Origin of the sequence: Phytopseudomonas flavescens, from assembly GCF_900100535.1 — a bacterium.
GTDB classification, from domain to species: domain Bacteria; phylum Pseudomonadota; class Gammaproteobacteria; order Pseudomonadales; family Pseudomonadaceae; genus Aquipseudomonas; species Aquipseudomonas flavescens.
The window spans coordinates 112,797-168,080 of sequence record NZ_FNDG01000001.1 but is presented as its reverse complement, the minus strand read 5'-3'; the positions used below and the strand labels follow the sequence as shown (position 1 = coordinate 168,080).

The window sequence follows — 55,284 nt, the reverse complement described above, 5'->3', positions numbered from 1 at the left end:
GGATCCTGTCGGGTGTCCGTGGCCTCTGCGCTTATCGCTCTTGTCGCGTCCTGTAACGGAAAACCTAAAAAGAGCAAGCGCTTGGGTGGCGTCCGGTTGTCGCACAACTTTATAATCACGACGATTTCTTACCTGCGTTCGACGTCGTTCCACGGCAATAGTGATATTGGCGTGCGTGGTGCTATTCGATTGGCGTTTGTCGGGCGTAATCCAAAATTTATAAGCTCAGTGGTTAGGCAGACCTATGATCAAAATAAAACGTGGGCTGGATTTGCCCATAACAGGCGCGCCGGCTCAGCAGATCGAAGCATCCAGGCCGGTGCGCAGCGTCGCTGTCATAGGCTTCGATTATCACGGTATGAAACCCACCATGTCCGTTCAGGTGGGGGACCGGGTCAAGCTGGGCCAGATTCTCTTTTCCGACAAACGATCCGAAGGCATCCATTACACCGCCCCTGGCGCCGGTGTGGTCAGCGCCATTCACCGGGGTGAAAAGCGGGTGCTGCAATCGGTGGTCATCGACCTCGACGGTGATGAACAGGAAACCTTCGCGCAGTACCCGCAGGCGCAGCTCGATACGCTCGACGGATCGCTGGTTCGCGAGAATCTGCAGCGCTCCGGCCTGTGGACGGCGCTGCGCACGCGGCCGTTCAGCAAGGTGCCGGCCATCGATGCGCTACCGAGCTCGATCTTCGTCAGCGCTATCGACACCCAGCCATTGGCGGCCGACCCTGCCTTGATCATCGCCGACCACGCCGCCGATTTCGAAAATGGCCTCAAGGTGCTGGCCCGTCTGGGCCAGGTGTTCCTCTGCAAGGCGCCAGGTGTGAGCCTTCCCGGTGAAAAAACCGAGGGCGTACGCAGCCAGGCGTTCGCCGGCCCGCACCCGGCGGGCCTGCCGGGTACCCATATCCATTTCCTCGATCCAGTCAGCGCCAGCAAGAGCGTCTGGACGATCAACTACCAGGACGTGATCGCCGTCGGCAAGCTGTTCATCACTGGCCAGCTGTGGGTCGAGCGCGTCGTCGCCCTGGGCGGCCCGGTGGTCGAGCGCCCGCGTCTGCTGCGCACCCGCCTGGGCGCCAACCTCGATGAGCTGACCGCGGGTGAACTCGCCGCTGGTGAGAATCGGGTCGTTTCCGGCTCCGTGCTGGGTGGGCGTACGTCCCGTGGCTCCTGTTCCTACCTGGGTCGCTACCATCTGCAGGTGTCCTGCCTGGCCGAGGGAAATGACCGCGAGATGCTGCACTACCTGCGTGCCGGGGTGAACAAGCACTCGATCCTCAATATCTTCGTATCCAAGCTCAACGCCGCAAAACGTTTCGCGTTTTCGACCACCACCAATGGCAGCCCGCGTGCCATGGTGCCGGTCGGCAACTACGAAGAGGTGATGCCGCTGGACATTCTGCCAACGCAGTTGCTGCGTTCGCTGATCGTCGGCGACACCGAGATGGCCCAGCAGCTGGGCTGCCTGGAACTCGACGAGGAAGACCTGGCGCTGTGCACCTACGTGTGTGCCGGCAAATACGAATACGGTCCGATCCTGCGGGATAGTCTGGCCCTCATCGAGAAGGAGGGTTGACCCGTGAGCGTGCGTGAATTCCTCGACAAGATCGAACACAACTTCGAAAAAGGCGGCAAGTACGAGAAGTGGTACGCCCTCTATGAGGCCGTGGACACCTTCTTCTATCGTCCTGCCAGCGTCACCAAAACCACCGCCCATGTGCGTGACGGCATCGACCTCAAGCGCATGATGATCACCGTGTGGGCCTGTACCTTCCCGGCGATGTTCTTCGGCATGTGGAACACCGGCTACCAGGCCAACTTGGTCTACGCGCAGAGCCCGGAACTGCTCGCCGCTCAGGACGGCTGGCGCTTCGCGCTGATCGGTGCACTGGGCGGCTTCGACCCGGGCAGCCTGTGGGACAACTTCATCCAGGGGGCGGCGTACTTCCTGCCCGTGTACCTCACGGCGTTTATCGTCGGGGGCTTCTGGGAAGTGCTGTTCGCCTCGATCCGTCGCCATGAAGTGAACGAAGGCTTCTTCGTGACTTCGGTGCTGTTCGCGCTGATCCTGCCGCCGAGCATTCCGCTCTGGCAGGTGGCGCTGGGCATCAGCTTCGGTGTGGTCATCGGCAAGGAAGTGTTCGGAGGTACCGGCAAAAACTTCCTCAACCCGGCTCTGGTCGGTCGTGCCTTTCTGTTCTTCGCTTATCCGGCGCAAATCTCCGGTGATGGCGTATGGACGGCCGTGGACGGCTACGCGGGTGCTACCGCGCTGACCGCTATCGCGGACGGCGGGGTGAATGGTCTGGTCAACGACGGCCTGACCTGGACCCACGCGTTCATCGGTCTGATGCCGGGCTCCATCGGCGAGACCGGTACCCTGGCGATCCTGCTCGGTGGCGCCGTGCTGCTGATCACCAAGATCGCCTCCTGGCGCATCGTCACCGGGGTCATGCTCGGCATGATCGCCACCGCCACGCTGTTCAACGCTATCGCCTCGGAAAGCAATCCGCTGTTCGCCATGCCCTGGTACTGGCACCTGGTCACCGGCGGCTTCGCCTTCGGCATGATCTTCATGGCCACCGACCCGGTGTCGGCGTCCATGACCAATACCGGCAAGTGGATCTTCGGCATCCTCATCGGCCTGCTGGTGACCATCATCCGTGTGGTCAACCCGGCGTTCCCGGAAGGCATGATGCTGGCGATCCTGTTCGGCAACCTGTGTGCGCCCCTGATCGACCACTACGTGGTGCGGGCCAACATCAAGCGGAGGCTGACGCGTAATGTCTAAGATCAAAGAAACCCCGGCACGTACGCTGGTCGTGACCCTGGTGATGTGCCTGGTGTGCTCGATCGCGGTATCGGCCGCGGCACTGATCCTGCGTCCGACCCAGCAGGAAAATGCGCTGGTCGACCGCCAGCGCGCGGTGCTGGTGATCGCCGAGCTGTGGCAGCCGGGCATGTCCAGCGATGAGGTGCGGGAAGTGTTCTCCTCCCGCGTCACCCCACGCCTGGTCGATCTGCGCACCGGTGAGTACAGCGATGCCTTCGACCCGCATACCTTCGACCAGAACAAGTCGATCGCCGATGCATCCCTGTCCAGCCCGATTGCGGAAGAGCGCGACATCGCCTCGATTCGTCGTCGGGAGCACTACGCGGTGGTCTACCAGATCGAGCATGACGGGCAGATGGGGCGCCTGATCCTGCCGGTCCGTGGCTACGGCCTGTGGTCGACCATGTATGGTTTCGTGGCACTGCAGAGCGACCTGGAAACCGTCGCCGGCCTGGGCTTCTACCAGCATGGCGAAACCCCGGGGCTGGGGGGAGAGATCGACAACCCCAACTGGCAGGCCAGGTGGGTCGGCAAGAAGGTCTACCAGAATGGTGAACCGGCTCTGCGGGTGATCAAGGGCAGCGTCAATCCCGACAGCGCGCAGGCCGATTATCAGGTCGACGCCATCGCTGGCGCGACGCTGACCGCCAACGGGGTGACCCACATGATTCACTTCTGGCTTGGTGAGGACGGCTTCGGCCCGTTCATCAAGAAGCTCGGCGCAGGGGAGGCTTGATCCATGTCCAAATCCACCATGAAAGAGCTGCTGCTCGATCCGATTCTCAACAAGAACCCGATCGGTCTGCAGATCCTCGGCATCTGCTCGGCGCTGGCGGTCACGTCCAGCCTCAGCACGGCGCTGGTGCTGTCCATCGCGCTGACCGTGACCACGGCGTTTTCCAGCTTCTTCATCTCGATGGTGCGCCACCAGATTCCGGGCTCCATCCGCATGATCGCCCAGGTGGTGATCATCGCGTCCCTGGTGATCGTCATCGACCAGTTCCTCAAGGCCTATGCCTACAGCCTGAGCCAGCGGCTGTCGGTGTTCGTCGGCCTGATCATCACCAACTGCATCGTCATGGGTCGCGCCGAAGCCTTCGCCATGTCCAACCCGCCGGTGGCGTCGTTCGTCGACGGCCTGGGCAATGGGCTGGGTTACAGCGCCATGCTGGTGGCGCTGGGTATCGTGCGCGAGCTGTTCGGTGCCGGTTCGCTGATGGGCGTACAGATCCTGCACACGGTCAACAACGGCGGCTGGTACCAGCCCAACGGCTTGCTGCTGCTGCCACCGTCGGCGTTCTTCCTGATCGGCCTGTTCATCTGGGCACTGCGCAGCTTCAAGACCGAGCAGGTCGAGAAGGTCGAGTACCGCATGGCGCCCCAGGTGAAGAACGAGGAGGCCTACTAAATGGAGCATTACATCAGCCTGTTCGTCCGTGCGGTGTTCATCGAGAACATGGCCCTGGCGTTCTTCCTGGGCATGTGTACCTTCCTGGCGATTTCCAAGAAGGTCGAAACCTCGTTGATGCTGGGTCTGACGGTGATCGTGGTGATGATCATCACCGTGCCGCTGAACAACCTGCTCTACGTCTACCTGCTCAAGGATGGCGCGCTGGCCTGGGCCGGCCTGCCGGAAGTCGACCTGAGCTTCCTCGGGCTGATCTGCTACATCGGCCTGATCGCCGCCGTGGTGCAGATCATGGAGATGGTGCTCGACAAGTACCTGCCGGCGCTCTACAACGCGCTGGGCATCTTCCTGCCGCTGATCACCGTGCACTGCGCCATCTTCGGCGGCACGCTGTTCATGGTCGAGCGTGACTACAACTTCACCGAGAGCGTGGTCTACGGTGCCGGTGCCGGTGTCTCCTGGGCCCTGGCCATCGTGCTGCTGGCGGCGATCCGCGAGAAACTCAAGTACAGCGATCCACCTGCCGGTCTGCGCGGGCTGGGGCTGACCTTCATCACCGTTGGCCTGATGTCGCTGGGCTTCATGTCGTTCTCCGGCGTACAGCTGTAAGGAGTTGCCAATGGCATTCGAGATTCTAGTAGCCGTCTCCATGTTCACCGTGGTGATCATCCTCCTCGTGGCGGTGATCCTCATGGCACGTGCGCGCCTGGTTTCCGCCGGCGACGTGAACATCGAGATCAACGGCGAGCGCACCATCACCGTCCCGGCCGGCGGCAAGCTGCTGCAGACCCTGGCCGAGAACGAGATCTTCCTGTCGTCCGCCTGTGGCGGCGGCGGTACCTGCGCACAGTGCAAATGCATCGTGGAAAGCGGCGGCGGCGAGATGCTGTCCACCGAGGAGTCGCATTTCAACAAGCGTGAAGCCCGTGACGGCTGGCGCCTGTCCTGCCAGACCCCGGTCAAGCAGGACATGAAGATCGAAGTGCCCGAAGAAGTCTTCGGCGTGAAGAAGTGGGAGTGCACGGTGGAGTCCAACCCCAACGTCGCCACCTTCATCAAGGAGCTGACCCTCAGGCTGCCGGAAGGCGAGAGCGTCGACTTCCGCGCCGGTGGCTACGTGCAGCTGGAGTGCCCACCGCACACCGTGCAGTACAAGGACTTCGACATCCAGGAGGAGTACCGCGGCGACTGGGACAGATTCAACCAGTGGAAGTACGTGTCCAAGGTCGACGAGACGGTGATCCGTGCCTACTCCATGGCCAACTACCCCGAAGAAGTCGGTCTGGTGAAGTTCAATATTCGCATCGCTTCGCCGCCTCCGGGCAAGGACCACCTGCCGCCAGGCCAGATGTCTTCCTGGGTGTTCAGCCTCAAGCCCGGTGACAAGGTCACGGTGTACGGTCCGTTCGGAGAGTTCTTCGCCAAGGACACCGATGCCGAGATGGTCTTCATCGGCGGGGGGGCCGGCATGGCGCCCATGCGTTCGCACATCTTCGACCAGCTCAAACGTTTGAAGTCCACCCGCAAGATCAGCTTCTGGTACGGCGCGCGCTCGATGCGCGAGGCTTTCTATACCGAGGAGTACGACCAGCTGCAGGCGGAGAATCCGAACTTCGAATGGCACCTGGCGCTGTCCGATCCGCAGCCGGAGGACAACTGGACCGGTCTCAAGGGCTTCATCCACAACGTGCTGTACGAGAACTACCTCAAGGACCACCCGGCACCCGAAGACTGCGAGTTCTACATGTGCGGCCCGCCCATGATGAACGCCGCGGTGATCAAGATGCTCACCGACCTGGGTGTCGAACAGGACAACATCCTGCTCGACGACTTCGGCGGATGATGCCACTGCCCGCGCTGCTGCAGCCCGCCCTTGTTGTGGCCTTGGCTGCTACGCTCGTGGGCTGCGGCTTTTCCGAGCGTGTCGAAGAGTTCGGCGGCCCCGCCCAGGGCAGTACCTATTCGGTCAAGTACGTGAGCACGGCATCCGTTCCCGACAAGGCGGCGCTCAAGGCCGAGGTCGAGGCGATCTTTGCCGAGGTGGACGAACAGGTGTCCACCTACCGTGACGACTCGCTGATCGAGCAGTTCAACCGCGCGCCGGCGGGCACCTGCATGCCCATGCCGGAAGGTGTGTTGCAACTGGTGCGCACCGGCGACGAGCTGCACCGTGACAGTGGCGGAGCGTTCGACCTGACCCTGGAGCCATTGCTCGACCTGTGGGGCTTCGGCCCGCGTGGTAATGGCGAGCGTCAGATTCCGGACGCCGGGGCCTTGAAAGAGGTGCGCGGGCGTATCGGCCAGGCGCATCTGCATATCGAGGGTGATCGCCTGTGCAAGGATCTCGACCTGCAGGTCGACTTCAACAGCATCGCTGCCGGCTATACCGTCGATCGAATCATCGAGCGTCTGGTCGGGCTGGGCGTGCGCAGTTACCTGGTGGAGGCCACCGGCGAGCTCAAGGCAGTAGGGCGCAAGCCCGATGGCCAGCCCTGGCGCATCGCCCTGGAGGCGCCCCGTGACGATCAGCGGGCCATCCAGCGCGTCATCGAGTTGGATGGCTACGGCATTTCCACCTCGGGTGATTACCGCAATTATTTCGAAGAGCAGGGCGTGCGTTATTCCCACACCCTCGATCCACAGACCGCTGCGCCGATTCAGCACCGGCTGGCGGCGGTCACCGTGGCGGCCCCTACTACGCTGATGGCCGACGGGCTGTCCACCGTGCTGCTGGTGCTCGGCCCCGAGAAGGGCTACGACTACGCGCAGCGCCAGGGCATCGCGGCGTTTTTCGTCACCCGTGAGGGAGACGGTTTCGTCACACGCAGTACCGCCACGTTCGAGCAGCTTTTCGCTGCGGGAGGCAAGCAATGACATTCGTAATGGTTTTTCTGATCATGCTCACCGTCGTCGGCCTGATGGCCGTGGGGGTGATCATGGGCCGCAAGCCCATCGCCGGCTCCTGCGGCGGCATCGCCAACCTGGGGATCGAGAAGAAATGCTCGATCTGCGGCGACGACCGCGAGAAGTGCGTGGAGGTGACGCGCGAGGCCGAGGGTGATGGCGAATCCGGCGTGCAAACCTACGACGCCAGCAAGCGCTGATCGCCATTTGCGGTCTGGCCCGGTAGGCTATGCGTTGTTGCGAAATGTTGCGTGCCAGGCCAGTTGTCGGGCCTGGTTCTGCCGAGGACGTGGCATAAGCGTTCCGGCGTGATCTGAGGAGAGAACATGGCGGTCTACAACTACGATGTCGTTGTATTGGGTTCCGGCCCGGCGGGGGAAGGGGCGGCGATGAACGCGGCCAAGGCCGGTCGCAAGGTGGCGGTGGTCGACGACCGCCGTGAAGTCGGCGGCAACTGCACCCACCTGGGCACCATTCCGTCCAAGGCGCTGCGCCATTCGGTGCGGCAGATCATGCAGTTCAACACCAATCCCATGTTCCGGCAGATCGGCGAGCCGCGCTGGTTCTCCTTTCCCGACGTGCTGAAAAGCGCCGAGCGGGTAATCGCCAAGCAGGTCACCTCGCGAACCGGCTACTACGCCCGCAACCGCATCGACGTGTTCTTCGGCACCGGCAGTTTCGCCGACGACCAGACCATCGAAGTGGTGTGCCCCAACGGCGTGCTGGAAACCCTGTCGGCCAAGCAGGTGATCATCGCCACCGGTTCGCGCCCCTATCGCCCGGCGGATATCGACTTCAACCATCCGCGCGTCTACGACAGCGACACCATCCTCACCCTCAGCCATACGCCACGCCGGCTGATCATCTACGGCGCCGGAGTGATCGGTAGCGAGTACGCGTCGATCTTCAGCGGCCTGGGCGTGCTGGTCGACCTGATCGACAACCGTGACCAGTTGCTCAGCTTCCTGGACTCGGAAATCTCCGATGCCCTGAGCTACCACCTGCGCACCAACAACGTGCTGATTCGCCACAACGAGGAGTACGAGCGCATCGAGGGGCTGGACAACGGTGTGATCCTGCACCTCAAGTCCGGCAAGAAGATCAAGGCCGATGCCTTGCTGTGGTGCAACGGGCGTACCGGCAACACCGACAAGCTGGGCCTGGAAAACATCGGCATCAAGGTCAACAGCCGTGGCCAGGTGCAGGTCGACGAGCATTACCGCAGCGAAGTCGACAACATCTACGCTGCCGGTGACGTGATCGGCTGGCCAAGCCTGGCCAGTGCCGCGGCCGACCAGGGTCGTTCCGCGGCCGGCAGCATCGTCGACAACGGCAGCTGGCGGATCGTCGATGACATTCCCACCGGTATCTATACCATTCCCGAGATCAGTTCGATCGGCAAGAACGAGCACGAGCTGACCAAGGCGCAGGTGCCGTACGAAGTGGGCAAGGCGTTCTTCAAGAGCATGGCCCGCGCGCAGATCTCCCACGAGCCGGTGGGCATGCTGAAGATCCTCTTCCACCGCGAAACCCTGGAAGTGCTCGGCGTGCACTGCTTCGGCTACCAGGCTTCGGAGATCGTGCACATCGGCCAGGCGATCATGAACCAGAAGGGCGAGGCGAATACCCTGAAGTATTTCGTCAACACCACCTTCAACTACCCGACCATGGCGGAGGCCTACCGGGTGGCGGCGTTCGACGGGCTCAACCGGCTTTTTTGAGCGGCTCCGGCCGGCGGCCTGAGCCGGTCGGGGATCCTTTCGCCGACTCCCGCGACTGGCGCTGGCCAAACCGCGAGAGCGTCTGAGCAGGCCCGAAAACCGATCCCTTGTGGGTCGGTTTTTTTATGGGCTCATCACGTGTCGGTTCTTATAATGCGCTCGGCTGTTTAGCCGTCTTTTTGCTGGGACGTGGCTACATACTCTGCCAGTAACGCCTGCGCCGCTTCGGGTGTAGTCAGCGCAGTATCGATGGTGAGCGGTGCCTGTCCCCAGGGCTCGTACTCATGAGCTACGACCGATTGCCAATGGGGTGCCACGAGGCCGGGTACGTCGCTGACTCTCGACTCCACCCGCTGTCGATGTTGGATCGCGTCCGAGCAGATGATCTGCACGTTCAGCAACCGGCATCCCGCGTGTGCTGCAGTGTCAGCCCAGGCCTCGCGGCTTTCCGATACCGGATTAACGCAATCGGCGACCACCTTGAGTCCAGCCTTGAGGTTATCCAGCGCGATGGCGTTGGCAACCTGGTAGCCACTGGCGTCGACGTCCTGCCTGAGCGCGCCGCTGTTACGCAGTGCCTGCTCGATGCTGTCGATACGCAGGTAGACGGCGCCGAGATGAGTGGCCAGGGCTTTGGCTAGTGTAGTCTTGCCGGTGCCAGGTAGGCCGCTGAAGACGATCAGCATGTTCGATCCTTCTGATTCTTGAGCAGCACTCAGGCTTATGTGGGAGCGGGCGGGGACGCCCAGTCCATGCCCGTGATTTCGCGCGCATGGCGCGCTCCCACATGTTGCATAAGTCACCGCGCTACTGCGCTTAGCCGCGCAATGTGCTCACGGCGATACCAGGGAAGTCGGTGATGATGCTGTCCACGCCGAAGTCGGCAAGGCGGCGCATCAGGGCGGGTTCGTTGACCGTCCATACCGACACGTGCAAACCGGATTTCTGGGCCTTGAACAGGCGTTCCGGGGTGCACAGCGTCCAGTTCAGGGCCAGCAAGTCGCAGCCGTAGTTGCGGGCGACCTTGAGCGGATCCAGCCAGGCGTATTCGGCGACCAGGCCGCGGGCCAGGTGTGGGGTCAGGCGTTGGGCCGCACTCAGCACTTCTCGGGAACTGGAGGTGATGGTGATCCTGTCGTCCAGGCCAAAGCGCCGGCTGAGCAGGGCGATGGCTTCCACCGTACGAGCCGCACGAACCTTGGACGCGCTCTTGACCTCCAGTTGCCAGTGCTCGAAATCGCACTGCTCGAACAGCTCGCTCAGGCGTGGAATGGGGCAGGGGTAGCGCCAGCCCGGGCCACCACGGCGGGCGTCGTAATGCACCAGGTCGGCGGCGTCGTGCTCGACCACCTTGCCACGCTGGCCGGTGGTGCGCTTCAGCGTCGGGTCGTGGATGACCATCAGTTCGCCGTCGCGGGACAGGTGCAGGTCCAGCTCGCAGCGGCGAACACCGTGCTCGAGGCACTGCTGGAAGCTGGTCAGGGTATTTTCCGGGGCTTCGCCCTTGGCGCCGCGGTGGCCGTAGATCAGGGTCACGGTTGCTCCTTACTGGGTGCTTGTCGCGCGTGGCTGTTGGTGGCGCACGCTGTCGATCACATGGTCGTATTCGAAATAAACGCTGAATTCGCGGTAGTCCCAGCGGGTGATCGGCGGCTTGCCGACCGGGGCGCGCTCCTCGTCGGCCAGGCCGAAGCGCTCCAGCACCGAACGCTTGGACTGGCCCATCTGCGGAAGGTCGGTGAGGTCGGCGCCCTGCTGGCCGATGGGGATTTTCAGGGTGTCGGCCTGGGCTGCCAGCGGCAGCAGCAGGACCAGCGCAAGCAGCGGGCGCAATGGCGTCACGTGAGTTCCTCGCGGGCCTGACGGCGCTCCTGCGCCTGGCGTTGCAGGATATGCCGGGCGAGCAGCTGGCGTTGCGCGTCGGTCAGCGCTTCGAATTCGGCGCCGATCTCGAACTGCCCCTCGTGTTCCTGGCAATGCAGCACCCTGGCGCGCAACAGCAGGCCGAGCGCCTGGGGCATCAGCACCATCTTCAGCGCCAGGTGGGCGTCGACCGGCAGGGGCTGGGCATTGAAGAAGCTGATGCCGCCCTCCGACAGGGTGACGTGCTTGGGTGGGCCGATATCGCGCAGCAGGCTCTGGGCGATGGCCTGGCCGAGCAGGTCGATGCGCTTGTTGACCACCTTGAGGTAACTGGCCAGGGTACGGTCGCGTTCGCTGATATTGCGCAGCAGGTGCTGGGACTCGAAGTCCATCACATGCAGTTCGCTGAGCAGATTGAACAGCGGTGAAGCCTCGTGAAGCTCGTCGCTGGCCAGGGCATCGGCACCCGCCAGTGGGGTGAAATCCAGTGCGATCGTGTCCTCGATACGGTAGTATTCGCGGCGATCATTTTCGTCTTGAGTCGACATGGCGAACCCATGGCAGCGGTGGTGGTCAGAGTGTAAGGCCGCTCGCCAGACCCCGCCACAAGGACGTTTCTCTTTCCCTCGAACAAGCGCCCCACATGTTCAGACCCCTGTCCGTTTTTCTCGGTACGCGCTACACGCGGGCCAAGCGTCGCAACCACTTCGTTTCGTTCATTTCTCTGACTTCGATGATCGGGCTGGCACTCGGTGTGCTGGTGATGATCCTGGTGCTGTCGGTGATGAACGGCTTCGACCACGAGATGCGCACCCGCGTGCTGGGCATGGTGCCCCACGCCACGGTCGAGAGTTCCCAGCCGATCAGCGATTGGCGGCGGCTGGCCGAACGTGCGTTGCACAATCCCCAGGTGCTCGCAGTGGCGCCGTTCAGCCAGATGCAGGGCCTGCTGACCAACGATGGCAAGGTGCAGAAGGTGTTGATCAATGCCGTGGATCCCGTCGAGGAGCCCAAGGTGTCGATCATTGGCGACTTCTTCCGCGAGGGCCGGCTGGAGGATCTGCAGCCTGGTACCTTCGGCATCGTCATCGGTGACAAGGCGGCCGAGAAGCTCGGCGTTGGCCTGGGTGACAAGCTGACCTTCGTGGCGCCGGAAGTCACCGTCACCCCCGGTGGCATGTTTCCGCGTCTCAAGCGTTTCACCGTGGTCGGCATCTTCCATGTCGGTGCCGGCGAGATCGACGGTTTCATGGCCATGACCCACATCCAGGATCTGGCCCGCCTGCAGCGCCATCAGGCCGATCAGGTGCAGGGCATCCGCCTCAAGTTCGCCGACCTGTTCCAGGCGCCGCGCACCGCCTGGCAACTGGCGCAAAGCTTCGGCGAGCAGGATTACCTGGCCCGCGACTGGACGCGCACCCACGGTAACCTGTATCAGGCCATCCGCATGGAAAAAGCCATGATCGGTCTGTTGCTGCTGCTGATCGTCGCCGTGGCGGCCTTCAACATCATCTCCACCCTGGTAATGGTGGTCACCGACAAGAAGGGCGATATCGCCATCCTGCGTACCCTGGGCGCCACGCCGATGCAGATCATGGCCACCTTCATGGTGCAGGGCACGGTGATCGGCGTGATCGGCACCCTGATCGGCGCGCTGCTGGGCATTCTCGCCGCGCTCAACATCAGCTCGATCATCGCCGGCGTCGAGCGCCTGCTCGGCTTCAAGTTTCTCAATGCCGATGTGTACTTCATCGACTACTTGCCGTCGCAGCTGATGCTCGCCGATGTGGTGCAGGTCTGCGCTGCGGCATTGGTCCTGAGTTTCCTCGCTACTCTTTATCCGGCCTGGCGCGCGGCACGCACCCAGCCCGCGGAGGCATTACGTTATGAGTGATCCGGTCGTGCAGGCGCAGGCAAGCGCCGTGCTCAGTTGCCGCAACCTGAGCAAGCGCTACGAAGAAGGCCCGCAGTCGGTGGTGGTACTCGACGACCTGCAACTGGAGCTGTTGCCCGGTGAGCGGGTGGCCATCGTCGGTAGTTCGGGCTCCGGCAAGAGCACCCTGCTGAACATGCTCGGCGGCCTGGATACGCCGAGCAGCGGCAGCGTCTGGCTGGCCGGTGAGGAGCTGTCGGCGCTCAACGAGAAACAGCGTGGCCTGCTGCGCAACCGCTCGCTGGGTTTCGTCTACCAGTTCCACCACCTGCTCGCCGAATTCACCGCGCTGGAGAACGTGTGCATGCCGCTGCTGATCGGCAAGACCTCGATCAGCGAATCGCGTCAGCGTGCCAGCGAGTTGCTCGAGCGGGTCGGCCTTGGCCATCGCCTGAGCCACAAGCCTGCCGAGCTGTCCGGTGGTGAGCGGCAGCGCGTGGCGATTGCCCGGGCGCTGGTCAATCGCCCGGGGCTGGTGCTGCTCGACGAGCCTACCGGCAACCTCGACAACCACACCGCTCAAGGCATTCAGGACCTGATGCGCGAACTCAGTACGCAGTCGCAGACCGCCTTTCTGGTGGTGACCCACGACCTGCAGTTGGCGCGGCAGATGGACCGGGTGCTGAGCCTGGAAGACGGCAAGCTGGTGCACGCCTGATGTTTCGCCCGCTGAGTGTCTTCATCGGCCTGCGTTACACCCGTGCCAAGCGCCGCAACCACTTCATCTCGTTCATTTCCCTGACCTCGATGATCGGCCTCTCTCTGGGCGTGCTGGCGATGATCGTGGTGCTCTCGGTGATGAATGGTTTCCACCGGGAAATGAGCTCGCGCATTCTCGGCATGGTGCCCCATGCGACCCTCGCCGGTTCGCCAGCCCTGGCCGACTGGCAGGCGCCGGCCAGGGTCGCCCTGGAAAATCCCCAGGTGGAAGCGGCCGTGCCCTTCGCCGAGCTGGAAGGCATGCTGTCCTACCGCGGTGTGATGCAGCCGATTCAACTGCACGGCATCGACCCCGAGCTGGAGCCGAAGGTCTCGATCATCGGCGATCATATGGTGCAGGGCCGCCTGAGTGATCTGCGCGAAGGCGAGTACGGGGTGATCATCGGTGAGATCACGGCACGCCGCTTTCAGCTGCAGGTCGGCGATCGCCTGGCCCTGATCGTCCCGGAAATCAGCTCGGTGCCGGGTGGTATCACGCCGCGCATGCAGCGCCTGAACGTGGTCGGCATCTTCAAGGTGGGCGCCGACCTGGACAGCTCCCTGGCCCTGATCAACGTAGCCGATGCCGCGCAGATCCAGCGCCTGGAGCCAGGTTCGGTGCAGAGCATCCGCCTCAAGCTCAAAGACCTGTACCAGTCGCCCCAGGTCGCCGCCGCCCTCGCCGCGCAACTGGGCGAGGGTTACCACGCCAGCGACTGGACGCAGACCCAGGGCAGCCTGTTCAGCGCCATGAAGATGGAGAAGACCATGATTGGTCTGCTGCTGCTGCTGATCGTCGCGGTGGCTGCCTTCAACATCATCGCCACGCTGATCATGGTGGTCGCCGACAAGGGCGCCGACATCGCCATCCTGCGCACGCTGGGCGCCACGCCGCGGCAGATCATGGGGGTGTTCATGGTGCAGGGCACGGTGATCGGGGTGATCGGTACCCTCATCGGTGGCGTGCTCGGTGTGCTGGCTGCCCTCAACGTCAGCGAACTGGTGGGCTGGCTCGAGCGCATCAGTGGGCAGCATGTATTCAGCTCCGACGTGTACTTCATCAGCACCTTGCCGTCCGAATTGCAGGTCGGCGACGTGGTGCTGATCTGCAGTGCGGCGCTGATCCTCAGCTTCCTCGCCACGCTGTATCCCTCCTGGCGTGCGTCGCGTACCCAGCCGGCCGAGGCGCTGCGTTACGAGTGATGGCCGCTGCCGCTCTGTCAGCCGCCTGCTAGGCTCGAAAGGCCGCTATGAAAATAGCGGCCTTTTCGTTTCTGCAACCAAAAGGGCACCCATGGACGGGACTCGATCAGGCAACCTGCGCAGCGGGTTGCTGGCATTGGCGGCGGGGCTGTTGCTGCTGCGCTTCTTGCCGCAACTGCCGCCAATCTCGGTATTGCTGGTGGCCACGCTGGCCGGGCTGGCCCTGCTACCGTTTCGCAGTTACCCCGTTGGCCTGTTTCTGCTCGGCTTCAGTTGGGCCTGCAGCTCGGCGCAATGGGCGCTGGATGATCGTCTCGATCCGGCCCTCGATGGGCGCACGCTGTGGCTGGAGGGCAGGGTGGTGGATCTGCCGGATGTGCGCGAGGGTGTGGTGCGCTTCCATCTGGCTCAGCCATATTCGCGCCGGGCCGAGCTGCCGCAGCTATTGCGGCTGTCCTGGTATGGCGGGCCGGAGATTCGCGCTGGCGAGACCTGGCGGCTGGCGGTCAACCTCAAGCGCCCCCATGGTCTGGTCAATCCGCAGTCCTTCGATTACGAAGCCTGGTTGCTGGCACAGCGCATCGGTGGCGTCGGCACGATCAAGTCCGGGCAGCGCCTCGGCGAAGCAGACGGTGGCAGTGCCTGGCGAGACCGTTTGCGTCAGCGCATGCTCGCCGAGGACCCTCATGGACGGGCCGGAGGATTGGCTGCGCTGGTGCTGGGCGATGGCTCCGGGCTATCGGTGGCCGACTGGCGTGTGCTGCAGGACACCGGTACGGTGCACCTGCTGGTGATTTCCGGCCAGCACGTCACGTTGGTGGCCGGCCTGTTCTATGCCCTGGTGTTCTGGCTGGCGCGCTTGGGCTGCTGGCCAGGGTCGCTGCCCTGGTTGCCGACGGCCTGTCTGTTGGCGTTCTCCTCGGCGCTGGGCTACGCCCTGCTGGCCGGTTTCGAGGTACCGGTGCAGCGCGCCTGTGCGATGATCGGCCTGGTGCTGCTGTGGCGTTGGCGTTTGCGCCACCTGGGTATCACCCTGCCGCTGCTGGTGGCATTGGTCGCGGTACTGCTGTTCGAGCCGCTGGCGGTGCTGCAGCCGGGGTTCTGGCTGTCGTTCGGCGCCGTTGGGCTGTTGGTCCTGATCTTCGCTGCCCGCCTTGGGGCCTGGGCCTGGTGGCGCACCCTGGGGCGCGCGCAATGGGCGATGAGCGTGGGCTTGCTGCCGATGTTGCTGGCCCTCGGGTTGCCCATCAGTGCCAGCAGTCCGCTGGCCAATCTGATCGCCGTACCCTGGGTGGGGTTCGCCGTGGTGCCGCCGGCATTGCTCGGTACCTTGCTGCTGCCCGTTCCCTGGCTGGGCGAGGCTTTGCTCTGGTGGGCGGGCTTCGCCCTCGAATGGCTATTTCGCCTGCTGGCGCTGATAGCCGCCTGGCTACCGGTCTGGATACCCAGCGCGCTGCCGTTCTGGGCCTGGCTGCTGGTGGCGCTGGGCGCCTTGCTGATCCTTCTGCCCAGCGGGGTGCCGTTGCGCGGGCTTGGCCTGGTGCTGCTGTTGCCGCTTTTGTTCACCCCGGTGCAGCGGCCGGCCGAACGACACGCCGAGGTGTGGATGCTCGATGTCGGCCAGGGCCTGTCGATGCTGGTGCTGACCCGCGAGCACGCGTTGCTCTATGACGCCGGCCCGCGCTTCGACGATTTCGATAGTGGCGAGCGAGTGGTGCTGCCGTCGCTACGGGCGCTGGATGTGCGTGCACTGGATATGTTGCTGCTCAGTCATGCGGATAACGATCACTCCGGCGGAGCACAAGCCGTGGCGGGAGGCATGCCGGTGGCCCGCGTGGTCAGCGGCGAAGCGCCCGCGTTGCCAGAGGTGCTGGGGGCGGAGCCTTGCATCGAGGAAAACTGGATCTGGGACGGCGTACACTTCAGCACCTGGCGCTGGGCCGAGGCGCGAGACAGCAACCAGTCATCCTGCGTGTTGATGATCGAGGCGGCGGGGGAGCGCATGCTGTTCACCGGGGATATTGACGGGCCAGCCGAGCGTGCGCTGATCGATACCGGGCGTGATCTCCAGGCCCAGTGGCTGCTGGCGCCACACCACGGCAGCCGCAGTTCGTCCTCATGGGCGCTGCTCAAGGCGGTCAGGCCCGAGGCCGTGCTGTATTCGCGCGGTCGACATAATGCCTACGGCCATCCCCACCCCACGGTCGTCTCGCGTTACGCGGCATTTGACGCCAGGGCTTACGACAGCGCCGAGCGCGGTGCGCTGCGTATCGATCTCGGGACATTCGGCGAGCCGCGTGCCCTGCGTGAAATACCGCGTTTCTGGCGGGAAAAATGAGAACCGCAGCCGTCGGCGACATCACGGCCCTCGGTTAGGGTCTGTTGACGTTTCAGCACGACCGCGCCGGAGCCCGTTTCGCCGCGAGGCAAGGCACGAGCCACGAAGTTCGGTTGTTCCAAATGAGTGGCGAGAAACGCAGCAACGCGGCTTGCGCTGAAACGTCAACAGACCCTAGAGTGACGCCACTTTTGCGAAGGGGATCTGCCACTGTGTGGGAACTGGTTATAGCGGGCGGCTGGGTGATGCTGCCGATCATTCTGTGTTCAATCGCGGCCCTGGGCATCATCGCCGAACGGTTGTGGACCCTGCGTGTCAGCCGGGTCACGCCGCCCAACCTGCTGGGCCAGGTATGGCGCTGGATCCAGGACAAGCAACTGAACAACGGGAAGCTCAAGGAGTTGCGCGCCGATTCGCCGCTGGGGGAAATCCTGGCCGCCGGCCTCGCCAACTCCAAGCATGGTCGGGAAGTGATGAAGGAGTGCATCGAGGAGGCTGCGGCCCGCGTGGTGCACGAGATGGAGCGCTACCTCAACGCCCTGGGCACCATCGCCGGTATCACGCCGCTGCTCGGCCTGCTCGGTACGGTGATCGCCATGATCGATATCTTCGGCTCGTTCATGGGCGGCAGCACGGCCAACCCGGCGCTGCTCGCCGGTGGTATCTCCAAGGCGCTGATCACCACGGCGTCGGGCCTGACCGTGGCGATTCCGGCACTGTTCTTCCACCGTTTCCTGCAGCGCCGCGTCGATGAGCTGGTCGTCGGCATGGAGCAGGAGGCGATCAAACTGGTGGAAATGGTGCAGGGCGAGCGCGATGTCGACCTGGCCGAACAGCCCAAGCCGGCGAAGAGGGGCAAGAAGGCGTGAAGTTCAGACGTAGACGGCGCGAGCAGGTCGAGATCAATCTCGCCTCGCTGATAGACGTGGTGTTCATCCTGCTGCTGTTCTTCGTGGTGACCACCACCTTTACCCGTGAGTCCCGCATGCAGGTCGACCTGCCCGAGGCTGCCAGCGGAACGCCGCCCGAACAGAGCGAATTGAAACAGCTGGAGGTGGTGATATCGGCAGAGGGTGATTTCTCCCTCAACGGCCAGGCGCTGATCAAGAATGACCTGGATAACCTGATGGCGGCCCTGCAGAAGGAATCCGCTGGCGACAGCAGCCTGCCGCTGACCATCAGTGCCGACGCCAAGACCAGCCACCAGTCCGTGGTCACCGCCATGGATGCCGCCGGCAAGCTGGGCTTCGCGCACCTGCGCATCACCACCGTCGAGACCCAGGCCGCGCCCTGATGGCGAGCTTTTCCGAGCGTCTGCTGCAGGCCTGGTACCAGGGGCATCCGGCACTGGCGTTGCTGCGTCCGCTGGAAGCCCTTTACCGTGGCGTGGTGCAGCGCAAGCGCGCACGCTTTCTCGCTGGCGCTGGTGACATCTACCGCGCGCCGGTGCCGCTGATCGTGGTGGGCAACGTCACCGTCGGCGGTACCGGCAAGACCCCACTGATTCTCTGGCTGGTCGAGCAGTGCCAGGCCCGCGGCCTGCGCGTTGGCGTGATCAGTCGCGGCTATGGCGCCAACCCGCCGAGCCTGCCTTGGCGGGTCAGGGCCGAACACAGTGCCGAGCAGGCTGGCGACGAGCCGCTGCTGATCGTGCAACGCAGTGGCGTGCCACTGATGATCGATCCCAATCGCGCTCGCGCCGCTCGCGCCTTGCTGGCCGAAGAGCCGCTGGACCTGCTGCTCAGCGACGATGGCCTGCAGCACTACCGCCTGGCCCGTGATCTGGAGCTAGTGCTGATCGACGCCGCGCGGGGGCTGGGTAATGGCCGCTGCCTGCCTGCCGGGCCGTTGCGCGAACCCGCCGAGCGCCTGCAGAACGTGGATGCCTGTCTGTACAACGGCGCGCCGAGCGATCCCCAGGGCGGCTATGCCGTGACCCTGGTGCCCAGCGCCCTGATCAACCTGTGCAGCGGCGAGCGCCGTCCACTCGACCACTTCCGCCCCGGCCAGGCCGTGCACGCCGTGGCCGGTATCGGCAATCCGCAGCGTTTCTTCACGACCCTCGAGGCGCTACACTGGCGGCCTGTCGCGCATGCCTTCGCCGACCATGCTACCTACAGCGCCGAGCTGCTGAATTTCTCGCCGGCGCTGCCGCTGGTAATGACGGAAAAGGACGCGGTGAAATGCCGGGCCTTCGCGGCTGACGACTGGTGGTATCTGGCCGTCGATGCCCAGCCGTCTGCAGCGTTTCGTGCCTGGTTCGAGGTGCGCCTGGATCGTCTGCTCGGCGAACGGCAGTAACCGCGTCACGCGCTCACTCTTCTTGCTCTGAAGGATTTCCCCATGGACCCGAAACTGCTCGATATCCTGGCCTGCCCGATCACCAAGGGCCCACTCAAGCTCAGCCAGGACAAGACCGAACTGATCAGTAAAGGTGCCGGCCTGGCCTATCCAGTTCGTGATGGCATTCCGGTCATGCTGGAAAGCGAAGCCCGCACCCTCAACGATGACGAACGCCTGGACAAGTAGATGAGCAACGCCTTTACCGTGGTGATCCCGGCGCGTTACGCGTCCACCCGCCTGCCGGGCAAGCCGCTGCAGGACATCGCCGGCAAGCCGATGATCCAGCATGTCTGGGAACAGGCCTGCAAGAGCAGTGCGACGCAGGTCGTGGTAGCCACCGACGATGCGCGCATCGTGGAGGCCTGCCAGGGGTTCGGTGCACAGGTGCTGCTGACCCGCGTCGATCACAACTCCGGCACCGACCGCCTGGCCGAAGTGGCCGCTGCGCTGGGCCTGGCTGCCGATGCCATCGTGGTCAACGTGCAGGGTGACGAGCCGCTGGTGCCGCCCGCGATCATCGACCAGGTGGCTGCCAATCTGGCCACCAATCCCCAGGCCGCCATCGCCACCCTGGCCGAGCCGATCGACGATGTCGCCGCGCTGTTCAACCCCAATGTGGTCAAGGTCGCCAGCGATCTCAACGGTCTGGCACTGACCTTCAGCCGTGCGCCGCTGCCGTGGGCGCGTGATGCCTTTGCAGCCGATCGCGACAGCTTGCCTGCCAATGTTCCCTATCGCCGGCATATCGGTATCTACGCCTATCGCGCTGGCTTCCTGCAGGACTTCGTCGCCTGGGGCCCGTGCTGGCTGGAAAATACCGAGTGCCTGGAGCAGTTGCGCGCGCTCTGGCACGGCGTGCGTATCCATGTCGCCGATGCGCTGGACGCACCACCCGCCGGCGTCGATACCCAGGAAGACCTCGATCGCGTCCGTCGGTTGCTGGGCGCCTGATGCGCGTTCTGTTCGTTTGCCTGGGCAATATCTGTCGTTCCCCTACTGCCGAGGCGGTATTGCGTCAGCGTCTGCAGCAGGCGGGGCTGGCTGAGCGTATCGAAGTCGACTCCGCGGGAACCGGCGACTGGCACGTGGGCAAGGCTCCGGACCCGCGTACCCAGGAGGCTGCCAGCCGACGCGGCTATGACCTGTCCGGCCTGCGCGGTCGTCAGGTCTCTGCCGACGATTTCTCGCGCTTCGATCTGCTGCTGGCCATGGATACCGCCAATCTGCGCGACCTGCAGCGCCTGCGACCTGCTCAAGCGCGGGGCGAGCTGGATCTGTATCTACGCCGCTACGACCTGGCGGTGGATGAGGTGCCCGATCCTTATTACGGTGGTAGCGAAGGTTTCGAGCAGGTGCTGGATCTGCTCGAGCAGGCCAGCGACGCACTGCTGATCGAACTCAAGGGGCGTTTATGAGTGTGGTGGTCGAGGCTGGCGTTTCGCTCAAGGCCTACAACACCTTTGGCGTGGACGTGGCGGCGCGCTACTTTGCCGAGGCGCACGACGATGAGCAGGTACGCCAGGCACTGGACGCCGCCCGCGAGCGGCAGGTGCCACTGTTGGTGCTGGGCGGTGGCAGCAACCTGCTGCTGACCGCGGATGTCGAGGCGCTGGTGTTGCGCATGGCCAGTCGCGGTATTCGCCTGCTGGTCGATGATGGCCAGCGGGTGGAGATCGAGGCGCAGGCGGGCGAGCCCTGGCATGGCTTCGTGCAGTGGACCTTGCGCCAGGGTTTTGCCGGCCTGGAAAATCTCAGTCTGATTCCCGGTACCGTCGGCGCCTCGCCGGTGCAGAACATCGGTGCCTATGGCGTCGAGCTGAAGGACTGTTTCATTGGTCTGACGGCTCTGGATCGACACAGCGGTGAGATCAGAGAGTTCGATCGGCAGGATTGTGCCTTCGCTTATCGCGACAGCCTCTTCAAGCGTGAAAGCGGGCGCTGGATCATTCTGCGCGTGCGCTTTGCCCTGAGCCGCAATGCACCCTTGCACCTCGATTACGGCCCGGTACGTCAGCGCCTGGCAGAGCAGGGCATCGAGGCACCCAATGCCAGCGATGTCAGTCGGGCCATCTGCGCCATTCGCAGCGAGAAGCTGCCGGATCCTGCCGTGCTCGGCAACGCCGGCAGCTTCTTCAAGAATCCGCTGGTGCCGGCCGAGCTGGCCCAGCGTCTGCGGCAGAGCCATGCAGACCTGGTGGCCTATCCTCAGGCCGACGGCCAGATGAAGCTGGCGGCTGGCTGGCTGATCGAAAAGGCGGGCTGGAAAGGCTTTCGCGATGGCGATGCCGGCGTGCACCGTCTGCAGGCGCTGGTGCTGGTCAACCATGGGCAGGCCAGTGGGCCGCAACTGCTGGCATTGGCGCAGCGTATCCAGGCGGATATCGCCGAGCGCTTCGGCGTGAGCCTGGACATCGAGCCGAACGTGCTCTGATCCTTGTTGCCACGCAGCCTTGCCATGCTGGCGGGGTTGTGCAGGCCTGATCTCTCCATCCTGTTCGTTTCCGGGCATCACTGCGCTCCGCGCTTGCATAGGGTCTGATGACGTTTCGCGCTGAAACGTCAGCAGGCCCTGGAAATCGCAGGCAATAAAAAGGGGATGCCGAAGCATCCCCTTTTCTTTTGCGCGTTACCTAATCAGGCGTGCGGCTTGGGCGCGTCCTGATCGCGCTGAGCGCTTTCGTCGATAGGAGTGACGATGACGTCATCTTGCTCGACTGGCTCGCTGGCCGGTTGAGTGTCGACGACGGCTTCGTTCTCGACTGCCGGAGCAGCGGGCTCAGCTTCCACCACCGCTGCGGCTGGAGCGGCCTTGGCGGCCTCTTCGGCTTCGCGGGCCAGGCGCTCTTCTTCACGCTTGCGGCGACGCACTTCACGCGGGTCGTTCGGTGCGCGGCCGTTGCTTGCAACCAGTGCTGCGGGTGCAGCCTGCTCTTCGACCGCGGGCGCTTCGACTGCAACTTCCTCGACTGCCGGAGCGGTCTCGGGGGCGGCGGTGAAGGTGGTCTCGGCGACCGGGGCTTCGACCACGGGCGCTTCGAACACTGGCGTCTCGGCAACAGGTGCTTCGACGACGAGCGCTTCGCTGACTGGCTCGGCCGCGACCGGAGCTTCCTGCTGCACTGCTTCGAATTCCGCTGCCGAAGCACGCGGGCGTTCGATTTCAGGCAAGGGCTCGATCACTGCATCGGCACGTTCGGCAACTGTTTCTGCCGGCACTTCGACTGGCGCAGGCGCTTCTTCGACCACAACGGCAGCAGCTTGTGCGGGCTGCTCGGTCTCGACCGCTGCCTGTACGTCCTGTGCGGCGACAGGTGCTGCGATTTCGGTGGTGGCAAAGGTCTCTGCTTGCTGAGCGACCGGCTGTTCGGCTGGTTTCTCGGTTTCAGCGATAACGGCTGCCACGGTAGCGGCTGCAGCGATGCTGCCGTTGTCTACCGGCTCTTCCGGGTTGTCGTCACTGCCTTCGATCGGGTTGCCATCGGCATCACGCTGACGCTCGCGACGATTGCTGCGACGACGCTGACCGCGGGAGCGGCGACGCGGGCGATCGCCGCCTTCGTTACCTTCCTGATCGTCGTCTTGCTGCTCGTCGTTGTTCAGCACGTCGTCTTCAGCGGCCTCTGCCTGAGCCTGTTCGGCGCGAGGTTGACGCTCTTCGCGAGGCTGGCGTGGTTGGCGCGGCTCACGTTGCGGGCGTTCGGCGCGAGCTTCTTCACCCGCTACGGCTGCGGTTTCGTTCTGCGGCTCGGCGTCCAGCGGGGCGCGCAGCTCGCGCGGCTGACGCTCTTCACGTGGACGACGCTCGCGACGATTCTCCTGGCCTTCACGCGGTTCACGCGGCGGGCGGGACTGACGCACTTCCTGCGGCTCGCGAACTTCCACGTTCTCGCGGGGCTGGCGATCTTCACGCGGAGCACGAGGCTGACGCTCTTCTCGCGGTGCGCGCTCTTCACGAGGCGCACGTTCCTCGCGGGCTGCGCGATCTTCACGTGGGGCGCGTTCTTCGCGGGGCTTGCGCTCTTCGTCGCGACGGTTGCCACGGTTGCGGTTCTGCTGGCGACCGTTACGACGCTCGTCGCCACGCGGCTGACGCTCGCCTGGCTTCTTCTCGACCACGGTTGGTTTCTGCTCTTCGGCACTGGCGAACAGGCCCACCAGGGACTTCACCAGACCTTTGAACAGGCCGGTTTGCGGTGCGGCGGCGACGGGTGCGGCAGCCGGCGCTGCTACGGCAACTTCCGGAGCAGGAGCGCTGCGCGGCGGGGCGGCCTTGATCGCCGCTTCCTGGCGCACCAGGGTGCGAGTGGCGGCTGCCGGCTTCTCTTCCTCGACTTCGACCGTGGCCATTTCGTAGCTGGTCTGGGTGCTCTGGGCTTCCGGGCTGTCGTCGCGGATGCGCTGCACTTCGAAGTGCGGGGTTTCCAGGTGGTCGTTCGGCAGGATGACGATGCGCGCACGGGTACGCAGTTCGATCTTGGTGATCGAGTTGCGTTTTTCGTTGAGCAGGAAGGCGGCGACCGGGATCGGCACCTGGGCGCGTACCTCGGCGGTACGATCCTTCAGGGCTTCTTCTTCGATCAGGCGCAGAATCGCCAGGGACAGGGATTCGACGTCACGGATGATGCCTTGACCGTTGCAGCGCGGGCAGACGATGCCGCTGCTTTCGCCCAGCGACGGGCGCAGGCGCTGACGGGACATTTCCAGCAGGCCGAAGCGCGAGATGCGCCCGACCTGTACGCGGGCACGGTCGGCTTCCAGGGCTTCACGCACTTTCTCTTCGACGGCGCGCTGGTTCTTGGCCGGCGTCATGTCGATGAAGTCGATGACGATCAGGCCGCCGATGTCGCGCAGGCGCAGCTGACGGGCGATCTCTTCGGCGGCTTCCAGGTTGGTCTGCAGCGCGGTTTCCTCGATGTCGCTGCCTTTGGTGGCGCGCGCCGAGTTGATGTCGATGGACACCAGGGCTTCGGTCGGGTCGATGTAGATCGAACCACCGGACGGCAGCTTCACTTCACGCTGGAAAGCGGTTTCGATCTGGCTTTCGATCTGGAAGCGGTTGAACAGCGGCACGCTGTCTTCGTACAGCTTGATCTTGCTGGCGTACTGCGGCATTACCTGGCGGATGAAGGTCAGGGCTTCTTCCTGGGCTTCGACGCTGTCGACCAGCACTTCGCCGATGTCCTGGCGCAGGTAGTCGCGGATGGCGCGGATGATGACGTTGCTTTCCTGGTAGATCAGGAACGGCGCAGGGCGATCCTGGGACGCCTCCTTGATGGCGCTCCACAGTTGCAGCAGGTAATCGAGGTCCCACTGCATTTCTTCGCTGGAACGGCCCAGGCCGGCGGTGCGCACGATCAGGCCCATGTCATTGGGGATGTCGAGGCCGTTGAGGGCTTCGCGCAGTTCGTTGCGCTCCTCGCCTTCGATGCGGCGGCTGATGCCACCGGCACGCGGGTTGTTGGGCATCAGCACCAGGTAGCGGCCGGCGAGGCTGATGAAGGTGGTCAGGGCTGCGCCCTTGTTGCCACGCTCTTCTTTCTCGACCTGGACGATGACTTCCTGGCCTTCCTTGAGCACGTCCTTGATGTTGACGCGACCTTCGGGGGCCTTGCTGAAGTACTCGCGGGAGATTTCCTTGAGGGGCAGGAAGCCGTGACGCTCGGAGCCGAAGTCGACGAATGCGGCTTCGAGGCTGGGTTCTACGCGGGTAATGCGACCTTTGTAGATATTGGATTTCTTCTGTACGCGGGCGCCGGACTCGATGTCCAGATCGTACAGGCGCTGGCCATCTACCAACGCAACACGCAACTCTTCGGGTTGAGTTGCGTTAATCAACATTCTTTTCATGTGGTACCAATGGTTTCCGGTGCTGCCGGAAGCCGCGTTAGGCACCCACGACGCTCAGGGTCGGTGTCAGGCGCGTCAGAAACGGGCGTAAATCGTTTCATTGTCGAGCGGCAGCAGCCAGTTTTGCTGGGCCGCGACGGACGTCTCCTGCTTGCTGTATGTGACAGAAAGCACTCAGAACTCGCTGGCGATCGGCTAAGCATCGGCCGTGCTGCGTTAAAACCGGCTAGGAAGTCTCGTTTACCTAAGTAAGCTCTGCTTCTTCGCATGCCCCGGATCGGAGGCTGTTGCTAACGTAGCGTCTTGCGTGGCGCTGGCTTGCGAGACCGTAAACAGGTTCTCAGTCAGGAGGAGGAATCAAGGGTCGGTAGCGGACGATATGAAGCGTCTCTGATAAAGCTGTTTGCTACGCAGGCCGACCGTTGTGCATCTCCACCCTACACGTATGGCTGAAAATCGGGTGCCGCTCACGAAAAATCCGCAGCGGGTTGGCATTACCGCGACTGTCCATAGGGGCAGTCGCGCATCTGTGTCTCAGGCCTTATTTCCGAGTTTCTCGAGCAGCCATGCAGGCCTATCGCTCTCCGAGACGCCCGTCGGACGGCCTTACGTCCTGAATGGGTTGCTTGATTCGCGATGGCGGTTCGGCAACATCCGCGAATCAGGCCGCTTTTGGCGGCATTCGCGACTATAGCAGCAATGATTAAGTGCTTCAAATGCATAAAAATTGTATGATCGCGGCCATGACGATACCCATTCCCCCTACCTCCGGCGTTCAGCTGCTCGAGGTCGCGCCTGAACTCGCGGGTCAGCGCATCGACAACTTCCTTCGCACCCAGCTCAAGGGTGTGCCCAAGACCTTGATCTACCGCATCCTGCGCAAGGGTGAGGTGCGGGTCAACAAAGGTCGGATCAAGCCCGAATACAAGCTGCAGCCTGGTGACATCGTACGCGTACCGCCGCTGCGCCTGGCCGAGCGTGACGAGCCCGAGCCGCTGGCCCAGGGGCTGCTGCAACGCCTGGAGGCGGCCATCGTCCACGAAGACAAGGCGCTGATCGTGATCAACAAGCCGGCCGGCATCGCCGTGCACGGCGGCAGCGGCCTCAATTACGGGGTGATCGAGGCCTTTCGCCAGTTGCGCCCGGATGCCAAGGACCTGGAACTGGTCCATCGCCTCGACCGCGACACTTCCGGGCTGCTGATGATCGCCAAGAAGCGCAGCATGCTGCGTCATCTCCATGAAGCACTGCGCGGTGACGGCGTCGACAAGCGCTACATGGCCTTGGTGCGTGGCCACTGGGCGACGGCCAGGAAGCAGATCAACGCGCCGCTGCTCAAGAGTAACCTGCGTTCCGGCGAGCGCATGGTCGAGGTCAACCCCGAAGGCAAGGACGCGCTCACCCTGTTCCGCGTGCTGCGCCGTTTCGGCGAGTTCGCCACCCTGGTCGAAGCCAAGCCGGTGACCGGCCGTACCCACCAGATTCGTGTGCATGCCCAGTATGGCGGGCACTGTATCGCCGGGGACAGCAAGTACGGTGACGACGACTTCACCCGCGAGATTCGTGAACTGGGCGGCAAGCGCCTGTTCCTGCATGCCTACGAGCTGAACGTGCCGTTGCCCGAGGGGGGCGTGCTGAAGCTCGAGGCGCCGGTCGACGACATGTGGGCGCGCACGCTGGAGCGCCTGAGTGCGTGACTACCGGCTGCTGATCTTCGACTGGGACGGTACGCTGGTGGACTCCATTGGCCGCATCGTCGCGGCCATGCACCAGGCCGCCGACCAGTGCGGCATGCCGCGGCGCAGTGACGAGGCGGTCAAGGGCATCATTGGCCTGGCGCTGCCCGAGGCGATCACTACGCTTTATCCGGAACTCGTCGAAGCCGCACACGTCGAACGCTTCCGTGCCCGCTACAGCGACTGTTATGTGGCCATGGATCAAGTGCCTTCGGCGTTCTTCGCGCATGTGGAGCAGAGCCTGGCGCAGTTCCGCGCGCAGGGTTATCAGTTGGCCGTTGCCACCGGCAAGAGCCGCCGTGGCCTGCAGCGGATTCTCGACACGCTGGGCTGGCAGGAATATTTCGATATCACGCGGTGCGCCGATGAAACGGCGAGCAAGCCAGACCCCCGGATGCTGCATGAAATTCTCCAGCATTGTGGCGTTGGCGCCGAGCAGGCACTGATGGTTGGTGACTCTTCGTTCGATCTGCTGATGGCGCAGCGCGCGGGTATGGATTGTGTGGCAGTGGGTTACGGTGCGCAGACGCTGGCGGCGCTGGGCGCCTATCGGCCGACGCTGTCGATCAACCATTTCATGGAACTGGGGGCCTGGTTGAACCAGAGTGTGGCCGAGCCCCGAACCGAGGAGACTGAGCATGTGGGGGGATAAAAAGACGCCAGTGGTTGCCGAAAGCGACCCGAAGAGCTGGAGGCTTCTCGAGAAGACGTTGCTGGCCAGCGTGCACGAGCAGCGCCGGTCGCGGCGCTGGGGAATCTTCTTCAAACTGCTGACTTTTATCTACCTGTTCGGCGCACTGGCGCTGTTCTCGCCGCTGCTCAACCTGCAGAAGGGTGCCAGCAGCACGCCGCACACCGCGGTGATCGACGTGCGCGGCATGATCGCCGACAAGGAAGCGGCCAGTGCCGACAATATCGTTGGCAGCCTGCGTGCGGCGTTCAAGGACCCCAATACCAAAGGTGTGATCCTGCGCATCAACAGCCCAGGTGGCAGCCCGGTGCAATCGGGGTACATCTATGACGAAATCCGCCGCCTGCGTGGCCAGCATCCGGATACCAAGGTCTATGCGGTGATTTCCGACCTGGGCGCCTCGGGGGCCTATTACATCGCCAGCGCCGCCGACCAGATCTATGCCGACAAGGCCAGCCTGGTGGGTTCCATTGGGGTCACGGCGGCCAGCTTCGGTTTCACCGGCTTGATGGACAAGCTGGGCGTCGACCGCCGCGTCTACACCTCGGGCGAGCACAAGGCGTTTCTCGATCCGTTCCAGCCGCAGAAGCCCGAGGAGGCCGAGTTCTGGAAAACCGTGCTGGAAACCACTCACAAGCAATTCATCGACAGCGTGAAAAAGGGCCGTGGCGATCGCCTCAAGGATGCCGAGCATCCGGAGCTGTTTTCCGGCCTGGTCTGGTCGGGCGAGCAGGCGCTGAGCCTGGGCCTGGTCGATGCCTTGGGCAGCACCAGCTACGTGGCCCGTGAAGTGGTCGGTCAGGAAGAGCTGGTGGACTTCACCGTGCAGGAAAGCCCGCTGGATCGCTTCACCAAGAAGCTGGGGGCCAGCGTAGCGGAGCAGTTGGCGATGTGGATGGGGTTCCAGGGCCCGGCACTGCGCTGATTGCCCGAGATGCAATCAAAAGCCCCGGCCAAGTGCCGGGGCTTTTGATTCGGCGATCGCTTTTCAGGGGGGCAGTAGGGCGCACTCGAGGCTGGTGGACAGATGAAGCGCCAGCTACGCGCCCCGCCCCCTACGCATGAACCGGGCACATCAGCCAGGCACAAGAGGTTCTGGTCGCGCGCAGATTACTTGACGCTTTAGCTGCTCCTAGCGCTCATCGAGGGCGAAGGCCGTCAGGCTGTAGGTGGGAATGCCCATGTCCTGCAGTTTTCGCGAGCCACCAAGCTCGGGCAGATCGATGATCGCAGCTGCTTCGTACAGGCTGGCTCCCATGCGTTTCACCAGTTGCACAGCCGCGAGCAGGGTACCGCCGGTGGCGATCAGGTCATCGACGATCAGTACCTTGTCGCCTTCGCACAGGCTATCAGCGTGGACTTCCAGAAAGGCTTCGCCGTATTCGGTCTGGTAGCCCTGGCTGAGTACGTCCGCTGGCAGTTTGCCCTGCTTGCGGAACAGCACCAGCGGCTTGTTCAGCTCGTAGGCGAGGATCGAGCCGATCAGGAAACCGCGCGCATCCATAGCGCCGACGTGGCTGAAATCGGCCTCTACATAACGCTGGATCAGGCTGTCGATGACCATGCGCAGGGCGCGTGGCGACTGGAACAGCGGGGTGATGTCGCGAAACACCACGCCCGGTTTCGGGAAGTCGCTAACCGGGCGAATGAGGGTCTTGATACTGAATTCGTCGAAAATCATCGGTAATCCTTGCAGCGGTCAATTGAGCCTTGAACCCGTTCATGATCTCGCGAGCTAGAGCCATGCAAGGCCTGGGCGGCACCACAGAAAAAGGCGAGGAGGCGGACGGGGCTTTACACGCTGTAAATGAGCACCCCGACTGCGCTGGCGATCCAGCGTGTTTTCAGCGCCGCAGGGCCGACGCGCAGCAGATCATGAGTTGGTTCTCAGGGCCCTGTCAGCCGTTGAGACTGCCACCGGCCAGGGCGCACAGCTCGATCGGGTCGAGAATATGCACTTCCTTGCCCTCGGCTTCGAGCAGTTTGCTCTGCTGGAAGCGGGTGAATACCCGGGACACGGTTTCCACCGCCAGGCCCAGGTGATTGCCGATCTCGTTGCGTGACATGGCCAGGCGGAACTGGTTGGCGGAGAAGCCACGGGCGCGGAAGCGCGCCGACAGGTTGACCAGGAAGGTGGCGATGCGCTCGTCGGCGGTCTTCTTCGAAAGCAGCAGCATCATCTGCTGGTCGTCGCGAATCTCGCGGCTCATGATGCGCATCAGCTGGCGGCGCAACTGCGGCAGGTTCACCGACAGCTCGTCGAGGCGTTCGAAGGGGATTTCGCAGACCGATGTGGTTTCCAGGGCCTGGGCCGACACCGGGTACAGCTCGGTGTCCATGCCGGAAAGGCCCACCAGCTCGCTGGGCAGGTGAAAGCCGGTGATCTGCTCTTCGCCCGCATCGCTCAGGCTGAAGGTCTTCAGTGCCCCCGAGCGTACGGCGAACACCGAGTTGAAGGTGTCGCCCTGGCGGAACAGGAACTCGCCTTTCTTCAAAGGCCGTCCGCGTTTGACGATCTCGTCGAGTGCATCCATGTCTTCCAGGTCCAGCGACAGGGGCAGGCACAGGCTGGCGAGGCTGCAGTCCTTGCAGTTTGCCTGATGAGGGGTACGCAGCTTGATGCTTTCGGACATCGGCAGGGATCCTAGGGGAGACGGACAGAAGGCTCAAGGGTACCCCACTGAGCACGAAGGGGCCAGCCGCGGTTCGCTGCTCAAGTGCCGCGGGTTGTCGCCGATAACCTGGCGTCGATCAAAGAGCATGGAAGGAGTACGTGATATGCGTGTGGATGTTCCCGTTTCGCTGCACAGTGGCGCCAGTGTATCGGTGGCCAGTACCGGGGCAGTGGTCGATACGCTGGTGGAGGCCAACGAATCCGCCGATGGCGAGGTCGTGCAACAGGAGGGCGTGAGGGTCACCCTGTCGGCCGATGGCCTGGCACGGGCGGCCAATACGGACAAGGAGAAGAGCAAGGACATCGACGACAGTAACCTGCCGGACGTCGTCAAGCAGATTCTCAAGATGATCCGCCAGCTCAAGGCGCAATTGGCTGAGAAGATGGCTGAACTGCAGGCGATGATGACCGACCAGTCTCTCGCTCCCGAGGCTCGCCAGGCACAGGCCCAGGCCCTGCAGACGGAGGTCGGCTCGATCAGCAGTGCGCTGAGCGGTGCCAACGCGCAATTGGCCAAGGTCATGCGCGAGCAGGGGGTGAGCAGCGAACAGGGAGCCGCTGTCGCCGCGCTGATGAGCGCCTGAGCCAGCCCTGGCCCCAGACCGGGGCTGGGGTACTTCAGATCACCCGCGAGAAGCGTTGCAGGTTCTGTCCGCTCAGGTAGCGGTCGAACAGCATGCACAGCGACCGTACCATCAGCCGTCCTGCCGGCAGCACGTCGATGCCGTCGTTCGTCAAGTCGATCAGGCCGTCGCGGCCCATCTGCTGCAGAGCCGGCCAGGTGTCGGCGAAGTAGCTGCGCATGTCGATGGCGAAGCGCTGTTCGATCGACGCGAAATCCAGGTGGAAGTGACAGATCAGTTGCTGGATCACCGCGCGGCGCACGCGGTCGTCGTCATTGCAGAGCAGGCCGCGCTGGGTGGCCAGCTGTTGGTTGCTCAGGCTGGCCTGGTAGGTGGCCAGGTCCGAGCTGTTCTGGCAGTACAGGTCGCCGACCTGGCTGATCGACGACACGCCGAGGCCGATCAGGTCGCAGTGGCCGTGGGTGGTGTAGCCTTGGAAGTTGCGCTGCAGGCTACCGTCTTCCTGGGCGCTGGCCAGCTCGTCGTCGGGCAGGGCGAAGTGGTCCATGCCGATATAGCGGTAACCGGCGCTCGTCAATTGCTCGATGCTGCCTTGCAGCATGGCCAGCTTGTTTGCGGCGCTGGGCAACTGTTGGCTGTCGATGCGCCGCTGGGGCATGAAGCGCTCCGGCAGGTGAGCGTAATTGAACAGCGACAGGCGATCCGGTTGCAGGGCGATGACCTGCTGCACGGTATGGGCGAAGTTCTCCGGTTTCTGCTGTGGCAAGCCATAGATCAGGTCAATGTTCACCGAACGGAACTGCAGGGTGCGCGCGGCCTCGATGATGGCGCGGGTTTCCTCCAGGCTCTGCAGGCGATTGACGGCGCGCTGCACGTTGGGATCGAGATCCTGCACGCCCAGGCTGACGCGGTTGAAGCCCAGCTCGCGCAGCAGGCCCATGGTCGACCAGTCCGCTTCGCGAGGATCGATCTCGATGCTGTAGTCGCCGGAGTCGTCGTCGAGCAGGGTGAAATGCTCGCGCAAGCCGCTCATCAGCCGGCGTAGCTCGGCGTGGCTGAGAAAGGTCGGCGTGCCGCCGCCCAGGTGCAGTTGTTCGATGTGCTGGCGGCGGTCGACATGGTGGCCGATCAGCGCCATTTCCCGCTCCAGTTCCTGCAGGTAAGGCTGGGTGCGGCCGCGATCCTTGGTGATGACCTTGTTGCAGGCGCAGTAGTAGCAGATGTTGGCGCAGAACGGCAGGTGCAGGTACAGCGACAATGGACGCAGGGCACGACGGCTCTCGCGCAGGGCATGGAGCAGGTCGAACGAGCCGATGCCATCGTGGAACTGCACGGCGGTGGGGTAAGAGGTGTAGCGTGGGCCGGCTTGATCGTAGCGGCGGATCAGGTCGGAATCCCACTGGATGGCGTCGAGCATGGTGAATTCCGCTTCAGCGTTGAATGCTCAGCAGTCTAGGGCGCGCCTGGCCTGGTCTTTTTGATCTGAGTCATGGGGTCGCAGTGGTGGCGCGACCGCTGGGTCTACGCCGATGTGTGCTGGCTTCTGCGTAGGCTGGGCTTCAGTGCCCCATCAGCCAGTGCTGGTGGGGGCCGGGTAGTGTCCACAGGCCGAACAGCATCACCAGCAGGCCGCCGGCCATGCGCACACCACGCTGGCGCAGCAGGCTGCCCATACGCTCGGCCGCCAGGCCGGTGGCCAGCAGCACGGGCAGGGTGCCGATGCCGAATGCCAGCATCAAGGCGGCGCTGTGCAGGGCGTCACCCTGGCTGGCTGCCCACAGCAGGGTGCTGTAGACCAGGCCGCAGGGCAGCCAGCCCCACAGGCCGCCGAAGAGCAGCGCGCGAGACGGGCTGGTGATCGGCATGAGACGGCGGGCAAGCGGTTGCAGATGTCGCCAGAGACCGCGGCCCAGCGCTTCGATGCGCGTCAGGCCGCTCCACCAGCCGGCCAGATAGAGCCCCATGACGATCAACAGCCCGCCAGCGATGGCGCGCAACAGGTTCGCCAGCGGGCCGCTGGCCAACGCCCAGCCCGCCAGGCCGAGCAACAGGCCGGCCAGCGCATAGCTGAGGATGCGGCCGGCGTTGTAGGCCAGCAACAGGCGCAGCCGCTGCTCGCGTCGTTCGGGGGGAATGGCCAGGGTCAGGGCGCCCATCAGCCCGCCGCACATGCCCAGGCAATGGCCGCCGCCGAGCAGCCCGAGAATCAGCGCGGACAGCAACTGCGCCAGCAGGTCAGTCATGGCGCGGCTTGTCCGGCTCGTTGGCCTGCTGCAGGGCAGCCTTGTGGCGTGGGTCATCGTCATCGAAGAGGATGCGGTGGGCTGGGCTGTCGAGGTCGTCGTACTGGCCGCTGTCGACCGCCCAGAAGAACAGCCACACGGCGAAGGCGACCAGCAGCAGGGCAACGGGAATCAGGATGTACAGTGCGGTCATGATGATTTCCCCAGGCGCAGTGCATTGAGCACCACCAGCAACGAACTGAACGACATGCCCAGCGCGGCCCAGATCGGGGTGATCCAGCCGAGGGCCGCGAAAGGCAGCACCAAACCATTGTACAGCCCGGCCCAGGCCAGGTTCTCGACGATGATGGTGCGCGTGCGGCGGGCCAGGCGCAGGGCGTCGACCAGGCTGCCCAGGCGATTGGAGAGCAGCACGGCATCGGCATTGATCTTGGCCAGGTCGGAGGCCGAGCCCATGGCCACGCTGATATCCGCGCCGGCGAGTACCGGAACGTCGTTGACGCCGTCGCCGAGCATCAGTACGCGCCGTCCTTGTTTCTGCAGGTCGTGCAGCATGGCCAGCTTGGCATCCGGCGTCAGCCCACCCTGGGCGTGCTCGATACCCAGTCGAGCGGCCACTTCGCCGACCATCGGCGAGCTGTCGCCACTGAGCAGGAGAATCTGCCAGCCACGAGCCCGGACGGCCTCGATCAGCGCAGGGGCATCGTCACGCAGGCGATCATCGAGCACGAACCAGGCCAGTGGGCCGTGCTCATCACCGAGTAGCAGCCACTGGCCCTGATCACCCGGGATGTCGGGTGACGGGCTGGCGCTGAGCGCGCTGACGAACGCAGCCTGGCCGATGCGCAGCCGACGACCGTCCACCACGCCCTGCAAGCCCAGGCCGGGGACGTTCTCCAGGGCTTCAGCGGGAGCTGCGGCATGGCCGAAAGCGCGAGCGATGGGATGCTCGGAGTGGCTTTCCAGGGCGGCGGCGAGGGCCAGGCAGGCATCGCCACTCAGCGGGCCCAGCGGTTGCACGGCACGCAGGGTCAGGCGGCCTTCGGTGAGGGTGCCGGTCTTGTCGACGATCAGCGTGTCGATCTGCTCCAGACCCTCCAGTACGTGGCCTCGGGTCAGCAGCATGCCCTGTTTGTGCAGGGTGCCGGTGGCGGTGGTCAGAGCGGTTGGCGTGGCCAGGGCGAGGGCGCAGGGGCAGGTGGCCACGAGCAGGGCGAGCACCACCCAGAACGCTCGGGCGGGATCGACCTGCCACCAGAGCAGGCCGACGATGGCGGCCACCAGCAGAACGATCAGCAGGAACCACTGGGCGACCCGGTCGGCGAGTTCCGCCAGGCGCGGTTTTTCGCTCTGGGCGCGCTCCAGCAGGCGCACGATGGCCGACAGCCGGGTGGAGTCGCCCAGTGCCTGTACCTCGACGGTCAGCGGGCCTTCGACGTTGAGGGTACCAGCGGTGACGCCATCACCGATGGTACGGGGTTGCGGCAGGTATTCGCCGGTGAGCAGGGATTCGTCGATGCTGGAATGGCCCTGTAGAACCTGGCCGTCAGCAGGTAGCAAGGCGCCGGGCGGTACCAGCACCTGATCACCGAGGCGCAGCTCGTCGAGCAGGATGCGCTGGCTCTGGCCGCGTTGGTCCAGGCGCAGGCAGGAGGCCGGCAACAGCTTGACCAGTTGCGCGGTCGCCGCTGCGGTGCGCTCGCGGGCGCGCCGCTCCAGGTAGCGCCCGCTGAGCAGAAACAGGGCGAACATGCCCACCGCGTCGAAATACAGCTCGCCGTGGCCGCTGACCGTTGACCAGATACCCGCTGCGTAGGCGCCGCCGATGGCCAGCGATACCGAGACGTCCATGCTCAGGTGGCGGGTGCGCAGGGCACGCAGGGCGCCGCGGAAGAACTGGCCGCAACAATAGAAGACGATGGGGGTGGTGAGAAAAAGGCTGACCCAGCGCAGTATGCTGTCCAGCTCAGCGCTGAGGTCGACATTGAATTCCGGCCAGGTGGCCATGCTTGCCATCATCACCTGCATCCACAGCAGCCCGGCCATCCCCAGCTCGCGCATGGCCCGGCGATTTTCTCGGGTCAACTGCTCGGCAGCGGCATCGGCCTGCCAGGGGTGGGCGGCGTAACCGATACGGCGGATTTCACCGAGCAGTTGGCTGAGCGGCAATAGGGTCGCGTCCCAACGCACCAGCAGGCGGTGACTGGACAGGTTGAGGTGCGCTTCGGCTACGCCCGGCAGGGCGTGCAGGTGTTTCTCGATCAGCCAGCCACAGGCCGCGCAACTGATGCCTTCGATGAGCAGATTCGCCTCGCTCAGCTCGCCCTGCCGTTCGACGAAGGGTTGTTGTACGTCGCTGCGGTCGTACAGCGCCAGCTCATCTGGCAGTACCTGAGGCAATTGTCGCGGATTGCTGGCAGCCTCGCTGCGGTGCCTGTAGTAGTGCTCCAGGCCGCTCTGCACGATGGTTTGCGCCACCGCCTGGCAACCGGGGCAGCACATCTCGCGGGGCTGCCCCAGCACCACGGCCTGGAAATGCGTGCCGGCGGCTACCGGCAGGCCACAGTGGTAGCAGGGCGTGGGGGCGGCATGCGCCGCCCCGGAGGCTGAAGCGTCGATCAGTGTTCATCCCCGAGTTGCAGGCTCTGGCCGGGTTGCAGGGTTTCTTCCTCGAACAGGCGCCAGTCCTGGCCGCCTTCCTGGCCGATCAGTTCGACGAAGCGTCGGCCTTGCACACTGTCCTGCAGGTTGCCGCGATACAGGCCTTCACCCTGATGCTGGAGCACCACGCGGCGATCGCGCTCCGGCTGGGTGGGCGATACCAGGTTGAGTACCAGTTGCGCCGGTGCGCTGCTGCCCCGCAGGCGCAGCTCGGCGATGCCGCGCTGGTCATCGAGGTCGAGGCTGGCGCGCAGTCGCAGGCGCACCGCCAGGTTCTCGCGTTCCAGCGACTGGTTGATGCCCTTGCCGACGTCGTAGTAATCGTCGGCGATCAGCCCCGGCGGATTGCGTGTGGCGATGGTCAGCAGGGTCAGCCCCTGGATCACCGAATAGCCCAGCAGGGCGATCAGGAACCAGGGCCAGAACTGCTTGTACCAGGGGGTGGGCGGGAGGTCTTCAGTCATGGCCGGGCCTGTTCTGTCAGCGGACGCTGGGGCCGATGAACCGGCTGCTGGCGTCGTTGTGGATGCGCTCGTCATCCGTGGCATGGATACGGAAGGTGATGTCGTTGGTGCTGGCCGGCAGTTTCTCCGCATCGACGGACAGCTCCACCGGGATCGCCAGCACTTCTCCAGCCAGCGCGCGGACTTCGCGGCGACCCTCGTAGAGCAGGCCATCCAGGCCGTCGGCCTCGATACGGTAAACGACGTCCCGTTGCGCCTTGTTCATGATCTTCAGGGTATACACGTTCTCGATCCGGCCCTGCTCGTTCTCCCGGTAGAGTACCCGATCCTTGAGCACGTCCAGTTCCACCAGCGAGCGTGCCTGCAGCGCCCAGCCGAACACCGCGAGCATGGCCAGCAGCGCCACGGCGTAGCCGATCAGCCGTGGGCGCAGCAAGCGGGTCTGTTGCCCGGAAAGGTTGTGCTCGGTGGTGTAGCTGATCAGCCCGCGCGGGTAGTTCATCTTGTCCATGATGCTGTCGCAGGCGTCGATGCAGGCGGCACAGCCGATGCATTCGATCTGCAGGCCATCGCGGATGTCGATGCCGGTGGGACAGACCTGCACGCACAGCGTGCAGTCGATGCAGTCACCCAGGCCCTGGGTCTTGTGATCGGCGCTTTTCTTGCGCGGCCCGCGGGCTTCGCCGCGGCGCGGGTCGTAGGAGACGATCAACGTGTCTTGGTCGAACATCACGCTCTGGAAGCGCGCATAGGGGCACATGTGGATGCATACCTGCTCGCGCAGCCAGCCGGCGTTGCCGTAAGTGGCCAGGGTGAAGAAACCGATCCAGAACAGCGCCCAGCCACTGGCGTCGAAGGTGACCAGCTCGCCGAGCAGTTCGCGGATCGGCGAGAAGTAGCCGACGAAGGTCAGCGCGGTGATCAGCGAAACGCCCAGCCAGATGCCGTGTTTGGCGAGGCGGCGAAGAAACTTGGTCCCGCTCATGGGCGCCTTCTCGAGCTTCATGCGCTGGTTGCGGTCGCCCTCGGTGACCTTTTCCGCCCACATGAAAATCCACGTGAAGACGCTTTGCGGGCAGGTGTAGCCACACCACACGCGGCCGGCGAAGACGGTGATGAAGAACAACCCGAAGGCGGCGATGATCAGCAGCGCCGAGAGCAGCACGAAATCCTGTGGCCAGTAGGTGGCCCCGAAGATGTGGAACTTGCGTTCCGGCAGGTTCCACCACACCGCCTGATGGCCGTTCCAGTTCAGCCACACGGTACCGAAGTAGAGGATGAACAACAGGGCGCCACCGGCTCGGCGCAGGTTGCGGTAGAAGCCACTGAAGGCACGGGTGTGGATTTTCTCGCGACTGGCATAGAGGTCGATGGTCTCGCCAGCGGCTGCGGGCGTGACGTTCTTGACGGGAATCTGTTCACTCATCGGTGGCTACCACAACGGTTGGTCGGGCATGTCGCGACCGATACGTGCCGGTCGCAATCGTTCGCTGCGCCGATGGTACGCCAGCAATCCCGGCAGGGTTTGCGGCTACCGGTCGCAGGGATCAGGCACCACCATCCTAGGCGCAGCACCGGCGTCCCGCCCTGACCCAGATCAGTGCGCTCATTGTTTCTCCTGGCTTCGTGGCGCCGCCGGTTCGTGCTTGCGCTGCGACAGCTGGAACACGTAGGCGGCCAGCAGGTGTACCTTGTCGTTGCCGAGAAAGTCCTTCTGCGCCGGCATCTGGCCGTTGCGGCCATGGCCAATGGTCTGCTGCACCTGGGTGAAACTGGAGCCGTACAGCCAGACCTTGTCGGTCAGGTCGGGGGCGCCGAGCACCTGCATGCCCTTGCCCGCGGGGCCGTGGCACATGGCGCAGCTGGTGGCGTACAACTGCTTGCCCCGGTCGAGGTCCACGGCGACCTCTGCCGGGTTCTGCAGACCGGAAAGGCTGCGCACGTAACCCGTGACGTCGCGCACGCCGTCGTCGCCAATTACCTGCTGCCATCCCGGCATAACGCCTTGGCGACCCTGCATGATGCTGGTCTTGATGGTGTCCGGATCGCCGCCGTACAGCCAGTCATCGTCGGTCAGGTTGGGAAAGCCGAAGGCGCCCTTGGCATCCGAGCCGTGGCACACCGAGCAATGGTTGGCGAACAGGCGGCCACCGATCTTCAGCGCTTGCTCGTCCTTGGCCACGTCGGCGATCGGCATGGCGGCGTAGCTGGCGAACAGCGGGCCGTAGCGTGCATCGGCGAGGGCCATCTCACGCTCCCATTGGGCGACTTGCGTCCAACCGGCCTGGTAGCCAGGCAGCAGTCCCTTGAAGTTGCCCAGGCCGGGATAGAGGAGCAGGTAGCCGAAGGCGAACACCAGGGTGGCGACGAACAGCAGGAACCACCAGCGAGGCAGCGGGTTGTCGTATTCCTCGATGCCATCGAAGCTGTGGCCGACGGTCTGGTCCGTGTTGTCGGAACGCTGGCCCTTGCGGGTGGCGAATATCAGCCAGGTCACGGCCAGCAGCGTACCGAGAGTGAGCAGGGCCACGTAGACGCCCCAGAAGGTACTCATGACCTGTCGCTCCCGGCGCTGTCGTTGCCGTCCTTGCGGGCTTCCGGCTCATCGGCGAAGGGCAGGTTGGCCGCCTCGTCAAAGCTCGATTTGCGCTTGCCGCCGTAGGCCCAGAACACCACCGCGACGAAGGCGATGAACACCACGGCGGTGCCGATGCCGCGGATAGTGCCGATATCGGTCAGCAAGGCAGGCATGCAGTCACCGTTTGTTCTCGACAGCGGTGCCGAGCACCTGCAGGTAAGCCACCAGAGCGTCCAGTTCGCTCCTGCCCTCGACCGCCTCCCTGGCCTTGCCGATGTCTTCATCGCTGTAGGGAATACCGAAGCCGCGCATGACCTTCATCTTCTTGGCGGTCAGCGCGCCGTCCAGTTTCTTCTCGACCAGCCAGGGGTAGGCCGGCATCTTCGATTCCGGCACCACGTTGCGCGGATCGATCAGGTGCACGCGGTGCCACTCGTCCGAATAGCGGCCGCCCACCCGGGCCAGATCCGGTCCGGTACGCTTGGAGCCCCACAGGAAGGGGTGGTCCCAGACGCTTTCGCCGGCCACCGAGTAGTGGCCGTAGCGCTCGGTCTCGGCGCGGAACGGACGGATCATCTGCGAATGGCAGCCGACGCAGCCTTCCTTGATGTACACGTCGCGGCCCTCGAGCTGCAGCGCGGTGTAGGGCTGCATGCCGGCGACCGGCTCGTTGACCACGTCCTGGAAGAACAGCGGGACGATCTGCGTCAGGCCGCCGATGCTCACGGCCAGAACCATCAGCAGGGTCATCAGGCCAAGGTTCTTTTCGATGAGGTCGTGCTTCACCGGTTGGCACTCCCTGGGGGGGCGGCGGGAATCTGTGCGGCGGCCTGGTACTGTTCAGGCTGGGCGGCGCGGATGGTCAGCCAGGTGTTCCAGGCCATCAGCAGCATGCCGCTGAAGAAGATCGCGCCGCCGACCATGCGCACCAGGTAGCCGTAGTGGCTGGCCTCCAGGGACTCGACGAACGAATAGGTGAGGGTGCCGTCCTCGTTCACCGCTCGCCACATCAGGCCCTGGGTGATGCCGTTGACCCACATCGCGACGATGTACAGCACGGTGCCGACGGTGGCCAGCCAGAAGTGCACGTGGATCGCCGCCAAGCTGTGCATCTGTGCGCGGCCGAAGACCTGGGGAATCAGGTGATACAGCGAGCCGATGGTGATCATCGCCACCCAGCCCAACGCCCCGGCATGCACGTGGCCGATGGTCCAGTCGGTGTAGTGGGAGAGGGCGTTGACGGTCTTGATGGCCATCATCGGCCCTTCGAAGGTGGACATGCCGTAGAACGCCAGGGAGACCACCAGGAAGCGCAGGATCGGATCGGTGCGCAGCTTATGCCAGGCGCCCGAGAGGGTCATCATGCCGTTGATCATGCCGCCCCAGCTCGGCACCAGGAGGATAATCGACATGACCATGCCGAGGCTCTGCGCCCAGTCCGGCAGCGCGGTGTAGTGCAGGTGGTGCGGGCCGGCCCAGATGTACAGGGTGATCAGCGCCCAGAAATGCACGATGGACAGGCGATAGGAGTAGACCGGGCGCCCGGCCTGCTTGGGCACGAAGTAGTACATCATCCCCAGAAAGCCGGTGGTCAGGAAGAAGCCCACGGCGTTGTGGCCGTACCACCACTGGATCATCGCGTCGGTGGCCCCGGCGTAGGTCGAGTACGACTTGAACAGGCTGACCGGCACCGCCGCGCTGTTGACCACGTGCAGCATGCCGGTAACCAGGATGAAGGCGCCGAAGAACCAGTTGGCGACATAGATGTGGCGCGTTCTGCGCCTGGCGATGGTGCCGAAGAACACCACCATGTACACCAGCCAGACGATGCCCAGGAGGATGTCGATCGGCCATTCCAGCTCGGCGTATTCCTTGCTGCTCGTGTAGCCCTGCGGCAGGCTGATCACCGCGCCGACGATCACCGTCTGCCAGCCCCAGAAGGTAAAGGCCGCCAGGCGGTCGGACAGCAGCCGAACCTGACAGGTACGCTGTACCACGTAATAGCTGGTGGCGAACAGCGCGCAGCCGCCGAAGGCGAAGATCACCGCATTGGTGTGCAGGGGGCGCAGGCGACCGAAGCTCGTCCACTCCATGCCCAGGTTCAATTGTGGCCATACCAGCTGCGCAGCGATGAACACCCCCAGCGCCATACCGACCACCCCCCAGACTACCGTCATCACGGCGAACTGGCGGACGACCTTGTAGTTATACGCAGCCGGGCTGCTTGCTGGGCTCATGCTGGGTTCCACGCTGGGCTGGGTGCTGCCGATGGGGCGGTAGATATTTTGGGCGGCGCGAGTATCCCCCGACGAGCTCGGGCGGTGCAATGCGTGGGAAATGTGGTGCAAGCTTTCTGGCGGGCAGCGTGCCGGCAGGAGAGGGGGCTGGACTTGCTGATGGTGGCTTGCAGATGCAGGAACCGAGAGATTGCTCCCTGGGTATCGCTGCACTCAACGCCAGGCTACGGACGGGCGCCGGGCATGGGGCTGGCTTTTTGTAGCCTGGGTAGAGCGAAGCGAAACCCGGGATTGCTCCTGGGCATCGCTGCGCTCAACGTCAGGCTACGGCTGCTCTGGCCAACGCGTTACTTGGGCGCTTCCTGCGTGCGGCTCAGGCTCAGCACATAGGCGGCCAGCAAGTGCACCTTGTCGTTACCCAGGTAGTGCTCCTGGGCGGGCATCTGGCCATTGCGGCCGTAGCGGATGGTTTGTTGCAACTGCGCCAGGCTCGAACCGTAGATCCAGCCACCCGGGTGGGTCAGGTTCGGTGCACCGAGCAGGGCCATGCCGCTGCCGGTCGGACCATGGCAGGCCACACAGGTGCTGTCGTACAGCTGCTTGCCCTTTGCCAGGTCGGCATTGCTGCCTTCCGGCAACGGCAGTTTGGCCAAGCCATTGCGCACATAAGCCGCCACGTTGCGAACGCCGTCGTCGCCGAGCACCTGGCCCCAGGCCGGCATTACGCCGATGCGCCCGTTGAGGATGGTGGTCTTGATGGTTTCGGCCTCGCCGCCCCAGCGCCAGTCCCGATCCGTCAGATTGGGAAAGCCCACTGCGCCCTTGGCGTCCGAGCCATGGCAGATCGAGCAATAGGTGGCGAACAGCCGGCCGCCCATCTTCAGCGCCTGCTCGTCCCGCGCCACCTGCTCCAGGGGCATGGCCGAGTAGCGGGCGAATATCGGCCCGTACTGGGCGTCGGCCTTGGCCACCTCATGCTGCCACTGGGCCACTTGCGTCCAGCCGTCGTCATAGCCAGGCAGCAACCCCTTGAAGTTGCCCAGGCCTGGATACAGCGCGAGGTAGCCGGCAGCGAAGATCAGCGTGCCGAGGAACAGCATGAACCACCAGCGTGGCAGGGGGTTGTCGTACTCCTCGATGCCGTCGAAGGAGTGTCCCATGGTCTGATCGGTGGTGTTCTTGCGCTCGCCTTTGCGGGTAGCGAACAGCAACCAGAACAATGCGACCAGGCTGCCAACCGTCAACAGCGTGATGTACCAGCTCCAGAAGGTGCTCATGGGGTATTTTTCCTCGATACTGCAGTGTTGGGTTCATCGGCGAAGGGCAGCTTGGCCGCTTCGTCGAAGGCCTTGGTGCGTTTGCCGCTGTAGGCCCACAGGGTCACGCAGGTGAAGGCGATCAGCACCAGAGCGGTCCCGATGCCACGCAGCATGCCGATGTCGATCAGGTCGAAAAGCATGGGATCACCTCTTGTTTTTCAAGGCAGTGCCGAGTACTTGCAGGTAGGCGACCAGGGCGTCCATCTCGGTCTTGCCCTTCACCGCAGCCGCGGCACCGGCGATGTCTTCGTCGCTGTAGGGCACGCCGAGCAGGCGCATGGCCTTGAGCTTGGCGGCGGTATCCTTGCCGTCGAGGGTGTTCTCCACCAGCCAGGGGTAGGCCGGCATCTTCGACTCCGGTACCACGTTGCGCGGGTTGTACAGGTGCGCACGGTGCCACTCGTCCGAGTAACGGCTGCCGACACGGGCCAGATCCGGCCCGGTGCGTTTGGAGCCCCACAGGAAAGGGTGGTCCCAGACGCTTTCGCCGGCCACCGAGTAGTGGCCGTAGCGCTCGGTCTCGGCGCGGAACGGACGGATCATCTGCGAATGGCAGCCGACGCAGCCTTCCTTGATGTACACGTCGCGGCCCTCGAGCTGCAGCGCGGTGTAGGGCTGCATGCCGGCGACCGGCTCGTTGACCACGTCCTGGAAGAACAGCGGGACGATCTGTGTCAGGCCGCCGATGCTCACGGCCAGGACCATCAGCAGGGCCATCAGGCCGACGTTCTTTTCGACGATTTCGTGTTTCATCAGTGGGCCCCTTCTACCGAGAATTGCGCGGCGGCTTGCCGTTCGGCCGGCTTGCTGGTGCGCACGGTCTGCCAGGTGTTCCAGGCCATCAGCAGCATGCCGGCGAAGAAGATCGCGCCGCCGATCACCCGCACCACGAAGCCCGGGTGGCTGGCCTCCAGTGCTTCGACGAAGGAGTAGGTGAGGGTGCCGTCGCTGTTCACCGCACGCCACATCAGGCCCTGGGCGATGCCGTTGACCCACATCGCGGCGATGTACAGCACGGTGCCGATGGTGGCCAGCCAGAAGTGCGCGTTGATCGGGGCGATGCTGTGCATCTGTTCGCGGCCGAATACCTTGGGAATCAGGTGATAGAGCGAGCCGATGGTGATCATGGCGACCCAGCCCAGGGCGCCGGCGTGGACGTGGCCGATGGTCCAGTCGGTGTAGTGGGAGAGGGCGTTGACGGTCTTGATGGCCATCATCGGCCCTTCGAAGGTGGACATGCCGTAGAACGCCAGGGAGACCACCAGGAAGCGCAGGATCGGGTCGGTGCGCAACTTATGCCAGGCACCCGAGAGGGTCATCATGCCGTTGATCATGCCGCCCCAGCTCGGCGCCAGCAGCACCAGCGACATCACCATGCCCAGGCTCTGCGCCCAGTCCGGCAGCGCGGTGTAGTGCAGGTGGTGCGGGCCGGCCCAGATGTACACGGTGATCAGCGCCCAGAAGTGCACGATGGACAGGCGATACGAATAGACCGGGCGCCCGGCCTGCTTGGGCACGAAGTAATACATCATCCCCAGGAAGCCGGCGGTGAGAAAGAAGCCCACGGCGTTGTGGCCGTACCACCACTGGATCATTGCGTCGGTGGCGCCGGCATACAACGAATAGGACTTGGTCAGCGTCACCGGCACTTCCAGGTTGTTGACCACGTGCAGCAGTGCGACGGTGAGGATGAACGCGCCGAAGAACCAGTTGCCGACGTAGATGTGGCGAACGTGGCGCTTGATGATGGTGCCGAAGAACACCACCGCATAGCTGACCCAGACGATGGTGATCAGAATATCGATCGGCCATTCCAGCTCGGCATATTCCTTGGAGCTGGTGTAGCCCATTGGCAGGGTGATGGCTGCCAGCAGGATCACCAGTTGCCAGCCCCAGAAGGTGAAGGCAGCCAGCTTGGGGGCGAACAGCGTGGCCTGCGAGGTGCGCTGTACGGCATAGTAGCTGGTGGCGAACAGGGCACAGCCGCCGAAGGCGAAGATCACTGCGTTGGTGTGCAGCGGACGCAGACGGCCGAAGCTCGTCCAGGGCAGATCGAAGTTGAGCCACGGCCAGGCGAGCTGGGCTGCGATGAGCACGCCGAGCCCCATCCCGACGATGCCCCATACCACCGTCATGATGGCGAATTGGCGGACCACCTTGTAGTTATAGGCGGAGCTGGTTGTTGTGTTCATGTCTGGCTTTCCATCCACGGTTATGGGCAGATCATCTTCAGCCCTCCCGCGAATCCGCATGACCGCACGGTTATTGAGGGCTTTTTTATGAGCGAGGCAAGCATGAGCAAAGGGCACAATGCCGGTATTGACGCTGGTCAATTCGCACAGGGACATGGGCCCGTGGGGCTGCTGTGGGATCGGCCTGTCGGCGACAGCCTGGGCACGCTGATCCTCGCCCACGGCGCCGGTGCGCCGATGGACAGCGACTTCATGAAGCGGATGGCGCACATGCTCGCCATCCGGGGGCTGACGGTGGTGCGCTTCGAGTTCGACTACATGGCCGCTCGCCGCCAGGATGGCAGGAAACGTCCCCCCAACCCCCAGGCGAAACTGCTCGAGCGCTGGCGCGCGGTACATGCCACCGTGCGGCAACAGGTCACGGGGCCGCTGGCCATCGGTGGCAAATCCATGGGCGGGCGCATGGCCAGCCTGCTGGCTGATGAGCTGGGCGCCGATCGGCTGGTCTGCCTCGGCTACCCCTTCCATGCCATCGGCAAGGCCGACAAGCCCCGCACCGTCCACCTTGCCGACCTGAAGGCCCCGACCCTGATCGTTCAGGGCGAACGCGACGCCATGGGCGACCGCCATACCGTGGCGAGTTACCAACTGTCACGCGCCATCGAACTGTTCTGGCTGACGGCTGGCGATCATGACCTCAAACCATTGAAGGTTTCTGGTTATAGCCATGAGCAGCACCTGGAGTCGGCGGCGGATGCGGTCGCGGGCTTTTTGCGCGAGCACGCCAAGAAGCGCTGAAAGCGGGTCTGTGTCGCAGCCTTGACGCACCTGGTTGGTTACCATCGGCGGCTGGGAGTGGAGCAGGAGATCAGGGATGCATTACCACGACGTGCTGCAGATTCACCGAAGCGCCAAGCGCTTCAAGCGTCTGGCCCTGTGGGCGGCCATCCTGCTGTGCCTGATCATGTTGCTGGGCAAGACCACGTGGTACCTGGCCGGCGTGCCGGCGGATCCGGAATCCGTCGAGATGATGAAAGAATACGTGCGCGGCGCTGGCGCCGATCCGGACACGCTGATCCTCAGTGATCACCATGGCACCTGCGGCAGGTTCAGTTATATCGATAAAGACGGAAAACGCACGGCGCCCGTGGGCTTCGTCGCCATTCCCAGCCAGGGCGTGGCGCCAAGCCTGTTGACGGACGAGTGGAACAGGAGCCGCTGCGCCGGGCCGCGGTCGGCGCCTTGATTTTGTGAAGGCAGCCCGCTGTCTTTAATCTAAGTAATTGTCGGATCTCTCGAATGGTTTGGTATTACATGGCAAGGCCGTGGACCTGTATCTGGGGTATCGCGCTGGTGATTTGCGCGTCATTCCTCTATGTGAACTTCACGGCGATGCATGAGCGGGAGCAGCCATTCAATGCCGTGCAGTGGCGCAGCCTGAGTCACGAAGCAAGGCTTAATGACCCCGGATGCGTACGCGGAGGTATGGCTCTATTTCTATCGAATAACCACAGCCTAGGCGGTCTGCCGCAAGCGTCGGTGATGGAGCTGCTGGGTGAGGCAGACACCGTGCTTCTCAATCAACTTCACTTCCGTCTTGGCCAGTGTCATTGGGATTGGAGGCACAGCTCGCTGGTGGTAACCCTCGAAGAGGGAAGGGTAAGCCAGCTTTCTATCGTGTATCCCGCTAGCGACTTCTAGTGGGATACGCTCACTCCATCAGCCGCTGCCCACAATGCAAACAGCTGGCTGTTCCGGGATCGTGGTGTTCACCCGCTCGGTCGTCGACTTTGTGGTGGGGCGACTCGCCGCAATTGGGGCAGATGTAGCGCAGCAGAATTCGATGCTGGCGATAGAGGTTCAGCAGGCCGCCGCCGATCACCACAGCGAGCGCAGTCACCAGCGCGTCATGGGGCCCTAAGAGCGCCAGCACGAACAGCGCGATCACCAGTACGGCGAGCAGGGATTTCACGAAATCCACCTGTTTGCGCAGGCGGTTGTAAGTGTTCTGGTCCATGGCCGGGCGTCCTTGTTATCAGGGTGCCGTTGCCAGTGTGGCTTCAGTTACGCAGCCATGTGCCTGATGGAAAAAAAATGAAGCAGTTTGTGTTACTCGGCGACGCTGCTCGGGCTTTCGGCGGCCTCGGCTTCCAGCTTCGCCCGGTCGGCCTTGCTGATGTATTTGGGCTTGCTGCTCTTGGGCGCCAGCTTGGTATTGGCCTTCTTGGCGTGGGCCTCCAGCAGTTGCTTGATCTTCTTACGGCGATTCATGTGGGTACCTGTAGCACGGTAATTGGGGAGCGTTTCAGCCTGCGGTTTTCTTCAGCGCCATGCCCTGGCTTGCTGGCGCAGTCAGCGCAAAGCCGAACTGCTCATAGAGGCGATACGCCTCTCCGTCGGCTATCAGGCTGACGTACGCGGATTCTGGCACCTCGCGGGCGATGAAGTCGCTGATCGCGGCCATGATCCGCTTGCCCAGGCCACGCCCCTGATGGGCTGGCAGCACTGCTATATCCACCACCTGATAGAACGAGCCGCCATCACCGATCACGCGGCCCATGCCGATAGGAACGCCTTCGCAGATGATCTGCACAGCGAACAGGGTATTCGGCAAGCCACGTTCCGCTGCTTCGATGGTCTTGGCGCTTAGCCCTGCAGCGATGCGAAGATGGCGATAGGTCTCTACCGAGGGGGGCGTGTGTGACGGAATAGGTTTGTGGCGTTTCGGTCACGATGACGCTCCTGTGAGTGGAGAGATGTGCATTGGACAGGACTGACAGGCGATTTTTAGCGCTGTCGTTATTCGAAGTTTCGTAGGGTGGACGACGCTCCATCCGTCCACCGTTTGAGATCGCTATGGTGGATGAAAAAGCGTCATCCACCCTACGCGCTTAACGTTTAGCGGTGATACCAGTTTGCGGTTTTCGATTTTGCGTCTGGATTGTGTTTTTGCAGCAAGGATGCCATCTGCTCGAGCTCCTTGTACCCTTCGAAGCGAAGGTCACTGAATGATTCGTTCGTTAGCAGGATTGACGTCACCTTGCCCTTTAGCTTCTGGATGATCAGCTTTTCTATACCCGAAAGCGGCATGCTTATGGTTGTGTCGTTGTGCTTTATCCGGATTTCATTATCAGGTTCGCTTATTTCGACTTCTGGATATGATGCTTCGCCCGTAAAAACACGTCTGTAAGCAGCAGGTAGATACCTGCCCATGAGGAAAGCTGTTAGCGCTGCAATGCCCTTATTGAGGAGGCTGTCGCTACTGATGAGCATCCAGATGCATCCGACGAAAATTATCACCACCAGCAGTGCTGCAAGTACTGCGTTTCTTCTGTCGCGGCGTTTATAGTTTTCAGATACTTTGAATTTCATATGTTTCTCTAACGGTGAGTCAACGCAAAATCATTGATCGTATGGTGTGCAGGGTGAGTGCATTGGCAGTAGTTAGGTGGCTATATCTGGCTAACTATCGGCGGCCGATGCGCCGTTTGTTGAGCGTTGCTCTTTCAGAACGGCCTTAAACCACAGCGCATCACCTAACTAGATGGCAAGCGTCTTCATCTGTCTGCTTTAGCGTTTTAGTTCGTAGGGTGGACGACGCTCCATCCGTCCACCGTTTGAGTCGCCATGGTGGATGAAAAAGCGTCATCCACCCTACTTGCTGATAGACATAAACATCGCCAGTGCCTACAGAAGTTTTGTCGAAATAAAGAGTAAATAAATCACGCAGGTCTAACGCTATGCTTAAAGCATTCAGGGTGGATTTAAGCGTTTCGTTTTGGTTGAAAACATTTTCTTTTTCACCGGGCCACGTAAGAACATCGCACATGGAGACAGTAAGAGAGAAAACGTGTGCAGATATAATTGGCATAATGCTGGATTTTGGTTGTGGGCGGGCTTTAGCCCGTCCCAACGAACGAAGTGGGTAACTTGAACTTTTTGTTATTACCCTAAACTCGGTCTCTCTTGTCTGGTGGCCCATAGAGCTTCATTTCCCAATCCTCAAGGGGCGGTATGACTTCAAGGGATGGGTCACAGTAAGATCTAAGGTAGTCAGTTGCTCTTTTTTGAGCATGCGTGAAGTTTTGAACTTTTCCTTCGTTGTCAAGTTCAATCACGTTTGCGAATATTGCGAATGCCATTTCAATTGCGCTTGGCTCTGTGCCGTACAGGTCTAAGTACTCTACATCCTCAAGCATATAGTGGCTTCCGCTTGCCATGAAGTATGCAAACGTTCGTAGTGCCCCACTAAAATCATTGCTTAACTTCATCTCTGGAACCACCCCGGCTTGGTTGTAACTATAAATAGACACCAAGTGGTGCATAACTCCCCGGACGGGCGTGGTGTAAACATTCCATGCCTTTTGGCCGATTCCGTCTAGTGCGCGGAACACGGCGAGGTGCTGGGGTGTTTGGCGTGTTATACACAACACTTTCAATACGTTGACAGGTGCCTGCGCGTAAGGCCAGCGAAAAGACGCAGCATTACGCCGCGCCTCAGTTGTTCACCGGTTAAACCTTGCCACCAACGAATACTGACCTTGCGCCGTGCTGGTCAGCGATTCGCTGAGCAGGGCGGTATTGTGCGCCTCGCCGGCGGTCTGGTCGGAGAGTTGGGCGATGGTGGTGATGTTGCGGCTTATTTCGTCGGCCACGGTGCTCTGCTGTTCGGCGGCGGCGGCGATCTGGTCGGCCATTTCGGCGATATTGGCGACGGCATCGCTGATACCGGCCAGGGCATGGTCGGCCTGTTGAACGCGTTCGACACCTTCGTCAGCCTGCTTGCGGCCGATGTCCATGGTCAGTACCGCTTCGTCGGCGGTGCGTTGCAGCTTGGCGATCAGGTCGTGGATCTGCCCGGTGGACTGCGCGGTGCGCTGCGCCAGGGAGCGCACTTCGTCGGCGACCACGGCGAAACCACGGCCCATCTCACCAGCGCGGGCGGCTTCGATGGCGGCATTGAGGGCCAGCAGGTTGGTCTGATCGGCGATGCCTTTGATCACGTCCACTACGCCGCCGATTTCGTTGCTGTCGCGTGCCAGGCGGGTGACCGTTTCGCCGGTTTCTCCCACCGAGAGGGACAGGCGCTGGATCGCGGCACGGGTTTCGCTGGCGATGCCGCGGCCTTCCTGGGTCAGGCGATTGGCTTCCTGGGTGGCGATGGCGGTGCGCGCCACGTTGTTGGCCACCTCCAGAGTGGTGGCGGCCATCTGGTTGACGGCGGTGGCGACGTGATCGGTTTCCTCGCGCTGGCGCTGCAGGCCGGCCGAGCTGTTGTGGGCCAGCGCATCAGCCTGCCGGGCCTGGCTGGTCAGGTTTTCGGCGCTGTCCTGAAGACGGGTCAGGCAGGTCTTGAGACGTGCCTCCTGGCTGAGAATGGACATTTCCAGGCGCCCTTCGACGCCACGGCTGTCGGTGTACATCTGTGCGATCAGAGGGTCGGACGTGGTCTGCTCGGCCAGGCGCAGCAGGCGCTTGATGCCCCGGTTCTGCCAGGCCAGGCCGAGCAGGCCGAGGGGTACCGAGAGCAGTGCCGCCGCAATGAAGCCCCAATGGCTGTTGAGCCAGGCGCCTACCAGAAAACCGATCTGGCTGACCAGGATGAATGGCAGCCAGGCCTGCAGCACGGGCAACCAGCGATCACGCCCTGGCACCGCCGCCTTGCCCGCGTTTATTCGTTGGTAGAGCGCTTGCGCCCTTTCGACCTGTTCGACGGTGGGTTTGCTTCGCACCGATTCGTAACCCGTGACCTGGCCTGCGTCGAGAATCGGGATCACATAGGCATTGACCCAGTAGTGATCGCCATTCTTGCAGCGGTTCTTGACGATACCCATCCAGGGGCGGCCGTCTTTCAGGGTGGTCCACATGTGTTCGAACACGGCGGCTGGTACGTCGGGATGGCGTACCAGATTGTGCGGCGCGCGTATCAGCTCGTCTCGCGAGAAACCGCTGATTTCGATGAAGGCATCGTTGCAGTAGGTTATCTGGCCCTTTAGGTCGGTCGTCGAGATCAAACGCTGCTGGGGCGGATATGTCCGCTCACTCCCGGTGATCGGCTGGTTGTTACGCATGGCATCTACCCTGATGATTTTCTGATGTGTCGCGTACGCGTGGCAGACCTGGGAGTGTAACTGGATTTAGACGCGGATCACATTTTGACGCCGGTAAAGCGACAGTCCATTGGTGTAATGGCGTTGTCCGGCGGCTGCGGGCACGCGGAGCGAGACGCGGACAAACGAGGAGAGACGAGGTTTCTGCACGATGGCGCGCATCCTTGCGGTCACCGTGCAGGTTGCTGATCAGTTGGCGATCAGTTGGCGCAGCACGTAGTGCAGGATGCCGCCGGCCTTGAAGTATTCCACCTCGTTGAGGGTATCGATGCGGCAGAGCAGCTCGACGTTCTGCTGCTTGCCGTCCTCGCGGGTGATCGCCAGGGTCAGTGGCATGTGCGGGCGCAGTTCCACGCCGTCCAGGCCCTCGATGGCGAGGGTTTCCTTGCCGGTAAGGCCGAGACTTTTACGGTCGGCGCCCTCGGTGAATTGCAGCGGCAGCACGCCCATGCCCACCAGGTTGGAGCGGTGGATACGTTCGAAGCTCTCGGCGATCACTGCTTTCACCCCAAGCAGGTTGGTACCCTTGGCGGCCCAGTCGCGGCTCGAGCCGGTGCCGTATTCCTTGCCGGCAATCACCACCAGCGGCGTGCCTTCTTCCTGATAGCGCATGGATGCGTCGTAGATCGCCAGTTTCTCGCCGCTGGGCACGTGCAGGGTGTTGCCGCCTTCTTCACCGTCGAGCATCTCGTTGCGGATACGGATATTGGCGAAGGTCCCGCGCATCATCACTTCGTGGTTGCCGCGGCGCGATCCATAGGAGTTGAAGTCGCTCGGCTCCACCCCTTGCTCGCGCAAATAACGGCCGGCAGGACTGTCGGTCTTGATGTTGCCGGCAGGGGATATGTGGTCGGTGGTCACCGAATCGCCGAGCAGGGCGAGGATGCGCGCATTGGCGATATCGGTAATGGCAGGTGGCGCCTGGTCGATGGCTTCGAAGAAAGGTGGATGCTGGATATAGGTGGAATCGTTCTGCCAGGTATAGGTGTCGGCTTCGGGAACGGCGATGGCCTGCCATTGTTCGTCACCGGCGAACACTTCGGCGTATTCCTTGCGGAACATGGCGGTATCGACCTTCTGTACCGCGTCGGCGATCTCCTTCTGGCTTGGCCAGATATCGCGCAAATACACCGGTTTGCCATCGCGGTCTTCGCCCAGCGGCTCTTCGGCGATATTGATCCGCACACTGCCGGCCAGGGCGTAGGCGACCACCAGGGGTGGCGAGGCCAGCCAGTTGGTTTTCACCAGCGGGTGCACACGGCCTTCGAAGTTGCGGTTGCCGGACAGCACCGAGGCGACGGTCAGATCATGTTCCTGAATGGCTTTCTCGATCGGATCGGGCAGCGGTCCGGAGTTGCCGATGCAGGTGGTGCAGCCGTAGCCGACCAGATCGAAACCCAGTTTGTCGAGGTACTCGGTCAGCCCGGCTGCGGCGAAGTACTCGGTCACCACCTTGGAGCCCGGCGCCAGTGAAGTCTTTACCCAGGGTTTGCGTTGCAGGCCTTTTTCCACGGCCTTCCTGGCCAGCAGGCCGGCGGCCATCATCACGCTCGGGTTGGAGGTGTTGGTGCAGGAGGTGATCGCCGCGATCACCACGGCGCCATCGCTCAGCGGGTGTCGCTTGCCATCCATCTCGTAGTGAATTTCGTTCTGGGCGGCGTTGCCGACCGCCACGCCACCGCCCCCTTCGTTTTCCAGGCGGCCTTCTTCCTTGCCGCTGGGCTTGAGCTGGAGGCCGAGAAAATCCTCGAAGGCCTGGCTGACCTGGGGCAGGGCGACGCGGTCTTGCGGGCGTTTCGGCCCGGCCAGGCTGGCCTCCACCTCAGCCATGTCCAATGCCAGGCTGTCGGTGAACACCGGCTCGCTACCAGCGTTGCGCCACATGCCCTGGGCCTTGGAATAGGCCTCGACCAATTTCACGGTGTCCTCGGGGCGACCGGACAGGCGCAGGTAGCCCAGGGTGATCTCGTCGACCGGGAAGAACCCGCAGGTGGCGCCATATTCGGGTGCCATGTTGGCGATGGTGGCGCGGTCTGCCAGGGGCAATTCGGCCAGGCCGTCGCCGTAGAATTCGACGAATTTGCCGACCACGCCTTTCTTGCGCAGCATCTGGGTGACGGTCAGCACCAGATCGGTGGCGGTTATGCCTTCCTTGAGCTTGCCGGTCAACTTGAAGCCGATCACTTCTGGAATCAGCATGGACACCGGTTGGCCGAGCATCGCCGCTTCCGCTTCGATGCCGCCCACGCCCCAGCCGAGTACGCCGAGGCCGTTGATCATGGTGGTGTGCGAGTCGGTGCCGACCAGGGTGTCCGGGTAGGCGAATGTCACGCCGTCTTCCTCCTTGGTCCACACGGTGCGACCAAGGTATTCCAGATTGACCTGGTGACAGATACCGGTGCCTGGCGGGACCACGCTGAAGTTGTCGAAGGCGCTCTGGCCCCAGCGCAGGAACGCATAGCGCTCACCATTGCGCTGCATCTCGATTTCGACGTTCTCGCCGAAGGCGTCGGGGCTGGCGAACTTGTCGACCATCACCGAGTGGTCGATGACCAGGTCAACCGGGGACAGCGGATTGATCTTCTGCGGGTCGCCGCCGGCCTTGGCCATGGCGTCGCGCATGGCGGCCAGGTCGACCACCGCCGGTACGCCGGTGAAGTCCTGCATCAATACCCGGGCCGGGCGGTACTGGATCTCGCGGTCCGAGCCGCGTTTCTGCAGCCAGTCGCTCATGGCCTGCAGGTCTTCGCGGGTAACGGTCTTGTCGTCCTCCCAGCGCAGCAGGTTTTCCAGCAGCACTTTCAGCGAAACCGGTAGCGTGTCGATATTGCCCAGGTGCCTGGCGGCCTCGGGCAGGCTGTAGTAGGCGTAGGATTTACCCTCGACGTCCAGGGTCCGGCGGCAATTCAGGCTATCGATGGAAGGCATCTTGCAACTCCTTGTGGCCTGCACGGTACAAGCCATTCTGGTTGTGGCAGAAGCTCTCTCCGGCTCTGCACTTGATTCCCGGCGGCGGCTTGCGATGAGCCGTCTGCCGGCCCCAGGGTCGGCGTCAACGCGCTTGGCCGAAGGAGCCTCTGGCTGCAGGGATTATCTTCACTGGACAGGGAGCAGGCGCCGGCGGTTCCAGTTTTCGCTATCATGCGCGGCCCAAGGAGAGCCCCCATGAAGACGCTGTTGCTGCACTGCCGGCCTGGTTTCGAGAACGAAGTGTGTGCGGAAATTTCCGAGCACGCTGCACGTCTTGACGTTCCCGGCTACGCCAGGGCCAAGCCCGATACGGCCTGCGCCGAGTTCATCTGTGGCGACGAGTCGGGCGCCGAACGATTGATAGCCGGGCTGCGCTTCAGCCAACTGATCTTCGTGCGCCAGTGGGCCAGGGGCGCGTTCATCGAACTGCCCGAGAAGGATCGCATCAGCGTGCTACTCGAGCACCTGGCGCCATTGCCGGTGTTCGGCAGCCTGTGGCTGGAGGTGCTGGATACCAATGACGGCAAGGAACTGTCCGGCTTCTGCAAGAAGTTCGAAGGCCCGCTGCGCAAGGCCCTGACAGCCGCTGGCAAGCTGGTGGAAGACGGCGGGGCGCCACGCCTGCTGCTGACCTTCAAGAGTGGCCGTGAAGTGTTCCTGGGCATGGCCGCGGCGAACAATTCGGCGATCTGGCCCATGGGCATTCCGCGCCTCAAGTTCCCCCGTGAGGCACCGAGCCGCTCGACCCTGAAGCTGGAGGAGGCCTGGCACACCTTCATCCCCCGTGAGCAGTGGGACGAGCGCCTGTCGGATCAGATGACCGGCGTCGACCTGGGCGCCGCGCCCGGCGGCTGGACCTACCAGTTGGTACGCCGTGGCATGCTAGTGACCGCCATCGACAATGGGCCGATGGCCGAGAGCCTGATGGAAACCGGCCTGGTACAGCACCTGATGGTCGATGGTTTCACCTGGAAGCCCAGGCAGCCGGTGGACTGGATGGTCTGCGACATCGTCGAGAAGCCTGCCCGCAGCGCCGCACTGCTGGAAACCTGGATCGGCGAGGGACATTGCCGCGAAGCGGTGGTCAATCTGAAACTGCCGATGAAGCAGCGCTACGCCGAAGTGCGGCGCCTGCTCGAGCGCATTGCCGACGGCCTGGCGGCGCGCAAGATCAAGGTCTCCATCGCCTGCAAGCAGCTATACCACGACCGCGAGGAAGTGACCTGCCACCTGCGCCGGCTGGGTAAATAGGACGCCGCGCTGCCTACGCGCTACTGACTAGACGATTCGATATTCGCGGAGCCCCTGATGCTGGATTCAACACCCGATGACACCCTCGACGCCAGCGGATTATTCTGCCCGGAGCCGGTGATGATGTTGCACAACAAGGTGCGCGATCTGCCGGCGGGTGGTTTGCTCAAGGTAATCGCCACCGATCCCTCGACTCGCCGCGATATTCCCAAATTCTGCGTATTCCTCGGGCATGAGCTGGTGGGTCAGGCCCAGGATGCAGAGACCTATCTGTACTGGATTCGCAAGAAAGCTGATTGAGCGGTGCAAGATGAAAGCAGCCGTAGGGTGGATGACGCTCTTTTCATCCACCATCGCGATCGCAGAGCGGTGGACGGATGAAGCGTCGTCCACCCTACGAATGGCTGCTACCGCCTTCTTGCTGTCGATTCACACCTGGCGGCTTTCGCGTCGCGGTGCTTCGGCCAGCCAAATCC

58 protein-coding genes (1 of these 58 cut by a window edge) are annotated in these 55,284 nt (G+C 63.3%); 29 read left to right on the top strand and 29 right to left on the bottom strand.

What is annotated here, in order from left to right; translation table 11 throughout:
- The first annotated feature begins 244 nt into the window (after positions 1-244).
- The 9 genes from BLR94_RS00780 to sthA all read left to right on the top strand — a co-directional run bounded on the left by BLR94_RS00780 (position 245) and on the right by sthA (position 8,872).
- Positions 245-1,582, top strand: a complete 1,338-nt coding sequence (locus BLR94_RS00780) for a Na(+)-translocating NADH-quinone reductase subunit A (RefSeq protein ID WP_084306528.1) — start codon at positions 245-247, stop codon at positions 1,580-1,582.
- Between the two features lie 3 nt (positions 1,583-1,585).
- Positions 1,586-2,797: an NADH:ubiquinone reductase (Na(+)-transporting) subunit B gene (locus BLR94_RS00775; RefSeq protein WP_084306527.1), complete on the top strand. Its 1,212-nt coding sequence runs from the start codon at positions 1,586-1,588 to the stop codon at positions 2,795-2,797.
- A complete protein-coding gene (locus BLR94_RS00770) occupies positions 2,790-3,575 on the top strand; it encodes a Na(+)-translocating NADH-quinone reductase subunit C (protein WP_084306526.1) in 786 nt (261 codons plus the stop codon). The genes BLR94_RS00775 and BLR94_RS00770 overlap by 8 nt, the downstream gene beginning before the upstream one ends.
- Before the next feature lie 3 nt (positions 3,576-3,578).
- A complete protein-coding gene (locus BLR94_RS00765; RefSeq protein ID WP_084306525.1) occupies positions 3,579-4,247 on the top strand; it encodes an NADH:ubiquinone reductase (Na(+)-transporting) subunit D in 669 nt (222 codons plus the stop codon).
- Positions 4,248-4,856 carry an NADH:ubiquinone reductase (Na(+)-transporting) subunit E gene (gene nqrE, locus BLR94_RS00760; RefSeq protein WP_084306524.1) on the top strand — a complete coding sequence of 203 codons (609 nt, stop codon included), beginning with the start codon at positions 4,248-4,250 and terminating at the stop codon, positions 4,854-4,856.
- 10 nt (positions 4,857-4,866) lie between these two features.
- Positions 4,867-6,090, top strand: a complete 1,224-nt coding sequence (nqrF, locus tag BLR94_RS00755; protein WP_084306523.1) for an NADH:ubiquinone reductase (Na(+)-transporting) subunit F — start codon at positions 4,867-4,869, stop codon at positions 6,088-6,090.
- Complete coding sequence (locus tag BLR94_RS00750) at positions 6,090-7,121, top strand: FAD:protein FMN transferase (RefSeq protein WP_084306570.1); 1,032 nt, start codon at positions 6,090-6,092, stop codon at positions 7,119-7,121. Before nqrF ends, BLR94_RS00750 begins: the two co-directional genes overlap by 1 nt.
- Positions 7,118-7,351 carry a (Na+)-NQR maturation NqrM gene (gene nqrM, locus BLR94_RS00745; RefSeq protein WP_084306522.1) on the top strand — a complete coding sequence of 78 codons (234 nt, stop codon included), beginning with the start codon at positions 7,118-7,120 and terminating at the stop codon, positions 7,349-7,351. Before BLR94_RS00750 ends, nqrM begins: the two co-directional genes overlap by 4 nt.
- Positions 7,352-7,477: 126 nt before the next feature.
- The gene (gene sthA / locus BLR94_RS00740) at positions 7,478-8,872 is read left to right on the top strand and encodes a Si-specific NAD(P)(+) transhydrogenase (RefSeq protein ID WP_084306521.1); all 1,395 of its coding nucleotides are present in this window, start codon (positions 7,478-7,480) and stop codon (positions 8,870-8,872) included.
- Between the two features lie 167 nt (positions 8,873-9,039).
- Here the strand turns inward: sthA and BLR94_RS00735 are convergent, their stop codons facing one another.
- From BLR94_RS00735 to BLR94_RS00720, 4 genes are all read right to left on the bottom strand, one after another.
- Positions 9,040-9,558 (bottom strand): P-loop nucleotide/nucleoside kinase family protein, encoded by a 519-nt coding sequence (locus tag BLR94_RS00735; RefSeq protein ID WP_084306520.1) that lies wholly within the window; start codon positions 9,556-9,558, stop codon positions 9,040-9,042.
- Between the two features lie 130 nt (positions 9,559-9,688).
- The gene (locus BLR94_RS00730) at positions 9,689-10,408 is read right to left on the bottom strand and encodes a glycerophosphodiester phosphodiesterase (RefSeq protein WP_084306519.1); all 720 of its coding nucleotides are present in this window, start codon (positions 10,406-10,408) and stop codon (positions 9,689-9,691) included.
- Positions 10,409-10,417: 9 nt separating this feature from the next.
- Positions 10,418-10,714 carry a phosphodiesterase gene (locus BLR94_RS00725; RefSeq protein ID WP_084306518.1) on the bottom strand — a complete coding sequence of 99 codons (297 nt, stop codon included), beginning with the start codon at positions 10,712-10,714 and terminating at the stop codon, positions 10,418-10,420.
- Positions 10,711-11,283, bottom strand: a complete 573-nt coding sequence (locus BLR94_RS00720) for a PilZ domain-containing protein (protein ID WP_084306517.1) — start codon at positions 11,281-11,283, stop codon at positions 10,711-10,713. The genes BLR94_RS00725 and BLR94_RS00720 overlap by 4 nt, the downstream gene beginning before the upstream one ends.
- A gap of 95 nt (positions 11,284-11,378) precedes the next feature.
- Between BLR94_RS00720 and BLR94_RS00715 the strand changes: the two genes are divergently transcribed.
- From BLR94_RS00715 to murB, 11 genes are all read left to right on the top strand, one after another.
- Positions 11,379-12,629, top strand: coding sequence for a lipoprotein-releasing ABC transporter permease subunit (locus tag BLR94_RS00715; protein WP_084306516.1), 1,251 nt, complete (start codon positions 11,379-11,381; stop codon positions 12,627-12,629).
- Positions 12,622-13,326 carry a lipoprotein-releasing ABC transporter ATP-binding protein LolD gene (gene lolD, locus BLR94_RS00710; protein WP_084306515.1) on the top strand — a complete coding sequence of 235 codons (705 nt, stop codon included), beginning with the start codon at positions 12,622-12,624 and terminating at the stop codon, positions 13,324-13,326. The genes BLR94_RS00715 and lolD overlap by 8 nt, the downstream gene beginning before the upstream one ends.
- The gene (locus BLR94_RS00705; protein WP_084306514.1) at positions 13,326-14,570 is read left to right on the top strand and encodes a lipoprotein-releasing ABC transporter permease subunit; all 1,245 of its coding nucleotides are present in this window, start codon (positions 13,326-13,328) and stop codon (positions 14,568-14,570) included. Before lolD ends, BLR94_RS00705 begins: the two co-directional genes overlap by 1 nt.
- A gap of 115 nt (positions 14,571-14,685) precedes the next feature.
- A complete protein-coding gene (locus tag BLR94_RS00700) occupies positions 14,686-16,908 on the top strand; it encodes a DNA internalization-related competence protein ComEC/Rec2 (RefSeq protein WP_084306569.1) in 2,223 nt (740 codons plus the stop codon).
- A 212-nt stretch (positions 16,909-17,120) separates the two neighbouring features.
- On the top strand, positions 17,121-17,777 hold the full coding sequence (locus BLR94_RS00695; RefSeq protein ID WP_084306513.1) for a MotA/TolQ/ExbB proton channel family protein: 657 nt from the start codon (positions 17,121-17,123) through the stop codon (positions 17,775-17,777).
- Positions 17,774-18,202 carry an ExbD/TolR family protein gene (locus tag BLR94_RS00690; RefSeq protein WP_084306512.1) on the top strand — a complete coding sequence of 143 codons (429 nt, stop codon included), beginning with the start codon at positions 17,774-17,776 and terminating at the stop codon, positions 18,200-18,202. Before BLR94_RS00695 ends, BLR94_RS00690 begins: the two co-directional genes overlap by 4 nt.
- Positions 18,202-19,209: a tetraacyldisaccharide 4'-kinase gene (gene lpxK / locus BLR94_RS00685; RefSeq protein ID WP_084306511.1), complete on the top strand. Its 1,008-nt coding sequence runs from the start codon at positions 18,202-18,204 to the stop codon at positions 19,207-19,209. Before BLR94_RS00690 ends, lpxK begins: the two co-directional genes overlap by 1 nt.
- A gap of 42 nt (positions 19,210-19,251) precedes the next feature.
- Complete coding sequence (locus BLR94_RS00680; RefSeq protein ID WP_042555623.1) at positions 19,252-19,437, top strand: Trm112 family protein; 186 nt, start codon at positions 19,252-19,254, stop codon at positions 19,435-19,437.
- Positions 19,438-20,202, top strand: a complete 765-nt coding sequence (gene kdsB / locus BLR94_RS00675) for a 3-deoxy-manno-octulosonate cytidylyltransferase (protein ID WP_084306510.1) — start codon at positions 19,438-19,440, stop codon at positions 20,200-20,202.
- Positions 20,202-20,666, top strand: coding sequence for a low molecular weight protein-tyrosine-phosphatase (locus tag BLR94_RS00670; RefSeq protein ID WP_084306509.1), 465 nt, complete (start codon positions 20,202-20,204; stop codon positions 20,664-20,666). The genes kdsB and BLR94_RS00670 overlap by 1 nt, the downstream gene beginning before the upstream one ends.
- Positions 20,663-21,682: a UDP-N-acetylmuramate dehydrogenase gene (murB, locus tag BLR94_RS00665; protein ID WP_084306508.1), complete on the top strand. Its 1,020-nt coding sequence runs from the start codon at positions 20,663-20,665 to the stop codon at positions 21,680-21,682. The genes BLR94_RS00670 and murB overlap by 4 nt, the downstream gene beginning before the upstream one ends.
- A 203-nt stretch (positions 21,683-21,885) precedes the next feature.
- On the opposite strand, the gene rne is transcribed toward murB, so the two are convergent.
- Positions 21,886-25,098, bottom strand: a complete 3,213-nt coding sequence (gene rne / locus BLR94_RS00660; RefSeq protein WP_084306507.1) for a ribonuclease E — start codon at positions 25,096-25,098, stop codon at positions 21,886-21,888.
- Positions 25,099-25,841: 743 nt separating this feature from the next.
- Here rne and rluC point away from each other — a divergent pair.
- The 3 genes from rluC to sppA are packed head-to-tail and all read left to right on the top strand — an operon-like array spanning position 25,842 to position 28,450.
- Positions 25,842-26,795: a 23S rRNA pseudouridine(955/2504/2580) synthase RluC gene (gene rluC / locus BLR94_RS00655; RefSeq protein ID WP_084306568.1), complete on the top strand. Its 954-nt coding sequence runs from the start codon at positions 25,842-25,844 to the stop codon at positions 26,793-26,795.
- Entirely contained in the window at positions 26,788-27,486 is a 699-nt protein-coding gene (locus tag BLR94_RS00650; RefSeq protein ID WP_084306506.1) for an HAD-IA family hydrolase, read from the top strand. The genes rluC and BLR94_RS00650 overlap by 8 nt, the downstream gene beginning before the upstream one ends.
- A complete protein-coding gene (gene sppA / locus BLR94_RS00645) occupies positions 27,473-28,450 on the top strand; it encodes a signal peptide peptidase SppA (RefSeq protein WP_084306505.1) in 978 nt (325 codons plus the stop codon). The genes BLR94_RS00650 and sppA overlap by 14 nt, the downstream gene beginning before the upstream one ends.
- 207 nt (positions 28,451-28,657) lie before the next feature.
- On the opposite strand, the gene BLR94_RS00640 is transcribed toward sppA, so the two are convergent.
- Positions 28,658-29,206 carry an adenine phosphoribosyltransferase gene (locus BLR94_RS00640; protein WP_084306504.1) on the bottom strand — a complete coding sequence of 183 codons (549 nt, stop codon included), beginning with the start codon at positions 29,204-29,206 and terminating at the stop codon, positions 28,658-28,660.
- 217 nt (positions 29,207-29,423) lie between these two features.
- A complete protein-coding gene (fnr, locus tag BLR94_RS00635; RefSeq protein ID WP_090423637.1) occupies positions 29,424-30,158 on the bottom strand; it encodes a fumarate/nitrate reduction transcriptional regulator Fnr in 735 nt (244 codons plus the stop codon).
- Between the two features lie 145 nt (positions 30,159-30,303).
- Between fnr and BLR94_RS00630 the strand changes: the two genes are divergently transcribed.
- The gene (locus BLR94_RS00630; protein WP_084306502.1) at positions 30,304-30,783 is read left to right on the top strand and encodes a hypothetical protein; all 480 of its coding nucleotides are present in this window, start codon (positions 30,304-30,306) and stop codon (positions 30,781-30,783) included.
- Between the two features lie 34 nt (positions 30,784-30,817).
- On the opposite strand, the gene hemN is transcribed toward BLR94_RS00630, so the two are convergent.
- The 14 genes from hemN to ccoN (BLR94_RS00560) form a co-directional block, all read right to left on the bottom strand.
- Entirely contained in the window at positions 30,818-32,200 is a 1,383-nt protein-coding gene (hemN, locus tag BLR94_RS00625) for an oxygen-independent coproporphyrinogen III oxidase (RefSeq protein WP_084306501.1), read from the bottom strand.
- 142 nt (positions 32,201-32,342) lie between these two features.
- Positions 32,343-33,026, bottom strand: coding sequence for a sulfite exporter TauE/SafE family protein (locus BLR94_RS00620; protein WP_084306500.1), 684 nt, complete (start codon positions 33,024-33,026; stop codon positions 32,343-32,345).
- A complete protein-coding gene (gene ccoS, locus BLR94_RS00615) occupies positions 33,019-33,219 on the bottom strand; it encodes a cbb3-type cytochrome oxidase assembly protein CcoS (RefSeq protein WP_084306499.1) in 201 nt (66 codons plus the stop codon). Before ccoS ends, BLR94_RS00620 begins: the two co-directional genes overlap by 8 nt.
- The gene (locus BLR94_RS00610; protein ID WP_084306498.1) at positions 33,216-35,645 is read right to left on the bottom strand and encodes a heavy metal translocating P-type ATPase; all 2,430 of its coding nucleotides are present in this window, start codon (positions 35,643-35,645) and stop codon (positions 33,216-33,218) included. Before BLR94_RS00610 ends, ccoS begins: the two co-directional genes overlap by 4 nt.
- The gene (locus BLR94_RS00605; protein ID WP_084306497.1) at positions 35,645-36,151 is read right to left on the bottom strand and encodes a FixH family protein; all 507 of its coding nucleotides are present in this window, start codon (positions 36,149-36,151) and stop codon (positions 35,645-35,647) included. Before BLR94_RS00605 ends, BLR94_RS00610 begins: the two co-directional genes overlap by 1 nt.
- A 16-nt stretch (positions 36,152-36,167) precedes the next feature.
- Positions 36,168-37,577, bottom strand: coding sequence for a cytochrome c oxidase accessory protein CcoG (ccoG, locus tag BLR94_RS00600; protein WP_084306496.1), 1,410 nt, complete (start codon positions 37,575-37,577; stop codon positions 36,168-36,170).
- A gap of 180 nt (positions 37,578-37,757) precedes the next feature.
- The gene (gene ccoP / locus BLR94_RS00595) at positions 37,758-38,705 is read right to left on the bottom strand and encodes a cytochrome-c oxidase, cbb3-type subunit III (RefSeq protein ID WP_084306495.1); all 948 of its coding nucleotides are present in this window, start codon (positions 38,703-38,705) and stop codon (positions 37,758-37,760) included.
- Positions 38,702-38,902 (bottom strand): cbb3-type cytochrome oxidase subunit 3, encoded by a 201-nt coding sequence (locus BLR94_RS00590; protein WP_084306494.1) that lies wholly within the window; start codon positions 38,900-38,902, stop codon positions 38,702-38,704. Before BLR94_RS00590 ends, ccoP (BLR94_RS00595) begins: the two co-directional genes overlap by 4 nt.
- Positions 38,903-38,906: 4 nt before the next feature.
- Complete coding sequence (gene ccoO, locus BLR94_RS00585) at positions 38,907-39,515, bottom strand: cytochrome-c oxidase, cbb3-type subunit II (protein WP_084306493.1); 609 nt, start codon at positions 39,513-39,515, stop codon at positions 38,907-38,909.
- Positions 39,512-40,966: a cytochrome-c oxidase, cbb3-type subunit I gene (gene ccoN, locus BLR94_RS00580; RefSeq protein WP_084306492.1), complete on the bottom strand. Its 1,455-nt coding sequence runs from the start codon at positions 40,964-40,966 to the stop codon at positions 39,512-39,514. Before ccoN (BLR94_RS00580) ends, ccoO (BLR94_RS00585) begins: the two co-directional genes overlap by 4 nt.
- Before the next feature lie 347 nt (positions 40,967-41,313).
- Positions 41,314-42,243, bottom strand: coding sequence for a cytochrome-c oxidase, cbb3-type subunit III (ccoP, locus tag BLR94_RS00575; RefSeq protein WP_084306491.1), 930 nt, complete (start codon positions 42,241-42,243; stop codon positions 41,314-41,316).
- Entirely contained in the window at positions 42,240-42,425 is a 186-nt protein-coding gene (locus BLR94_RS00570) for a cbb3-type cytochrome oxidase subunit 3 (protein ID WP_175154232.1), read from the bottom strand. The genes ccoP (BLR94_RS00575) and BLR94_RS00570 overlap by 4 nt, the downstream gene beginning before the upstream one ends.
- 4 nt (positions 42,426-42,429) lie before the next feature.
- Positions 42,430-43,038, bottom strand: a complete 609-nt coding sequence (gene ccoO, locus BLR94_RS00565) for a cytochrome-c oxidase, cbb3-type subunit II (RefSeq protein WP_084306490.1) — start codon at positions 43,036-43,038, stop codon at positions 42,430-42,432.
- Positions 43,038-44,477, bottom strand: a complete 1,440-nt coding sequence (ccoN, locus tag BLR94_RS00560) for a cytochrome-c oxidase, cbb3-type subunit I (RefSeq protein ID WP_090423636.1) — start codon at positions 44,475-44,477, stop codon at positions 43,038-43,040. Before ccoN (BLR94_RS00560) ends, ccoO (BLR94_RS00565) begins: the two co-directional genes overlap by 1 nt.
- Positions 44,478-44,579: 102 nt before the next feature.
- Between ccoN (BLR94_RS00560) and BLR94_RS00555 the strand changes: the two genes are divergently transcribed.
- The 3 genes from BLR94_RS00555 to BLR94_RS00545 all read left to right on the top strand — a co-directional run bounded on the left by BLR94_RS00555 (position 44,580) and on the right by BLR94_RS00545 (position 46,178).
- Complete coding sequence (locus tag BLR94_RS00555; RefSeq protein WP_084306566.1) at positions 44,580-45,275, top strand: alpha/beta family hydrolase; 696 nt, start codon at positions 44,580-44,582, stop codon at positions 45,273-45,275.
- Positions 45,276-45,351: 76 nt separating this feature from the next.
- A complete protein-coding gene (locus BLR94_RS00550) occupies positions 45,352-45,723 on the top strand; it encodes a hypothetical protein (protein WP_084306488.1) in 372 nt (123 codons plus the stop codon).
- Positions 45,724-45,776: 53 nt separating this feature from the next.
- Positions 45,777-46,178 carry a hypothetical protein gene (locus tag BLR94_RS00545; RefSeq protein ID WP_084306487.1) on the top strand — a complete coding sequence of 134 codons (402 nt, stop codon included), beginning with the start codon at positions 45,777-45,779 and terminating at the stop codon, positions 46,176-46,178.
- Between the two features lie 10 nt (positions 46,179-46,188).
- Here BLR94_RS00545 and BLR94_RS00540 read toward each other — a convergent pair whose 3' ends face one another.
- The 7 genes from BLR94_RS00540 to acnA form a co-directional block, all read right to left on the bottom strand.
- Positions 46,189-46,494, bottom strand: a complete 306-nt coding sequence (locus tag BLR94_RS00540; RefSeq protein WP_084306486.1) for a hypothetical protein — start codon at positions 46,492-46,494, stop codon at positions 46,189-46,191.
- Positions 46,495-46,586: 92 nt separating this feature from the next.
- The gene (locus tag BLR94_RS00535) at positions 46,587-46,748 is read right to left on the bottom strand and encodes a DUF2986 domain-containing protein (RefSeq protein WP_084306485.1); all 162 of its coding nucleotides are present in this window, start codon (positions 46,746-46,748) and stop codon (positions 46,587-46,589) included.
- A 34-nt stretch (positions 46,749-46,782) separates the two neighbouring features.
- A complete protein-coding gene (locus BLR94_RS27650; RefSeq protein ID WP_244158040.1) occupies positions 46,783-47,091 on the bottom strand; it encodes a GNAT family N-acetyltransferase in 309 nt (102 codons plus the stop codon).
- A 284-nt stretch (positions 47,092-47,375) separates the two neighbouring features.
- Positions 47,376-47,849 carry a hypothetical protein gene (locus BLR94_RS00525; protein ID WP_084306483.1) on the bottom strand — a complete coding sequence of 158 codons (474 nt, stop codon included), beginning with the start codon at positions 47,847-47,849 and terminating at the stop codon, positions 47,376-47,378.
- Between the two features lie 578 nt (positions 47,850-48,427).
- Positions 48,428-48,748 (bottom strand): DUF7677 family protein, encoded by a 321-nt coding sequence (locus BLR94_RS00520; protein ID WP_084306565.1) that lies wholly within the window; start codon positions 48,746-48,748, stop codon positions 48,428-48,430.
- 234 nt (positions 48,749-48,982) lie between these two features.
- Positions 48,983-50,548 (bottom strand): methyl-accepting chemotaxis protein, encoded by a 1,566-nt coding sequence (locus BLR94_RS00515; protein ID WP_084306482.1) that lies wholly within the window; start codon positions 50,546-50,548, stop codon positions 48,983-48,985.
- Positions 50,549-50,776: 228 nt separating this feature from the next.
- On the bottom strand, positions 50,777-53,515 hold the full coding sequence (gene acnA / locus BLR94_RS00510) for an aconitate hydratase AcnA (RefSeq protein ID WP_084306481.1): 2,739 nt from the start codon (positions 53,513-53,515) through the stop codon (positions 50,777-50,779).
- 237 nt (positions 53,516-53,752) lie between these two features.
- On the opposite strand from acnA, the gene rlmM reads away from it, so the two are divergent.
- Positions 53,753-54,808 (top strand): 23S rRNA (cytidine(2498)-2'-O)-methyltransferase RlmM, encoded by a 1,056-nt coding sequence (rlmM, locus tag BLR94_RS00505; protein ID WP_084306480.1) that lies wholly within the window; start codon positions 53,753-53,755, stop codon positions 54,806-54,808.
- Positions 54,809-54,865: 57 nt separating this feature from the next.
- Entirely contained in the window at positions 54,866-55,108 is a 243-nt protein-coding gene (gene tusA, locus BLR94_RS00500) for a sulfurtransferase TusA (RefSeq protein ID WP_084306479.1), read from the top strand.
- Between the two features lie 129 nt (positions 55,109-55,237).
- On the opposite strand, the gene BLR94_RS00495 is transcribed toward tusA, so the two are convergent.
- Positions 55,238-55,284, bottom strand: partial view of an MATE family efflux transporter gene (locus BLR94_RS00495; RefSeq protein WP_084306478.1) — the 3' end only. The gene runs 1,354 nt beyond the window's last position; only the last 47 of its 1,401 coding nucleotides appear in the window; its start codon lies beyond the right edge, outside the window; it ends in the stop codon at positions 55,238-55,240.

Coding starts and splice junctions, on each gene's coding strand:
- BLR94_RS00780 (WP_084306528.1), top strand. CDS start 245: ATGATCAAAATAAAACGTGGGCTGGATTTGCCCATAACAGGCGCGCCG.
- BLR94_RS00770 (WP_084306526.1), top strand. CDS start 2,790: ATGTCTAAGATCAAAGAAACCCCGGCACGTACGCTGGTCGTGACCCTG.
- BLR94_RS00765 (WP_084306525.1), top strand. CDS start 3,579: ATGTCCAAATCCACCATGAAAGAGCTGCTGCTCGATCCGATTCTCAAC.
- nqrE (WP_084306524.1), top strand. CDS start 4,248: ATGGAGCATTACATCAGCCTGTTCGTCCGTGCGGTGTTCATCGAGAAC.
- nqrF (WP_084306523.1), top strand. CDS start 4,867: ATGGCATTCGAGATTCTAGTAGCCGTCTCCATGTTCACCGTGGTGATC.
- BLR94_RS00750 (WP_084306570.1), top strand. CDS start 6,090: ATGCCACTGCCCGCGCTGCTGCAGCCCGCCCTTGTTGTGGCCTTGGCT.
- nqrM (WP_084306522.1), top strand. CDS start 7,118: ATGACATTCGTAATGGTTTTTCTGATCATGCTCACCGTCGTCGGCCTG.
- sthA (WP_084306521.1), top strand. CDS start 7,478: ATGGCGGTCTACAACTACGATGTCGTTGTATTGGGTTCCGGCCCGGCG.
- BLR94_RS00735 (WP_084306520.1), bottom strand. CDS start 9,558: ATGCTGATCGTCTTCAGCGGCCTACCTGGCACCGGCAAGACTACACTA.
- BLR94_RS00720 (WP_084306517.1), bottom strand. CDS start 11,283: ATGTCGACTCAAGACGAAAATGATCGCCGCGAATACTACCGTATCGAG.
- BLR94_RS00715 (WP_084306516.1), top strand. CDS start 11,379: ATGTTCAGACCCCTGTCCGTTTTTCTCGGTACGCGCTACACGCGGGCC.
- lolD (WP_084306515.1), top strand. CDS start 12,622: ATGAGTGATCCGGTCGTGCAGGCGCAGGCAAGCGCCGTGCTCAGTTGC.
- BLR94_RS00705 (WP_084306514.1), top strand. CDS start 13,326: ATGTTTCGCCCGCTGAGTGTCTTCATCGGCCTGCGTTACACCCGTGCC.
- lpxK (WP_084306511.1), top strand. CDS start 18,202: ATGGCGAGCTTTTCCGAGCGTCTGCTGCAGGCCTGGTACCAGGGGCAT.
- BLR94_RS00680 (WP_042555623.1), top strand. CDS start 19,252: ATGGACCCGAAACTGCTCGATATCCTGGCCTGCCCGATCACCAAGGGC.
- kdsB (WP_084306510.1), top strand. CDS start 19,438: ATGAGCAACGCCTTTACCGTGGTGATCCCGGCGCGTTACGCGTCCACC.
- BLR94_RS00670 (WP_084306509.1), top strand. CDS start 20,202: ATGCGCGTTCTGTTCGTTTGCCTGGGCAATATCTGTCGTTCCCCTACT.
- murB (WP_084306508.1), top strand. CDS start 20,663: ATGAGTGTGGTGGTCGAGGCTGGCGTTTCGCTCAAGGCCTACAACACC.
- rne (WP_084306507.1), bottom strand. CDS start 25,098: ATGAAAAGAATGTTGATTAACGCAACTCAACCCGAAGAGTTGCGTGTT.
- rluC (WP_084306568.1), top strand. CDS start 25,842: ATGACGATACCCATTCCCCCTACCTCCGGCGTTCAGCTGCTCGAGGTC.
- sppA (WP_084306505.1), top strand. CDS start 27,473: ATGTGGGGGGATAAAAAGACGCCAGTGGTTGCCGAAAGCGACCCGAAG.
- BLR94_RS00640 (WP_084306504.1), bottom strand. CDS start 29,206: ATGATTTTCGACGAATTCAGTATCAAGACCCTCATTCGCCCGGTTAGC.
- fnr (WP_090423637.1), bottom strand. CDS start 30,158: ATGTCCGAAAGCATCAAGCTGCGTACCCCTCATCAGGCAAACTGCAAG.
- BLR94_RS00630 (WP_084306502.1), top strand. CDS start 30,304: ATGCGTGTGGATGTTCCCGTTTCGCTGCACAGTGGCGCCAGTGTATCG.
- hemN (WP_084306501.1), bottom strand. CDS start 32,200: ATGCTCGACGCCATCCAGTGGGATTCCGACCTGATCCGCCGCTACGAT.
- BLR94_RS00620 (WP_084306500.1), bottom strand. CDS start 33,026: ATGACTGACCTGCTGGCGCAGTTGCTGTCCGCGCTGATTCTCGGGCTG.
- ccoS (WP_084306499.1), bottom strand. CDS start 33,219: ATGACCGCACTGTACATCCTGATTCCCGTTGCCCTGCTGCTGGTCGCC.
- BLR94_RS00605 (WP_084306497.1), bottom strand. CDS start 36,151: ATGACTGAAGACCTCCCGCCCACCCCCTGGTACAAGCAGTTCTGGCCC.
- ccoG (WP_084306496.1), bottom strand. CDS start 37,577: ATGAGTGAACAGATTCCCGTCAAGAACGTCACGCCCGCAGCCGCTGGC.
- ccoP (WP_084306495.1), bottom strand. CDS start 38,705: ATGAGTACCTTCTGGGGCGTCTACGTGGCCCTGCTCACTCTCGGTACG.
- BLR94_RS00590 (WP_084306494.1), bottom strand. CDS start 38,902: ATGCCTGCCTTGCTGACCGATATCGGCACTATCCGCGGCATCGGCACC.
- ccoN (WP_084306492.1), bottom strand. CDS start 40,966: ATGAGCCCAGCAAGCAGCCCGGCTGCGTATAACTACAAGGTCGTCCGC.
- ccoP (WP_084306491.1), bottom strand. CDS start 42,243: ATGAGCACCTTCTGGAGCTGGTACATCACGCTGTTGACGGTTGGCAGC.
- BLR94_RS00570 (WP_175154232.1), bottom strand. CDS start 42,425: ATGCTTTTCGACCTGATCGACATCGGCATGCTGCGTGGCATCGGGACC.
- ccoO (WP_084306490.1), bottom strand. CDS start 43,038: ATGAAACACGAAATCGTCGAAAAGAACGTCGGCCTGATGGCCCTGCTG.
- ccoN (WP_090423636.1), bottom strand. CDS start 44,477: ATGAACACAACAACCAGCTCCGCCTATAACTACAAGGTGGTCCGCCAA.
- BLR94_RS00555 (WP_084306566.1), top strand. CDS start 44,580: ATGAGCAAAGGGCACAATGCCGGTATTGACGCTGGTCAATTCGCACAG.
- BLR94_RS00550 (WP_084306488.1), top strand. CDS start 45,352: ATGCATTACCACGACGTGCTGCAGATTCACCGAAGCGCCAAGCGCTTC.
- BLR94_RS00545 (WP_084306487.1), top strand. CDS start 45,777: ATGGTTTGGTATTACATGGCAAGGCCGTGGACCTGTATCTGGGGTATC.
- BLR94_RS00540 (WP_084306486.1), bottom strand. CDS start 46,494: ATGGACCAGAACACTTACAACCGCCTGCGCAAACAGGTGGATTTCGTG.
- BLR94_RS00535 (WP_084306485.1), bottom strand. CDS start 46,748: ATGAATCGCCGTAAGAAGATCAAGCAACTGCTGGAGGCCCACGCCAAG.
- BLR94_RS00525 (WP_084306483.1), bottom strand. CDS start 47,849: ATGAAATTCAAAGTATCTGAAAACTATAAACGCCGCGACAGAAGAAAC.
- BLR94_RS00520 (WP_084306565.1), bottom strand. CDS start 48,748: ATGAAGTTAAGCAATGATTTTAGTGGGGCACTACGAACGTTTGCATAC.
- BLR94_RS00515 (WP_084306482.1), bottom strand. CDS start 50,548: ATGCGTAACAACCAGCCGATCACCGGGAGTGAGCGGACATATCCGCCC.
- acnA (WP_084306481.1), bottom strand. CDS start 53,515: ATGCCTTCCATCGATAGCCTGAATTGCCGCCGGACCCTGGACGTCGAG.
- rlmM (WP_084306480.1), top strand. CDS start 53,753: ATGAAGACGCTGTTGCTGCACTGCCGGCCTGGTTTCGAGAACGAAGTG.
- tusA (WP_084306479.1), top strand. CDS start 54,866: ATGCTGGATTCAACACCCGATGACACCCTCGACGCCAGCGGATTATTC.